The following is a 57,671-nucleotide window of genomic DNA, read 5'->3' as shown; positions in this document are numbered from 1 at the left end:
GGATGATTACCCCGGGCGACATGGCGACCCGCAGGGCCCGCACCAACAGCAACCCAGGAAACACGTCAGCCCAACGAACGGCGCCGACGACGCTCGCGGTGTTCGAACGCATGGCGAAACCCATTGACGAGTGATGCAAGACGGACATGCGAACACGCCAGGCACGCGCGAGGCGGTTTGCGGTTCGTCGTCATTGTAACCTAAGTCGCCCCCCGCCGGGGACGCGGTTACTCGACCTCGTCGTCGATCCAGGGAAGTTCCGGTTTCTCGTCCGCTTCCGGATCGGGAACCACTGGCACCGTATAGCCTTCGTCGAGCCATCGCCCCAGGTCGATTGTCCGGCAACGCTCGCTGCAGAACGGCGTCGTCGCTCGGGACGCGGGGTCGAACTCGCACTCGCACACCGGGCAGCGCATCAGAACCATGGGGGGAGGAGAAGCCTGAAAATGGGAAGGGAACTCGGCTGACCGAACCGACAGGTTATTTGCCCCCCTCCTTCTTGCCCTTGCCGGGGGGCTTCTTCGGCTTCGAGTCGCCGGCGTCGGGCTTCTTGGCCTCGCCTCCCGAATCGCTTGACGATGGCTTGTCCTTCTCGGCGCTCTTCTTGTACGACTCGCTGCGATAGTCGGTCTGGTAGAAACCCGACCCCTTGAACACCACGGCGGCGCCCGTGCCGAACAAGCGGCGCAGCTTGGGCTTGGCGCACTCGGGGCACTTCCGCTTCACAGGCTCGCTGATCGACTGAAACAGTTCAAACGCATGGCCGCAAGCGTCGCATTCGTAGTCGTAAGTGGGCATGGAGGATGAAGGCAAGAGGTGAATGGCGATTGATAATGGGCAGCGAACCAGCCTGTGCCTCAAGACGCGCTCTTCCCCGACGACACGATCACCTGGGCGGGGCGCACCACGCGGTCGTGCAGGCGGTAGCCGCCTTGGGCCACCAGGAGCACGTGATTCGCCGGGACCTCGTCCGAGGGTTGTTGAAGGATCGCCGCGTGGAACTGCGGGTCGAACGGCTGTCCGGCGGCTTCGATCGGCTCGACCTGATACTGCGCGAGGACCGACAGCAACTGCTGCCGCACCAGTCGAAACCCGTCGAGCAGGTTGCCGGACGAGGCGTCCTTCTCCGCCGCTTCGATCGCCCGCTCCATGTTGTCGAGCACGGGGAGCAAATCCCGAGCGAACGGCAGCGCCGCATAGCGAGTCGTGTCGGCCAACTCGCGTGCCGTCCGCGTGCGCAAGTTTTCCATCTCGGCCTGCAGTCGCAGCGCCCGATCCCGAGCCGCCGACAGTTCCTCGCGAAGCGTCGCCGACTCGTCGGCCGGCTGATCGCCCGCGGCTGACTCGGGTTCGCCGGGCTCGACCGCCGCCGCGTACTCTTCGGCCATCTGCGCCGCGTCATCGGCCGTCGTCTCGTCAGCAGTTGATTCGCCGTGCTTGTTCATCGTCTTACCCCGTTCTCTTCGCTCTGGCGGGCGTCGGCGCCCGCGTAGTGACTTGGCCCGCTCCAACGCCGTAGCGGGGGGTCGAAACGGCGGCTGGGACCGTCCGTCGCTTGGCAGGAGGGTCTCACTCTTCCTCGCTCGCCAAGAAGTACTCTTTGAGTTTCTCCATAAACGACTTGCGGTGCGGGGCGACGTGCGTCTGCTCCAACTCGGCCAATTGCCGCAGAAGCGTCTCCTCCTCGGCCGACAGTTTCTTCGGCACGTCGATCGTCACCTGAACGTGCAAGTCGCCCCGTCCCGGGCGACGGGGGTCGACCAACCCTTGCCCGCGGAGACGAAAGACCTCGCCCGACTGCGTACCGGGTTTGACCTCGATTTCGGCACGACCGCTGAGCGTCGGCACCTCGACCCGCGCCCCCAGGGCCGCCTGCGAGTAGGTGATCGGCATGCGGAAGATCAGATGCTGTCCCTCGCGCTCGAACAATTCGTGAGGCTTCACCGCGACGACGCAGTAGCAGTCGCCCGGCGGACCGCCGTTGGGGCTCGGCTCTCCCTGGCCGGCGATGCGGATTTGCATCCCGTCGTCGATCCCCGCGGGGATTTGCACCTCAGCTTGGGCCGTGTGGAGCGTGCGACCCTTTCCACGGCATGCGCGGCAAGGGCTTTTCACCGTCGAGCCCTCGCCGCGGCAAGCCGGACAGGTCGTCTGCATTCGCACGATGCCGGCCTGCTGGATCACTTGCCCGTGACCGCCGCAGTAGGAGCAGGCCTCGCGGACGCTCCCCGGCGCCGCGCCCGAGCCGTCGCACGTCGCACAGGTCTCGTGGCGCTGGAACTCGACCGTCTTGGCGACCCCCGCGGCGGCCTCTTCCAGCGTCAGGGTCGTCTCGCACCGCACGTCGCGGCCCTTGCGGACCCGGCGGCTGCGACCCCGCCCGCCGAACAGATCGCCGAACAGATCGCCAAACGCCCCGAAGATGTCCTCGACGTCGGTGAACCCGGCCCCGCCGCCGTGGCCGTTCTGCACACCCGCGTGTCCGAACCGATCGTACCGCGAGCGTTTGTCGGAATCGTTCAGGATCTCGAACGCCTCGCTCGCCTCCTTGAACCGCGCAATCGCCTCCTCGTCCCCCGGATTCTTGTCCGGGTGATACTTCACAGCGAGCTTGCGATACGCCGAGGCGATCGTCGCCCCGTCGGCCGAGCGCTCGACGCCGAGGATTTCGTAATAGTCGCGAGTCGTGGCCACGGTCGAGGACGTCTGACGGGCGAATGGTGAAGCAGAGGATCGATACAACAGCCGGGCCACTCGCCGCGGTTGCGATCGAGTGGCCCGGCGAATTCGCGGGGCAGGCTTTCCAGCCTGCCTCTCGTCACTGTCGGCAAACACGTCAGGCTGGAAAGCCCGACCTGCGAAGACTACCGCACGCTGCCGACGACGGCCTTCTTGTCCTGGTCCTTCGAATCATAGTTCGTGACCAGGGCCTCGGTCGTCAGGATCAGCCCCGCGATGCTCGCCGCATTGGTGAGAGCCGTCTTGACCACCTTGGCCGGGTCGATGATCCCCGCCTTGTACATGTCGACGTACGCCCCGGCGTTGGCGTCGTAGCCTTGCGAACCTGACTTCTGGCTCACTTCGTCGGCGATGACGCTGCCGTCCAGACCGCAGTTGTCGGCAATCTGCTTGAGCGGGGCGGCGAGCACGTCGGCGACGATGTTGACGCCGATTTTCTCGTCCCCCTTCGCGCCGGACCGCGCGGCCTCGACCGCCTCCTTGCACCGCAACAGCGCCACGCCGCCGCCGGGGAGGATGCCTTCTTCAACGGCCGCCCGGGTCGCGTGCAGCGCGTCCTCGACGCGGGCCTTCTTCTGCTTCATGTCGGCTTCGCTCGAAGCGCCGACCGAGACGATCGCCACGCCGCCGGTGAGCTTGGCGAGCCGTTCCTGCAGCTTCTCGCGATCGTAATCGCTGGTGGTGTTCTCGATCCCCTTGCGGATTTGATCGATCCGCTTCTGGACCTCGCCCTTCTCCCCGGCGCCTTGGACGATCGTCGTGGCGTCCTTGGAAACCGACACCTTCTTGGCCTTGCCAAGGTGTTCGAGCTTGACGTTCTCGAGCTTGATCCCCAGGTCCTCGCTGATGAGTGTGCCGCCGGTCAGGGCCGCGATGTCGCCCAGCATCGCCTTGCGGCGATCGCCGAAGCCCGGCGCCTTGGCCGCCGCGACGTTCAGCACGCCCCGCAGCTTGTTGACCACCAGCGCCGCCAGGGCCTCGCCCTCGACGTCCTCGGCGATGATCATCAGCGGCTTGCCCTTCTGGCTCACCTGCTCCAACAGCGGCAACAGGTCGCGCAGGTTGCTGATCTTCTTTTCGTGGATGAGGATGTAGGCGTTCTCCAGGACCGCTTCCATCGTCGCCGATTCGTTGATGAAGTACGGCGACATGTAGCCCTTGTCGAACTGCATTCCCTCGACGAACTCGAGGGTCGTCTCGGTCGTTTTCCCTTCCTCGACGGTGATGACGCCGTCCTTGCCGACCTTCTCCATCGCGTCGGCCAGCAGGTCGCCGATGACGCGGTCGTTGTTGGCGCTGATGGAACCGACCTGGGCGATCTGCTCCTTGCTGGAAACCTTCTTCGCCATCTCGTCGAGCTTGGCCACGGCCGCCTCGACCCCCTTGCGGATGCCGCGCTGGACGGCCATGGGGTTGCTGCCCGCGACGATGTTGCGGGCGCCCTCGCGGAGAATCGCCCGGGCGAGCACCGTGGCGGTCGTCGTGCCGTCGCCGGCCAGCGACGAGGTCTTGTCGGCCACCTCGTGCACGAGCTTGGCGCCCATGTTCTCGAAGGGGTCTTCCAGTTCGACTTCCTTCGAGACCGTGACGCCGTCCTTGGTGACCGTCGGGCCGCCGAACGACTTGTTGATGATGACGTTGCGACCGGTGGGGCCCATGGTGACGGCCACCGCGTCGGCCAGCTTGTCGACGCCGCGGAGCAGCTTGGCCCGTGCGGCGTCGTCGAACATGAGTTGTTTTGCCACGACTGCGATTCCTTGTGAGTTGGTTGCGTGGTTAGGGACGAGGCGAGGAAGCGCGCCGACGAGGCAAGGCCTCGCGGCGACAGGGACGTCGATCCCTTCGCTTGCGGCTTAGCCGACGACCTTCGCCAGGATGTCGCTCTCGCGGAGGATCTTGTATTCGTCGCCGTCGACCTCGACTTCCGACCCGCCGTACTTGCCGAAGATCACCTCGTCGCCGACGGTGACCGACAGCTCGCCGCGGGCGCCGCTGTCGAGCAACTTGCCGGCGCCGACCGCCACGACCTTGCCGCGTTGCGGCTTCTCGCGGGCCGCGTCCGGAAGCACGATCCCGCCCGCGGTCACCTCCTCGGCGTCCAGGGGCTTCACGACGACGCGATCATCGAGCGGACGAAGTTTGATTTTGGCCATGACTTGATATTCCTGCTGTCAGAGTGCTTGGTTCAACCGCGATCGCCGCGACCTGTGTCGGCGACGACCCGCAGGTCATTGGAAAGTTAACTTTGGCAACCCCAGGCAACCGGGGCTCGAACGTTGGTTCCGGCTTATTGAACCGGCAATGAGGAGCTCGCTTACATCATTCCCGGCATGCCTCCCATGCCTCCCATGCCTCCCATCCCGCCCATGCCGTGGTCATGGTGATGGCCGCCGGCGGCGGGCTCCTCGTCCTTGGGGATCTCGGTCACGAGCGAGTCGGTCGTCAGCAGCAACGCCGCGACGCTCGCAGCGTTCTGCAGCGCGGTCCGCACCACCTTCGCGGGGTCGATGATCCCCGCGGCGAGCATGTCGCCGTACTCGTCCTTGTCGGCGTTGTAGCCGTCGTTCTTCCCCTTGAGCTGCCGGACGCGGTTGACGACCACCGCCCCGTCGACCCCCGCGTTCTCGGCGATGTACCGCAGCGGGTAATCGAGCACCTTCTTGATGATCTCGGCGCCATGGGCTTCGTCCCCTGCGAGGCCAAGCTTGGCCAGGGCCTTCTCGGCCCGCAACAGCGCGACGCCGCCGCCGGGGACGATCCCCTCGTCGAGCGCCGCCTTGGTCGCGGCCCGGGCGTCGTCGAGCAGCGCCTTGCGCTCCTTCATCTCGGTCTCGGTCGCGGCGCCGCACTTGATCTCGGCCACGCCGCCGGCGAGTTTGGCGAGTCGTTCTTGCAGCTTCTCGCGATCGTAGTCGCTGTCGGTGGTTTCAATTTCGCGACGGATCTGCTCGGCCCGGCCGTCGATCGCATCCTTCTTGCCGCCGCCGCCGATCATCGTCGTGTTGTCGCTGCTGATCGACACCTTGCGGCACTTGCCGAGGTCGGAAAGCTGGACGCCGTCGAGCTTGATCCCCAGGTCCTTGAAGATCGCCGTGCCGCCGGTCAGCGTGGCGATGTCGCCGAGCATCGCCTTGCGGCGATCGCCGTAGCCGGGGGCCTTCACCGCGCACACGTTGACGATGCCGCGCAGCTTGTTGACGACCAGGGTGGCGAGCGCCTCGCCCTCGACGTCCTCGGCGATAATCAGCAGCGGTCGGCCCGCCTTGGACACGGCCTCGAGAATCGGCACCAGGCTTTTGGCGTTGGAGATCTTCTCCTCATAGACCAACACGAGGCAGTTCTCGAGCTCGGCCGACAGGTCGTCTTCGTTGGTCACGAAATGGGGAGAGAGATAGCCGCGATCGAACTGCATCCCTTCGACGACCTCGACCGTCGTTTCGTTCGAGCGGCCTTCCTCGACGGTGATCACGCCGTCCTTGCCGACCTTGCCGAACGCGTCGGCCAGCACGCTGCCGATCGACGGGTCATTGTTCCCCGCAATGGAGGCGATTTGCTGGAGGCTCTTCTTGTCCTTCACGTCGATCGGCTCGGCCATCTTCTGGATGGCGTCGGTCACCGCGACGACGGCCTTGTGCAACCCGCGACTGAGGGCCATGGCGTCGCACCCGGCGGCGAGCATCTTCAACCCTTCGCGGAAGATCCCTTCGGCCAGCACGGTGGCGGTCGTCGTGCCGTCGCCGGCGACGTCGTTGGTCTTGCTGGCGGCTTCCTTGACCAACTGGGCGCCAAGGTTCTCAAACGGGTCGTCCAGCTCGATATCTTCCGCAACCGTGACGCCGTCTTTGGTCACCTTGGGCGAGCCCCACCCCTTGTCGAGCACCGCGTTGCGGCCGCGGGGGCCCAGCGTGCTGCGGACGGCGCGGGCCAGCTTTTCGACGCCGGCCGCGAGCGGCTTGCGGGCGTCGTCCTCGAATACGATTTGCTTGGGCACGAACGGATCCTCCTGTGAGACGGAACTGCGTGAAGCGTGTGCGAGACGGCGAACGATCGCCGAGACGTGCGTGTTCATCGAGCCCCCGGCCGCTGGCCGGGGGTGATCCGGGCGTCGACCGCGCCAAAACGGCAGGCGCACCCAGGTGTCCCGCGGGAGAGTGCAAGCGACGTGCCGGAAGAAAATCAAGCGTCGAATCATGACGCAAGACGTTATGAGCATGCATGTTACGAAGACAGCAGCTTCGCATCGCCGGACGCACGGCGGAGCGATCCCCCTGCCAAAATGGCGGAGCATCGGAAGCTCGTCGGCTGGAGCCGCCTGAACATGGGGCCCCGGTTTGAACGGCACGAGCATTCCCTTGCGTGCAATCGCAGCACAGTCCTTCGCCCAAACCTCCGCATCAGGCGACACTCGTTACGGCCGTGCCACGATTCCCGACTTGCGCGCCAGGCAGACGGTCCCTCCTGCTGCGAGCAGCCCTAAGACAATCGACGAGGGCTCCGGGATCCGAGAAACACGGCTTCCGCCGCTATACAAAGTTTTGCCAGGAGCGACGAAGCTGTTGAAATCGTTCGCTTGCCCAACGACAAACTCGGGATTGATCTCGTAATACCCATCCGGCGCCGAAAAATAAGGAATCACGACAAGTTGACCGCGAAAGTTGCCCGCCAACAGCGACGTGAAATCAATGACCGCGGTGGGCCCCAATCCCCACGGGCTCGACGGAGTGACGAACGCGGACGTCAATCCACCGTATTCTGGTGCGTACAATGACGCCACGAGCGTCGGGCCCTCGTACAGTTGCAGCGTAACGCCGCTCAATCGAAAGTAGCCGGCAGTGCCGCCCAGGCGGAGCGTATTCGATCCGGGAGGAGCGGTGTAGTAGTCGGGAAAGCCGGGAAGTTGAAGCTGCTCAACCCCGATATGAAGCTTTTGCCCTGGTCTCACGCGGGGGGACCACGCACCCTGCGTCACTTGGGGAGCGCCAAGAATAGCAATCGCGAGCACCGGAAGGACGCGCCGCCGCATCGCCTCGTTCATGAGAACCGCCTCCGTCAAAGTTGAGCGGGTTAGTTCGGCCAGTTCTCATAGCATACCCGACCTGCCGTCGGCGGTCACTCCTCGCCAGCTCCTCTGGCGACTCCGCAGTTGCGCCAACGACGCCCCGCGGCCAAGGCCAGTCCGAGCAGTGCGACAACCGCGCCGGCCGGTTCAGGAACTGCCGTCAAGGCCTCGACTGCGTCGGGGCCCGTCCCGAACTGAGTCTGGAAAATCGCCAGATCGTCGCCGTCGACAAAGCCGCTGCCGTCGGCGTCGCCGGCCGCCAGCCCCCCTGCGGCCCCGGCTCCCCGCTGCCAGATGAGGAAGTCGGACCCGTCGACAGTTCCGTCATTGTTGAAGTCGGCGTTCTCCAGCCCCCCGTCCGCAACCGACAACTCGCCGGTCGTGAACAACGAATTGGGATTCCACGTCAACCCGCCGCCGAGCGTCGGCAGATCGAGGAAGAATTCGCCGAGGGCCGAGCTGAAATCAAGGAGGTCGAACGAGTCGCCTGCTTGGGGCACGTACCCGTCCAGCTCAACCCGCAGCGTTCCTTGGACGATCAACTCGCCGCCGACCACGAGCCGGTCGTACGAACTCGCCGAGGCGATGCTCATCGACAGCGTTCCCAGGGCGTCCTGGAGATAGTCGCCGGTCACCTGGATCGTGCCGGACGAGTTGCCAGGGGAAACGAGGCCCGAGTTGGCAAGCGTCCCCTCGATCAATCCGCTGCCGGTGACGACCCCTTCGGCTTCGACCATCACCAGCGGAGCGATCAGCTTGCCGGCCGAATGAAGCACGAGCGTCCCGGCGCCCGTGGGCGATCCGATGACGGCCTCCTCGGCCACGCGGAGCCAGCCGTTGGTGATGCTCAGCGTCGCCGACTGGCCGACCTGCCCGCCGACGAGCAACATGCCGGCGTGCTGGCCGACCGCGTCGACCACGACGCTCGTATCCTGGATGACGGCCAAATCGAACCGCGACGGCTGCCACATCGAGCCGGCGGTGACGCCGCCGTCGTCGGTGCGCCAGTTTTCGATGCGGGCGTAACGGTTGCTGAGCCCGCCGGTAAAGACGATCGGCGCCGGAGCGGGAAACGCCCCCAGATCGTTGATGAACTCGATGAGGTTGATGTAGCCGTCGTTGTCGAAGTCTTCATTCCAGACGAGATTGCCGCCGTGCATCGCCTCCCAGGCGTCGGCCATGCCGTCGAGATCGACGTCGTAATCGGCCGGGTGGGTCAGCGTCGGAGCATTGAGAAGCCCGTTGAGTTCGCCGGCGAGGGGCGCCGCCGCAGCCAGCGGCACGCCCGTGAAATTCGTCACGTTGCCAATCACGCGCGTGTCGATCGCGTCGCGGTCCCACCACCAGTTTCCGACGTGATTGACGACCTGCTGGTACGCGTCGGGCGCCGTCTGCGTCGTGACGGGCGGGGTGTTGAAGGGGGTCGCCTGCTGGATCAGCACCCCGTTGCCGGAGGGGTTCACTTGGAACATTCCCCAACCGGTGTTCGTCCCGTCCAGCACGCCGTCGGCCGGCGGACCGCCGGGGGCGTCGTCGGGATCGATGTAATTGCCCGATTGATAAACGCGTGCATCGATGTTCTTGTCGACCGTGAAGGCGATCGTCGAGTTGCTCAGGGTTCCCGGGCCGGAGACGATGTAATTGCCCACGTAGTTGATGTCGGCCTTCTCGCGGTCCGACTCGCTGCTGCCGCCAGCGTAACTGGCGCGGTCGCGATAATTGTAGACGACGTTGTTGCGGAAATCGGCGGTCAGCGTTTCGCCGTTGTAGGTGCCGAACCGGGCCTGCCGGCTGGCGTTGTTCACGTACAGGTTGTGGTGAAACGTCACTTGCGAGCTGATCCGCGGCCGAATGAGCGAGCCGTAGGCGTGGTTGTTGACCAGTGCGTCGTGAATCAGCGAGTACTGCACCGTGACGTTCGTATTGTTGTTGGCGACCGACAGGATCTCGTCCTCCGACCACGAGGCCGAGACGTGATCGAGAATCATGTGCGTTCCCAACCCGCTGCCGGCGAAAGTGATCGAGTCGCTGTTGTCGCCGGTCCCTTTGCGAAACGACATATAGCGGACGACGATGTTGCGGTTTTCCTTGCCGGAGCTGTGCGTCAATTGAACCATGTCGCCGTACACCGTCACCGGCCCGGGCGCCGTTTGGCCGGCTAAGTAGTAGTTCGACACATTCTTGATGTCGAGATTGTCGGAGGTCAAATTGATCGTTCCGGCGACGTCGAAAATGATGATCTTGTTCGAGCTGTTTTCGACGAACGCCCCGCGCAGCGATCCGGCGCCGCTGTCGTTCAGATTCGTCACGCGGTAAACGGTCGCGTTCGAAAACCACCCTGCCGCGGGAGCGGTCCCGGAAAAGGACCCGCCGTATCCTTCGGCTCCTGGGAAGAAGGGAAGTTGAGCGCGGACGGACCCCGCAAGTGCGGCGCCGATCGCAACGGCGACCAACGCCCGGCAGCAGTACGCCCGAGCGGTTACGGCAAGAATACGTTCAGTCATCTCGAAGTGCCTCAAATCTCGGTTCACATCGTTCACGAATGGGAGCAGGCATCGCTTGCCCCCGCGTCGGTCGCGCAAGTCACTCCCAGGCGGGACCGGGAAAGCAGAGTCGCGCACGCCACGATTCCGGCGAGCAAGAGCGTGTTCGACGGCGACTCGGGGACCATCGCCAAGGCGGGGGACGTCCCGACGAACTCCCGCTGCCAAGCAAGAAAGTCGCCGCCGTCGACGACGCCGTCGTCATTTGCATCGCCGTCAGTTCGTCCCGCGCCCGGCCCCTGGCCGTAGTTGCCTGACCATATCGCCAAGTCGGCGCCGTCGACGGCGCCGCTCTGGTTGAAATCAGCGGGCGAGTAGGCAGGCCCCCCCGTCTCGAAGGCCCCCAAATCGGGCGCCGCTCCGTAGAACGTCAGCCCGACGTCGATCCCGGCGTCGATCAGACCGCTGGTCGGGGCGAGTCGCAAGAAATCGAGCACCGGCAAACTGCCGTCCGCCTGCCGAGGCCCCGTGGCGCCTGAGTCGTCGAGCGACAAGAAATCGGCGGCAGTCGCGGGGATGCTGTTCCAGGTGTTGAACGAGTCCTCGACCGGCCCGAACATCGTCACGCTGCCCGACAACGACACGTTGTTCCGCACGAGGTGGGGATAGTTCTCGTCGAAGCGAAAGTTCCGGCTGCCGTTGGCGAACGCGGTGTTGTTGTCGACGACCACCCCGTGCGGGACATGGGGCGGGCTGATCGACGAGTTAGGGGTCGCGTTGCCGTTGACGTCGATCCCGTTGGCCGGATTGCCCCAGACGAGACTGTTGGTCACGACGTGCGTGCCGCTGTCCTGGCCGAGCTTGATGCCGTTGCCGTCGCCTTGAAACGACGTATCGCCCCAGATGTTGAAGCCGTTCTTGAACGCCCAACAGTTGTCGACGACGATCCCGTGCGCCGCGGCCCAAAAGTCCCAGCCGTCGTCCGAATTGCCCCATGCCCGATTGCCGCGAAAGACGTTTCCCGGCCCCAGTTCGCGAAACTTGGCCGCGAATCCGTCGGCGTTCTCGCCGTGGTTCAGCGGGTCGTAGTTCTCGTAGGAATCGCAGTTGAGGATGAGATTGTTCGTCGGCTGGCGACTTGAATCGCCCGAGAGTTGAAACCCGGAGTCCTTGTTCCACCGAAACACGAGCTGCTCGAACACGTTGTTCGAGCCTGAAACCCACATGCCGTTGTCGGGGGCGTTCTGGACGGTCAGCCCCTTGAAATGCCACCAGTCCCGCTCGAGTTGAATCCCCCGGTCGGTCGTCGAAGGGTTTGCCGCGAAGTCAAGCACCGGAGATTCGCCGGGATAGGCCTGCATCGTGATCGGCGCCCCGGCCGTTCCCCCCTTTTGAATCCGGATTCGCGACGACAAGTTGTACGTGCCGCCGCGCACCAGCAGCGTATCGCCGGCGTTGATTTGGCTGATCGCGTACTGAAACGTCCCCCACGGACTCCCCAGCGAGCCGGCGTTGGCGTCGCTCCCGGCGGGCGAGATGTAGAACTCGGCGCAGTGCGTCCCCGCGGGCGCCGCCGCACACAGCGTCAACACCGCTCCCCACGCGCGCATTCTGGCCGCAAGTCGTACCATGCGTCGATCGCCTCGGTTGTTCCGCAAATCTCTGTTCCGCAAAAAAGTCTCGCTCAGTCGCTGTGCCGCACCGACAATTTCGCCTCTCCCGTCGAGCGGTCGACCAGTTCGTGGAGGTAAACCTCCAGGTTCGTATACCCCTCGGAGTTGAGGGTTCGCTTGGCGCCGTCGGCCGGGTCGCGAAGGTCGAGACCGTAGCGGCGTTCAAATTCGTCCGGCATGCCGTCTCCGTCCGTGTCGAAGCCGGCCGGTCGGCGCGCCGGCTCGACATCGTCGATCCCCGCCAGCAGGCCGTCGGCCCCGCGCAGTTCTTCTTGCGAGTCGAGCAGGGTCCCTTGCCGACGCCTGAGTTCGGCAATCAGGCGCCGATCGACCGCGTCTCGGTTCAGCGAGCAGCCGGCGCCGACGACGACTCCGCGATACGCGGCGGGGGCGGCGACGGCTGATTTCGCCAGATCGCCGTAAAACCCGAACGGACTGCCGCCCTCGCCATCGACCAACCGATCCTTGTCCTCCAGCCGATCGAACGACCGCACCGCCCCGGCCCCGGCGAGCAAGCTGCCGTCGTGTTTCGCGTTTTGATCGTCGTCCAAGTAGTTGCCCGAGTGAAACAGTTGCGTCGGCGCCTTCGGATCGCCGCGGAAGACGGTTCGCGATCCCTTGGCCGGCCCGCAGACGTAGTAGTTGCCGACGAGGTTGATCCGCACCTGCCCCAGTTCGCTGCGGTGGGTCGCTCCGTCCCCCCAGTCGAACACGACGTTGTTCACCAAGTTGACGTCGCACCGCCGCCGCTCGTCTTCGCTCTTGCCCGGTGCCAGATGCTGCTCGCCCCCGACCGACGGATTGCGGGCCCGATGGTGGGCCCACAGATTGCCGACGAACGAGTATCCTCCCGCGTTTTGCTGTTGATCCTCCGGCGTCAACACGCCGCGAATCAGCGTGCCGAAGCCGTGCGGCCCTTTCGGATGAAACGAATCGTTCAGGCTGGCGGCGATGATGCAGTGCTGCACGGTCACGTCGCGGCTGCGCGTCACCGACAGCGTTTCGTCCATGCCCCAACTGGTCGACACATGGTCGACGATCACCCGGCGACTCTGGCCAATATCGAGGGCGTTGGCGCTCCCCGCGTCGAGATCCTTGTTGCCGGGGAACGTTTGTCGCTTGCTGCCTGGATACTCGCGCGCATGGAAATCGCCCAGTCGAATCCGCAGATACCGAACGACCACGTCAGCCGCGTCGTCGATCTCGACCGGATAGCCCCACAGCGTGACCCCCGGCCCCGGGGCGGTTTGCCCGGCGATGGTCAGCCTGTCGCGTTCAATCGGCAGCGGGGCCTTCAGTGCGATCGTCCCGCCGACGTCGAACACGATCGTCCGCGGCCCGTCGGCCGAGCGGATCGCATCCCGCAGGCTGCCGGGAATCTTCTCGTCCCGGCGGGGATGGTAATCGTCCAATGTCGTGACGTGGTAGACGTCTCCCCCCCGCCCGCCGACCGCGGCGGCGCCCTGTCCCACGGCGCCAGGAAACGCGGCAAGCTCCGCACCCCCCGCGCCGGCGGGCGCCATGACGATCGCACTGGCGACGACAGCGCTCCGCCAACTCCGTCCGGGCCGGAGCCGCAACCGCTGCGTCAGATTGATCGACCGGCCGATCATGCCGCTGCTTCTCTTCGCCGGGTTCGCAATGTGTCGAAAAAAGCGGCGCCCTGCCCCCAGGACGCCGCTCGTGGAGAACGAAGAAAATCGTTCGCCGCCGTTACTTACGCCGCCGCGCGACGAAACCAATCGCCGCGAGCGACGCGAGGACGATCGTGCTCGGCTCGGGGATCTTCGCGCCGGCTTCGATGCGGAAATTCCGGAACTCCAAGACGTCGGCGGTGCCGCTCGCCGAGGAGAAGCGGAAGGCGAGCATGTCGAAGTTGCTGTAGATCGCCGCGGCGCCGAACGTCGTGCCGTCGTCGCTCACGGTTTGCGTCGACAAGACGCCGCCGGCCGAATCCAACACCGAAGCGGTGATGTCCATCTGAGTGTCGGAGATCTTGCAAAGCTCCAGGATCAACGTGTACTGGTTGTCCGCGACCCATGCGATCGGCGTGCCGCCGGCAGTGGCCGCCGTGTAAGCTGCGCCAGAGCCCAGGAGACTCGTGTTGGTCAGATTGGTGCGCTTGTGAATCTGGGTAGGAGCCGTGCTCACGGTGGCGCCGTTCTGAATCGGCATGAAGACGGCGTACCCTTCGGCGTTGGTCCAGGGGCTGCCTGAACCGCCGCTGTCATTGAGTCCGTCGTTGGGCAGTTGCCCGTCAGGATCGTAGAACAATCCGAATCGGAAATTCCGGTTGCTTACGTCAGTGATCGTGCCCTTGGGGACGAAGTCGATCTTCGCGGTCAACATATCGCCCACGGCGAGCGAGACGGGACTTCCCACAGGCGCAAAATACGTGTGAAGCCGTTGGCTGCTGGCGCTTTGGGCGTAGGACAACGAACCGGTCGCCATCGTCACCGACCCGGCGGCCGACGCATAGACGGGAGACTCAGTCGGAAGATTGCTCTCGGTGCGCGACCCGTCGGCCCAGGTGTCGTTGAGCAAGATCGCGCCGAAACTCGGCGACGCGACGACCGCGCACAACGCCCCGGCCGCCAGGCCAGAGACGAGTCTGCGCGTCCATGGACGCACTCGAGACGGCAGCAGCGCCGTTCTCAGAATAGATTGCTTCATGAGACGATTCCTCCAGGACAAAAGGTGCACTCACGGAAGGTGCAAAGGTGACAAGCGATTCGCACAGTCTGTCGCCGCCGACCCACTGTGCGAATCGAACGTAAACTCAACGCAGCCGACGCCGCAGCGTCGGGACCGCCAGCACGGCCAACAAACCCAACGCAACCGAAGCCGGCTCAGGAACGGCGGCGACGTTCGCCGGGGCCGGTTGCGTGCTATGGCCGATCAGCACAACGTCGGTCCCGCTGCCCGAACCGAGAATCTGATCGACGACGCTGTTGTCGGCGTCGGTCCACGAGATGTCGCCTGTGTAGCTGATCGTCCAGTTGTACTGGGTGCCGCCGAACACGGCCGAAACGAGGTCGCCTTCCTGATAGTGGACCGTTCCTGCGAGGTCGGAGAAGATGCGGTTGTTGGTATGCACCAGCGGATCGTTGTCGAGCCCCAGATCGCCGGTCCCGGTGATGATCCCGCTAAAAATCCCCCCGAAGTTGACGTCGAACAGCCCCAAGTTCTGCGGAACTCCGGCGTTCAACGTCGGCGCTGCGTTCAACACGAGATTCAGTCGCGACGACCGCGTTGCGGTGGTGATCGTGGCGTCGACGCCGTTGTTGATCGACAGATTGCGCTGGACCTGGATCGGGCGGGTCCCGCCGTTCTCGAAATGGAATTCGACGATCCCCACGCCGCGGGTCACGCCGTCGGCGTCGTTCGCGATCGAGGCCGAGGTGAAATCGAACGTCCGCACGTAACCGCCGCTAGCGGGATTGTGCATGATGAACGTGCCGACGCCCCCGGCGCCGGTGCTCGCGCTGCCGGCCGACAAGCGGATTCCTTGAGTCCCGCCCACCTGCTGCACTTCCAGAATGCCGCCGCGATAATCGTACGTGCCGTTCCCCCAGCCCGAGGCCTCGGCTTGCCCGAGGTCGAGGGTGGTTGCCGGCAGACGAAAGATCCCGCCGGTTTGGACGATCCGACCAAGATTCTGATTGCCGATCGAACTGCCCGAGCGGCCGATGATGGTCGTGCTGCCGATCGAGAGATCGCCGCTCTTGATCGTGATCGTGTTCGAATTCGTCGTATTTCGAGACACGTAGAGACGATACAACGTCTGCGCGCCGTAGTTGCGCGTCTCGCTGCCGATGTTCACGGTGCCGGCCGGATAGGCCATATCCTCCGCGCCGTACCCGGTCCCGCCGTACTGCCGCTGCCAGTTGGCAGGCGATTTGCCTTGCCGCTGCAGCGCGAGAAAATCGGCGCCGTCGACGAGATTGTCGTCCACGACGTCGGGATTGGAATAAAAGGGATCGTTGTCTGGATCGAAGACGACCCCTTCGCCGGTGACGTCCCAGGCGCCCGTGCCGACGTTGATCTGGGTGTCGTTGAATTCAAGCGTCGCGAACGCGTTGTTCGGCGGGAGCAACCCGTTGACCAGCGGGTCAACCGCCGTGTCGGGGCCCGCTAAGCTCCAGTTGACGTAGTCGAACCACCAATTGCTGTTCCCTTGGCCGTCCCAAGAGTTCGCCCCGAAGGCCGTCGAACTCGCCAGGGCGATGAGCGCCGAGGCTGAAAAGAAAGCATGCCGTAGACGCGACATCGTTGCCGTCTCCTGCGATGAGTAATCGAGTTCCGGAAAATATCGATCGAGGAACCGCCTCCTCGACGCGACGATGAGCTCAGACCAGAGAAGAACGCGCCGGATCAATCGCGCAGGGCGGGAAACGCCCCTCTAAACCGATCCTAATTCCCTCGTGGTTCTCGCCAAACAATTCGCAACAGTTTGCAAGGAATCGCCGCATTCACCGCGATTCCAGCGTAATTTCAAGGGTTTTTGATTCGCCCGCGGCCACTTCGAAACCGATGCCCGACATGGCGGGGTTGCCGTACCGGCGCGGAATCGTCGGCTGCTTATGCAGTTCAGGGTCGCCGAGATCCTCCACCACTCCTACGCGGTATTCGCCGGCCGGCACCCCTTCGTCCGGGTTGCCCGTCGACAGCGAATATCGCCCCTCGGCGTCCGTCGTTCCGTAAACCGTTTTGCCTTCTCCGACGGGCGCCGCCGTGACGCGAGCCCGAACAAGCGGGGCTCCGTCGGGACCGATCACCCGACCAGTCACCTTACCCGTGTTTCTTCCTCCGCAACCCGCGGCCACCAAGACAATTGCCACGCAGCAGCGAAGCAGCGAAGCAGACCTGCCAGCTTGGAAGTACATAGTCCGCTTGGCTCCCGCACTCAGCTATTCCCGATACGTCGCGACTCCATCAGCCGTCCGCCGGCAATCACGGATTGTTCCTAGTCGGGCAGATGGGGCCGCCGCCAATCATTTCACCGCCGGCCCGCGTACACATCTGATCGAGAACGTACAGTTCCGTGTCGCGGGAAACCGGTTTGACGCTGCCGTCGACCATCACGAAATTCACGACCCCCGGGTGGTTGCCGCCAAAGCCCGCGTCGCCCCCCTCGGTGTCATTCTTGTCACAACGTTGACAGAACGGCTGCTCGCGCCCTGCAGCGCCGAACGTCGGGTAGTGATCGCCGTTGAAGGCATGTCCCCGCTCCGACCAAGCCTTCCCAACCTCGCCGGCCAGAAACGTATTGCTGGTCCCGTCGGTCACGTCTTTGATCCCAATTTCTTCGGTCCAGCCGATCACCCGCTTCGTCGAGCCTTCGTAGCGAAGATTCGTTTCGCGATTAACCTGCACCGCCGCGCCATCCGACAGATGCGAGTTTGACCAGTCGAAGCTGTTGTACAGCAGGATCGCCGCCGAACCGTTGGCGGCGCTGTAAGGGATGTTGCAGGTCGAACTTCCGACCGGTCGGTAATCGGACAACGAACCGTAATAGCCGACGGGAGTGCCGGGCACCTCCGGATCGCTCCGTCCGTGAGTCGACCCGTCGCCAGGGACGATCGCGATCAATATGCTCGTCGATTCATGCTGCTGGGACGGGCAGAAGAAGGCGTCGACGACGGCCTGCCTCGTCGTCAGCGCTTGATCGTAGAAACAACCGTGATTTCCCCGCTTAAGATCCCATAGCCCGCGGACTTGCGACTGCTCCATGTAGTCGAGCAGTAACGACAAATAGGTGAGGTGCCCGTCGGCGACTCTCGATGGCGGCAACTTCTTTCGAGCACTTTCGTAATTCAGCGTCGCCAGTCCAAGTTGCTTCAAATTGTTCGTGCATTGCATCCGTCGCGCCGCCTCTCGCGCCGCCTGGATCGCCGGCAGAAGCAGCGCCACGAGCACCCCGATGATGGCGATCACCACCAAGAGTTCCACCAAGGTAAAACCGTGTCGGGGCCGACGGGGACGATTGAGGTTGGCCATGATTCCGTTTGACTCCAAGAGGATCGTCTCCAAGTGCGACGGATCGCCGCGGTCGCCGGCCCTGACGGGCAAGACGGTCCTCGTGCTGACTCGCCCCGGTCGCAGGGAGGCGAAACACAACCGAACCAATCTCGATTCGTCGCGGAGGTGATGGGTTGGGTCGCCTGACGCGGCGAAGCGGATAAGCAAACAAGTCCCGGACAAGCGGTTCCCTCCGGGGATCCACGCCTAGCAGCCGCGGCCCCCGAGGCTCAGCCCCGAGGTTTGGCGACGCCAGGAGACAGCCCGCCTGCCGTCGTGCGTTAATTCATCATAACAAGAGACAACATCCACTATTTTGCATTCCGGCATTGAAAAGTCGCAACTTCTGGGAGATCTGCGAAAAACCTGTCGCCAGCCGTCAGCCCGCCGGGCCCTCGTTCCCATTTTGCAGGCATAATCCCGCGGAAAATGCCTGAAAACACAGTCTCGCTCGCCCCTTTTTGCTGCGTGAAAACAGTCTCAAAGGCCCGTGCAAAACTCGCCCCGGACATAGGAGGCGAGTCGCTGGGGGCCAGCGGCATCGGCCGCCGACTGGACAATAGGCGCCCGTGCGCGAGCTGTCGGGCGACCGACGCATCAGCCGCCTACGGCCCGCTACAGAATCGCCAGCGGGTTGCGGGGCGTCTCCAGCGTGCCCCGGGTGACGCCGACGCGGCTGTCGGCCCGCAAGGTCTGCCAGACCTGGGCCCCCGCGATCTCGCCGGCGAGCAATTGGCGGTACAGCTCCGTGATCCGCCGCGTCTCGCGCGCCGGGGCGTCGGCCAGCAGCTCGACGCGAAAGTGCCGCACGCCCCCCGCCACCAGCGGCGCCACCGCCTCGGCTCCGCTTTGCGCCGAGGCGTTGTACAGCGTATTGCGACATGCGATGTCGGCCTGCAGCACGTGCTCGGCCCCGACCCGATCGCGGAGCTTCACCTCGTGCCGATCGCACGGCCGGCCGCAATCGGTTTTGTTCCGCCCGGGAGAGAGCACGGCGCAAAACACGCAGTGCTCCATGTGGAACATCGGCATGTGTTGGTGGACGACCACTTCGAGCGGCGCCGTCGGAACGGCAGCGACCAGATCGAGCAACTGGTCGCGATTGAGATCGTAGGAAACGGTCGCCCGCGCGGCGCCCTGCGCCAGGAGCCACTCGACGGAAAGCGGGTTGGCCGCGTTGAGCGAGAAGTCGGCGACGCAGGGAACCCCCAGCCGTCGCGCCTCGGCGAGCGCGGCGAGATTTCGCACCAACCAACCGTCGGCGCCCGCCTTGTCCAGCGCGCGAAACAGGCCGTCTTCGCCCGGCTTATGGATCCGCAGCGACGCCAGCCACAGCGACGCCCCTGCGGAGTGCGCGTCGCGAACCGCCGGGGCGTAGTCGCGCGGGTCGTGCAGATCGGCGTAGAGCGACGTCACCCCGGCGTCGAGCGCGTCATGCACCTGCCGCAGCGAGCGACACAAGACGAGCAGTTGCGGCGAGCTTCGGGCCGCGGGTCCTGCAGTACGGCCGTCCGCGGCAAATGTCGTCGACGCGGACGCCAGCATCCGAGCCGCGACCCCGGGCTCCTCGATCCGCCGCTGCGGGGGGGAGACGCGAGCCGCGTCGAGCGCCGCCACAAGGTCCTTGCGCAACCGCCCCAGCACGCTTAGCGGGATCATCGGCTCGCCCGCAAGTTCGGCCGTCAGCTCGCCCAGTACATAGTGCGTTCCTCCCAGCCGCGAAAACTGCTCGCGGAGCAGTCCGACGTCGGCGGCATGGCGGCGCGCGACTTCGGGGCGATGGTCGCCGTCGAACGCGACGACGACGCCGTCCTCAGACTTCGCCCGCAGCCGAATCGGCTGGCCGACCACGGCCCGCACGTGCAAGTCGATCGCCGCGCGGCGGTGCGGGTCGGCGCTCGCAAAGGTCGCCCGCAGCCGCTTCGACAGCCGCGGATCGTCGGTCTGCCAAATCGCCGTCCCCGGCGCGGGCGAGCCCCCCTCCAGCGTCCCCGGGGCCAGCAGCAATTCGACCCGACCGGTCGCGGGCTCGTCCTGCGGCTCGCCGTTGCGAAACACCTGATAGACCCGGCTCCCGATCTCAGCCCCCGCGGCGCGATCGCCGGCCAGGACGATGCCGTCCCCTTTGACGAGCGGCTCGACGAGGTCCGCGACAAGCCGATCCCCGCGCCGCCCGCGGAGCGTGCCGACGCGCAGCCCCCGTTTCGCGCTGGAGAGCCCCGGGACAAGCCGCTTGTGGTCGTTCCCCGCGAGCCACCCCGGCGACAACCCGCGCGAGAAGGTCAGCTCCATGTCGCGTCGGGCCGCGGCCGACAGCCGCACCGCCTCGCCCGCCAGCGCCGCGTCAATCGCCTGCCGATACTGGGCCGTGATCGCCGCGACGTACTCGGGCGCCTTGAGTCGCCCCTCGATCTTCAGCGATGCGATCCCCGCGGCGACCAGCTCGGGCACAAGTTCGATCGCCGCCAGATCCTGCGGGCTGAGCAGGTATTTCACGTCCCCCAGATCGACGTCGGCGCCGTCGCAGATCAATTGGTAATCGAGCCGGCACGCCTGGGCGCACTGCCCCCGATTCGCACTGCGACCGCCCAGCGATTCGCTTGTGAGACACTGCCCGCTGTACGCCACGCACAGGGCGCCGTGGACGAACGCTTCGAGCGGCATTGGCGTCGCCGCGGCGATCTTGCGGATCTCGGCCAACGACAACTCCCGAGCCAACACGACGCGGCTGATCCCCAGCGACTCGATCTGGGCGATCGTCGCCGCCGAGGTCATCGTCATCTGTGTGCTGGCGTGCAGCGGCAATTCGGGGCAGATCTCTCGCACCAGCCGAGCGACCCCCAGGTCCTGCACCAGCAGCGCATCGATCCCGGCCGCCGCGACCCGCCGCACATGCTCCTCAAGCCGCGGCAGTTCGTCGGTGAACGCCAGCGTGTTGAGCGTGAGATAGCCCTTCACGCCGCTGAGCCGCAACTCGGCCAGCAACTCGGGAAGCGTCTCCAGCGAGAAATTCGTCGCCCGATGCCGGGCGTTGAACCCCGCGTCGAGCCCGAAGTAGATCGCGTCGGCCCCGTTGGCGACGGCGGCCCGGGCGCAGTCCCAATCCCCCGCCGGGGCGAGCAGTTCGGGGGCGAGCGGCCGGGAGTTGGTTCGCACTGAGCCGCTCATCGCCGTCTCGCCAAACGCGCCCCGCACGAGCATCCGCCCCGGGACTTGGCCGCCGACTAACAAAAAGTGAGACCGCCGGGACTCGAACCCGGGACCTACGGATTAAAAGTCCGTTGCTCTACCGACTGAGCTACGGTCTCGATTGCCAAGGACGAAGGGGGAAGACGGAGGGCGGAAAGGGCGTGGTCGGCGACCGCCCCCTTTCGACCGTCCGCCTTCCCCCGTTGCGTCCTGGTCTTCGTGTGGGGATGACAGGAATCGAACCTGCACGGGTTACCCCACTGGAACCTAAATCCAGCGCGTCTGCCAATTCCGCCACATCCCCGCGAGCGCCCGGCTCCCAGGCGGTCGTTGGGCAAGTATAGCCGCCTGCGGTCCTACCGACTAGGAGCCGACAGGCGAGCGCGAGGTTCGGCGCAGCCTTGTTTTCACGGACACTCAGGAGAATTCACGCCCCGGGGCGGGTTGCCAACTCACGCCCGCCGCGAGATGCTGCGGGAACCGCAATGCCGGTGAGCTTGTCACCGCGGCTTCCCGTCGGCGCGACTCGAACCTTCGCTATGACTTCGCCCGTTCTCGTTCCGATCGACCTCCAGGCCCGTCGCGATCAGGGCGTGCTGCGCGTCGCGTGGGCCGACCGCACGCACGAGTTCCCGCTACGCGAGCTCCGCGGCCAATGCGAGTGCGCCCAGTGCGTCAACGAATGGACGGGCGAGCGGATCCTCGACCCCGCGACGATCCCCGCCGACATCGCGATCAAAGCGATGGAACTGGTCGGCAACTACGCCCTACGGGTTCGCTGGTCCGACGGCCACGACAGCGGACTGTTCACGTGGGAGCGACTGCGGGCGTTGTTGCCGGCGGGCGATTAGTCCGCACGCATTCGAATGCCGCAACGGCCAAGTGCGGGCTGCCCGGGGCGGCATCTCCGCTTGTCCGGGGCGCGGCGCGAACGGAATCACACATCAGGGGCAGCTTGCGGAGGACGCCGTTGCAGGAGTCGCTCGCCCAACTTGGTCCGAGACGATTCGCCCTGCGCCGTCAAATATTCGCAGCCAACACGCTGACGTCGACCTCGAAGTACTCCGCGAACTTGCGAATCATCGCTTTGCTGAAATCCTTCTTGCCTGAAAGCACTTCCGAGATTGCGGACTTGTGGACGCCGGTTTCGCGGCTCAGGAGGGCCGCCGTGACGTCCTTGGCCTCCAGCAAATGCCGGAGCATCTCCGCGTCCGAGGCGGGCGGAATTTGGTGGTGCTCGTCTTCGTAACGGGCTGCCAGTTCGACCAACGCATCCAGGTACGCGCTCTCCCCGTCGTTGAGACGCTCCTTGTCAAGCAACCGATCGATCACCTCATGCGCCGCTGCGAGGTGCTCGTCGGAAGAGATCGTGCGGAGCGGAAAGCTCTTCACGCACTCCAAGTAAGCGTCGCCGGTCGGCCCCTTGAAGCGAAACGAAGCGGCTGCGGCCATGTCAGTTTCCTCTCGTGGGGCGATTGCGTTTTCCTGCAAGCCGCTTCGGCGTCGCTGCCCGAACAGCTCGGTCCCCTGCCCCAGTCGGCGGGGGAAAGCAGGAACAGTCGGACTTCCAGCGTCCCAAGTCGTACTCCTCGTGCGTCATCACTTTCTTGACGAACACAAAGCGTTTCTTGTACTCGATCTTCACGACGAGTCGGTACTTGTTGCCGGCGATATTGAAGACGACGCACTTTCCCACCAAGTCGGCCGAGCCGTACGCCTTCTTGACGTCGGCGAAGCAGGTCCAATCGGTCTTCTTGTTGCTCACATGACTGTACCAAGCCTGCAATGGACCTTCCGAGTCGCCCCGCTCAGGCGATTCCCAGAAGTTCCGCAACATCGGCTTGGCTAGCACGCGCACCCATACTGCTCCGGCGCCGATTCCAGGGATTTCATCGCCATTTAAGAGAATGATAGTTCACAATAAGCGAACTATCAAGGAAAGTCGTTCACACAAAGCGAACTGGCCCGACGCTTCGCCCAGCCCGACACGTCACCGCCCGTTTACGGCGGCCGATTTCTCTGAAACCGGCGAGCGATTTTCGGAGAACGTCGCCCACGGAGAGCTCTACAGCGTCGCGTCGCGCGATGGCTCGGTGGGCGAGGTCAGATCGACCGCCAGCGTGCGAACGCGGCCTTGGCGTTCGACGCGGAGGGCGAGCTCGCGGGCCCCGGAGTCGAGCGACTCCTGCAATCGGGCCAGCAGTTCGGCCGCGTCGGCGAACGGGGCGCCGTCGACGGCGTCGATCCGGTCGCCGACGGCCAAGCCCGCGCGGGCTGCGGCCGAGTACGGGACGACTCGCGTCAAGAAGACCGTGCCCGGTTCCGACTCGTCGGCGCGCCAGGAAGCGCCGAAGCGGAGCGGCTTGCCGGCGAGCGGCAGCAGGACCTCGCGCGGCTGGTCGGCCTCGCGGCCGACGACTTGCAGCAGCACCGCTTTGGCGGCGACCAGCAGGTGCGACTCGAGCTCGCCGAGCGCAGCGATCGGCCGGCCGTCGCAACCGATCACGCGGTCGCCGGGTCGGAGGTCGAGCGGTTCGGCCCCGGCGGTCGTTCGCACGGCGACGACCAGCACCCCCGCGGGGTCGCCGGCGGCGCGAGCGGCCCACTCGACGGGCGCCCGCGCGGGGAACGGCGGCAACGGCGCCTCGCGCACGACGGCCAGCGACGGGGTCTCGCCGCGGCCCGCCGCTCGGTATTTGGGGAGCTCGTCGGCGTCGGCCAGGCGCATGACGACTTCGACCAGATACTGCGACACCAGCCGCATTCCGGCGACGTTCAGCTTCTCGACGTCGTCGCTGGGACGATGATAATCGTCGTGCAGTCCCGTGTTGATCACCAGCGAGGGGACGCCCGCCTCGAACAACGGCCAATGGTCGCTGTTTTCTTTGAACTCCCACGAGTAGTCGAGTCGCATCCCCGCGGGAAGTCGCTCGCTGCTCGTCAGGCGGCGACTGCCGTACCCGGTTCGCGTGCCGCCGACGGTCAGCACGCCGTCCCGCAGGCGGCCGACCATGTCGACGTTGACCGCCGTCTTCACGCTTTTCAGCGGCAACGTCGGTCGGCGGACCCAGTGCCGCGACCCGAGCAGATTCTTTTCCTCGCCGTCCCAGAATGCGAACAGGATCGTCCGCCGGGGGCGATAGTCGATCGTGACCAGGGCGTCGACAATCTCGAGCACCGCCGCCACGCCGCTGGCGTTGTCGTCGGCGCCGTTGTGGATGTAACCGATCGGGCCGTTGCTGTTGGCCCGCGAGCCGTAGCCGACGTGATCGTAGTGGGCGCCGACGAGGACGACCTCGTCGGCCAACTGCGGGTCGCTGCCGGGCAAGACGGCCAGCAGGTTCTGCATATTGCCGTTGAACCGCTGGGCGAAGGCGCCCGCCTCGCCGGCCGGACGGAGCCGAGCTGCGGAGAGGCGGCCCTCGATGTAGCGCGCCGCCGCCAGCCCGCCGCGGCTTCCGGCCTCGCGTCCTTCGAGCGCGTCGTCGGCCAGCGTGCCGGCGTGGCCAAGCAGTTCGCCGTCGGTAACAGTCGCCACCGCCGCGGAAAGGGCCGCCTCGCGCGCATCGGCGGCGCGGACGCAGGACGCCGACCACGTCGCCAACCAGTTCGTCGCCGCCAGCGCGACAATCACGAACCGCGCCCCGCGACCTCTCCACTTGCCGAACCAAGCTATCCGCATACAGGCATGCCAACGGGGACTTGTGACGCGGGAGCAAGCGCCGGCGAAACGCCGGGCATCGTCAAAGTCGGCAAACCCGCCGTACGGTCGTGAGCCGGATCATGCGAGAACTCGAACCGCACGTGCTAGCACCCCAGACGGGCTACTTGCCGATGCAGAACCGGCTGAAGATGCGGTCGAGCACGTCGTCGACGTAAACGGCGCCGACGACTTCTCCCAGTGCGGACAATGCGGCGCGAAGTTCCGCAGCGACCAGCTCCTCGGCCCCCGCGGCGCGAGCCCGCTCGGCGGCGGCGGTCAGGGCGTCGGCTGCGCGCCGCAGGCTGTCGGCGGTGCGAACCGCCGTCGACGCCACGGCGCCGCGGCCCGTCTCGGCGTTCGCCTCGATCGCCACGGTCGCCAGTCGGCTCGCCAATTCGCGGACGCCCGTCTCGCGGCGACTGCTGACGAGGACAGCGTCGGGAAACTCGGTCCGCAGTCGGGCTTGCTGCGATTCGGACACGAGGTCCGCCTTGGCGAGCAGGGTGATCGCCGGCGACTCGACAGACGTTGCCTCGGCCTGTGGGCGAAAGAGGCTCGTCGCCTCGACGCACTCCAAACGAATGTCCGCGGCGCGACGTTGGCCCGAGGTCGCGTCCTGAGCCGAACGATCGATCGCGTCGACCGCCGCGTCGCTTTCCCCCGCGGTGTCGACCAATTCCAAGGTCACGCCGTCGATCGACAGCCGGGCCGTGAGATAGTCGCGGGTCGTGCCGGCGACCGCGGAGACGATCGCCGGGGCCGTGTCGGCTGCGGCGCCGAAGCGGGCGACGAGCAGGTTGAACAGGCTGCTCTTGCCCGCGTTGGGAAGCCCGACAAGCACTGCCCGCGGACAGGTCGTCGACTCGCCGCGGGCCTGCAATTGTGCGCCGATCTGCTGAACTTCGGCGTTCGCCGCAGCAAGACGTCGCTGCAGCTCCTCCGCGGCGACGAACACAACGTCTTCTTCCGCAAAGTCGAGCCCCGCTTCCAACTCGGCCAGCAGGTCGAGCAAATCGCCGCGGAGCGCAGCCAGCGGTCCCGACAACCCGCCGGCGAGTTGCGCCAGGGCCGTGTGCAAATCGCCCGCGCTGCGTGCGTCGATGACCCCGAGCACCGCCTCGGCCTGGGTCAGGTCGAGCCGGCCGGCGAGAAAGGCCCGCAAGGTGAACTCCCCCGGCCGTGCGGGACGAGCCCCCGCGACGCACAGCGCGTCGACCGCCGCCTGCACCAGCGGGGGGGAACCGGGAAGGTGAAACTCGCCGACCGGTTGTCGCGTGTAGGACCGCGCGGTCGGCCACCAGTGAAGCGCAGCAGGGATCGAGGTTCCCGCCGCGCGCAAACTGCCCGCGAGCACGCAGGGCAAGCCGGACGCCGGGATCTCCCCGCCGGCGTCGGGGATGAACAGCTCAGCGCAATGTTCGCGCGCCGCAGGGCCGCTGAGGCGAACGATGCCTCGCGCCGCGCCTCCGGGAGCGCTTGCTGCCGCTACGATCGTGTCGTCAAGGTCGAGTTGCACGTCCCGCGCTCGTCGAGGGAAGTCGGCGCGACAAGCTCAGGCCCCCGATTTCGGGAGTGCGAGGCTGGACGGGTCGCGGACTTGCAGGGCTAACGCCGCTTCTTGCTCGTTTTGCCCGCGGGTCGCTTACGGTCTCGCGGCGGGGCTTCGCTCTTGGCTGGTTCGCCGGATTTGCCGGGCTCGGGTGGCGTCGACTGGCCGATCAACTTCCGCTCGGCGATCCCCCACAGGCTCGAAGCGATGAAGTACAGGCACAACCCGCTCGGGACCTTGTAGAACATGAGCCCCATGAAAACCATCATGTACTTCATCATCTTCTGCTGCAACGCGGCCTGCTCGTTGGTCGGCTCGGGCATGAACATCTTCTGCTGCAGCAGAAACAGACCCATCGTCACCAGCGGCAGCACGTTCAGGTAGGGCCCCAAGCCGATGATGAACGCCTCGCCTCGGTTGACCGCGTCGGGCATGAAGCCGGACCAGTCGAGCAGCATGTCGGGCGCCGCCAGGTTCGAGCACCACCGGGTCCAGGAACCGAACAGCGGGGCCTGCCGCAGTTCAATGTCGACCGACAGACCCTTGTACAGCCCGACGAACACCGGCAACTGAATGAGCATCGGCAAACACCCGGCCAGCGGGTTCACGCCGTGCTTGCGATACAAATCCTGCATCGCCGCGGCTTGCTTCTGCTGGTCCCCCTTGTACCGCTCCTTGATCCGATCCATCTCGGGCTTGAGGAGCTGCATGTTCGCCATGCTCTTGGCTTGGCTGCGGCTGATGGGGAACATCAACCCGCGCACCAGCACGGTGAGCATGATAATCGCCAGGCCGTAGTTGCCGACGATGCCGTAGAAGAAGTGGAGAATGCCCAACATCGCGCGGGCGATGCCGCTGTACCACCCGTAGTAGACTAGGTCTCCGAGCGAAGGGGCCTTGCCGCCGGCCGTCTTGTACTCCGTGAGGAGATCGGGGCGCTTGGGGCCGGCGAAGACTTGGTATTCGTGCGAGATCGAGTCGCCTGGGGCGACCGACTCAGCCTCGCTGAACATCCGGCACGACACGTTGGCGTACCGCGACTCGACCGATCCCTTGACCGGGCGCGGGCCCAACAGCAGCGGCTGGACCCGTTCGATCCAGATTTCGTCAGGCAACTTCTTCTGCGGGATGAGCGCCACCGAAAAGTACTGGGCGTCGACCCCCATGTAATCGATCGACCCCCCCTGGAAGTCTTGGGCCTTCCCCTCGGCGATCGTCGCCGGGGCGACCATTTGCGGGGCGAGCGGCGAACGATCGCGGTAGAACCGGCCGATCACGTCGCGCAAACCGGCGGCGTCCCAGTTGCGGCTCGTCTTGTTGGCGTACCACCACCCTTCGATCGGCAATCCGTTCGGGCCGTCGAGCGCGTAGGCGATCTTCCGCTCGGCGGGGCCGTCGTTGCGGATCGACAGTTCAAGCATCAGGTGATACGCCGGCGCGTCGAGCGACGACGATCCCGCCGGCGCCCCCTCGCCCTGTGCGGGAAGCTTCGCCAGCCGATAACGCTTCACCACCGTCAGGCCATGCTTGGGCAGACGCCGCTCGAACGTCGCGGACTCCTCGGAATGCTCGACGAGCCGCCAGTTGGCGTTCATCAAATCGACGCCGGGGAGTTCGGCGGGCAGTTCGCCGGGGGCCACGCCGCGCTGCTCGGCCTGTTTGAGAATCTGCTTGTGGAGATCCGCCAGCGTCTCGTCGCCGATCTGGGGGGTCGTCACGCGGAACGAGGGGGGCTGGGCGTAGTCCGCCGGCACGTCGTCCTTCCACAGTCGGACGTTCTCCGACTCGGGGCGCACGACCTCGAGCGGGCGCCGCACCAGCCTGACCTTGAGTTCCTGCTCGACGCCGGCGCGGTCGATTCGCAAGGTGACTTCCGCCTTGGACCGGCCGCGGGTCGCGTCGACGAATTCCTTCAGCGAGGCGACCGGCTTGACCTCCTTCGTCCCCGCCGCGACGACGAGGTCGCCCGGCAGGAGCCCCGCAGCGGCGGCCGGGGTCCCGAGGCCGACGGCGCCGACTCGCAGCCCTCCTCGCTCGGGGGCGAGCTCCAAATGGCCGAGATAGCCGATGCGCTGTTCCAGGCTGTAGAGGTCGAGATACCGGGAACTGGCCAGTTCAATTCGCCGCACCCCGGCGCCCTCGTTCGTGAGGGTGGCGAGCATGCGGTAGGGACTTTTCGGGTCGAGCGAACCCAGCGTCACGTACTGGCGGGGGTGAACGTCTTCCGGCTCCCCAGCGGCCGGGGCCTGCTCCGCCGGTTCGTCCTCAGCGCCTGCGCCCTTCTCGACCGCGGCGAGTCGCTTGTCCGCGCCTTTGGGGGCGGCGTCCGCTTGGGCGTCGACCGGCAGCTTCTCCTGGGGGGGCGGCATGTGCGAGATCGTCCACCAAGCGTTCGCTAGGAGGATGAACATCGCGACGGTCAAGAACAGAACAAAGCGACGTTCCACGCCGGCAAATCCTTCGTGTCAGGGGAAGCCCCGCGACTCGGCGAGCGGCGCCCCCTGGCGACGCTCCGACCGACCTGCGGCGCCAACCGCCGCGAAGCGCCCGGCAGAGTCGAATCGCCCCGGGCCAAGCGGGCTAGTCTACCCGGATCGGCCCCCGGCGAAGAGGCCGCAAACAGAGGAATTCGCCCGCCTATCGCCCTTCTTTGAGCCGATCGCCCAAAAAATTGTCGAGATCGGGCGTCTGGTAAATCCGCTCGGCGGTGACGTTCACGTCGTAATCGACGCGGTGGAAGGTGATCTTCGCGTCTTCCTGAATCACGTAGCAGGCCCGAGGGTCCCCGTCGCGAGGCTGGCCGACCGAGCCGACGTTCACCATGAACCGCTCGCCGCCGATCTGGAAGGCGTGGTCGCACTGATCGGGGGAGATGAACTCCAGACTTTCCAGGAACACGCCTGGGACGTGCGTGTGCCCCTGGAAGCACCCCTTGGTAATCAGTCCGAACAGTTTCTCCATCTTCTTCTGGTTGTAGATGTCCTCGGGAAACACGTACTCGTTGACCGGGTTCCGGGGCGAGCCGTGAACGTACAGCCACGGGTCGTCCCGTTGGATCCGGGGGAGCGTGCCGAGGTAATCCCAGCGGCGGTCAATCTTGTCGCGGGGTCCGCCGGAATTTTCCAACTGGTTGCGGGTCCAGAAAATGGCCCGCTCAGCCCCGCTGTTGAACCCTTCGGGGTCGAACATGGCGCCCTGGTCGTGATTGCCCAGGAGACCGACCTTGCACGACTCGATCACCAGATCAAGACACTCGCAGGGGTTGGGTCCGTAGCCGACGACGTCCCCCAAGCAGTAGATTTCGTCAACCGACTGGGGGGCGATATGCGCGAGGACCGACTTGAGGGCCTCGAGATTGCCGTGGATGTCGCTGATGATCGCGCGCTTCACCGGAATGCCAATCTCGGGCCTTTTCGGACTCGCGCTTCGTCAACTCGGGACTTGGGGATCGGCGGCGACGCAACCTCTTGCCCGACGAACGGTTGCGCCGCCATTGGTCCCAGAAACCAGAGTTGTCAAAGCACTCGGGCGAAGGGAGTGAAATCCGCCCTAAAACTTGGTAATTTCGCAGTTTAGGTGGCCCCTAGTGCGGGGTCAAGGATTCGCGCCCTCAGCCGCGCTCGACCATTGCCGGAGCTCGCGGCCGTGAAACTCCTTGCTCTCGACACCAGCGGCCGCCGGGGGAGCCTCGCCCTGGCCGAAATCGCGGCAGATGCGTGTCGGATTGTCGCCGAGGCCCGCCTCCCCGCAGTTCCTCGAGCCGCTCAATCCCTGCTGCCGACATTGCGGCAGCTCCTTGCCGAGCACGCCTGGATCCCTGACGACGTGGGAGTCGTGGCCGTCACCGCGGGGCCGGGGTCGTTCACGGGGCTCAGGCTGGGAGTGACGACCGCCAAAACCTTGGCCTTCGCCACGGGGGCCGAACTGGCGGCGGTCCCTACGCTGGCCGCTCTGGCCTGGGGGAGTCACACGGACCGCCGGCCCGTGTGGGGCGTGCTCGACGCCCAACGGGACGAGGTCTTCGCCGCCAGATTCACGAGCGATCCCGGGGGCGAGGCGCGCGACGAGTGCCAAGTCCTGCCGATCGAGGCGTGGCTGTCGCTCGTCGAGCCGGGCGAAGCGGTCGCGACCCCGGCGGCCGGCAAGCTCGCCGATCGCCTCCCCGCGGGGGTCGAGCTCGTCGCACGGGACGACGGCCCGACGCCGACGGCGGTGGCGACGCTCGGGGGCGCCTTGTGGCGTGCAGGACGCACCGTCGATCCGCTGCAGCTTGTGCCGTGGTATCATCGGCGCAGCGCGGCCGAGGAGAAAGCGCTCTGATTCGCTCGGCGCCAAGCCGCAAGCGGTTGGCGACAGCGGATGGAGTTGCCATGAGCGAGCTGCGCTACCGCACGCTGGAGCCTTAGCGCGACGCCGCCAGCGCCGCAAACGCCCCCTCCGCCGATGCGATCGTCTCCTCGACGTCCTCGTCGGTGTGCGCCGCCGAGACGAACAGCGCCTCGAACTGGCTGCACGGCATGTAGACGCCGCGGTTCATCAGTTCCCAAAAGTAGGCCGCGAACATCTTCGTATCGGCAGCGCTCGCCTCGCGCCAGCCGGCGACGGAGCCTTGGCGGAAAAACAGCGTCATCATGCTGCCGACCCGGGCGATCGTGTGGACGATTCCATGCCGCTGGGCGGCTTCGTGCAAGCCGGCCTCGAGCTTCGCCGTGATCGTCTCGAGTCGCTCGTAGGGGGGGTCGTCGCGGAGCAGGCGCAGCGTCGTCGCCCCCGCGGCGGTGGCGAGCGGATTGCCGCTGAGCGTCCCCGCTTGGAACACTTTCCCCGCGGGAAGGACGTTCTCCATGATCTCGCGTCGCCCGCCGTAGGCGCCCACGGGGAGCCCGCCGCCGACGATCTTGCCCATCGTCGTCAGGTCGGGTTCGATGCCGAACGCCTGCTGCGCCCCGCCCAACGACAACCGAAACCCAGTCATCACCTCGTCGCACACCACCAGCGCCCCATGACGCTTGGGGAGCGTGTTGAGCGCCGCGACGAACTCGGGCCGCGGAACGACGACTCCCATGTTCCCGACGACCGGCTCGAAGATGACCGCCGCAATCCGCGGGCCGTGCTCGGCGAAGACGGCTTCCAGGTTCGCCACGTCGTTGTATTCGGCGACGATCGTGTCCTGGGCCGCCCCCGGCGTCACGCCAGGCGACGTGGGAACGCCCAATGTCGCGGCTGAACTGCCAGCCGACACAAGCAGGCAGTCGACATGGCCGTGGTAATTGCCGGCGAACTTCACGACGACGTCGCGGCCGGTGAATCCCCGCGCGAGCCGGATGGCGCTCATCGTCGCCTCGGTTCCCGAGTTCACCAGCCGCACCATCTCGACGGACGGCACGGCCTCGATGATCAACTCGGCGAGTTCGCTCTCGGCCTCCGTCGGGGCGCCGTAGCTGGTCCCCCTGTGGATCGCCTCTTCGAGCGCCGCGACGACCGCCGGGTGCCGATGGCCCAGGATCATCGGCCCCCACGACCCGATGTAATCGACGTAGCGGTTGCCGTCGACGTCCCACAGATAGGCCCCTGCGGCGCGGTCGATGAACACCGGGGTCCCGCCGACGGCGCCGAAGGCCCGCGCCGGGCTGTTCACGCCCCCTGGCATCAGTCGGCGAGCACGCTGGAACGCGGCCACGCTGCGATTGCGATCCATCCCATTACTCCTTGGTGCGGGACCTGGGTGTGCGAGGCAAAGCGCCGGAAGCGCCGAGCGACTCTAACGCCTGCGTCGCCTCGCGAACAGCCTCCTCGGCCCACTCGTGCGCGGCGTACAGGCCGACGATCCCCTGGTAGATGCGTTGCGCCTCCTCGGGATGCGTCGCGGCGAGTTTCCGCGCGGCGGACAATCGTTCGGCAACGAGCGGGCGTTGCAACTCGACCGTCTCGTCGAGCGATTCTCTCAGACGGCGAAGTTCAAGGTCGATCACCCGCAGCCATTTGCGCTCCGCGGGGTCGAGAGACAACTCCGGATCGTCGAACCGGGCGTTGTCGTCGTCGCGGGGGTCGACGCCGTACAGCCGCAGGGCGTTCTCCAGCGTCGCCGCGGCGCCGGCGGGGTCGGTCGAGGCGGCGGCCATCGCCGCGGCGAACCAGCGGCTCGCCGGCAGGTCGTCCCCTCCCCCCAGCCGGGCCCCGACCCGCAGCCGCGACGCTTCGCGCCGCACGTCGATTTCTTCCTGCAGCTTCGCGAACTCGCCCGCGCGAGGATCGTCGGGATACCGCTTGAGGAACGCGGCGACATCGTCGCGATGGTCCCGCATTCCGGCGGCGCGGTCTTCGCTGATCGCCGCGACGACCCGCCCGTACAACTCGTCGGCAGACGGGGGGCGCGTAATCCGCCACCCGACGTAGCCGATCGCCGCCAACGCCGCGACCAATCCGGCGAGCGACGCCCAGTGCATCCACGAGGCCTCCTCGGGAACGCGGGCCGCACGGCGGGCTTCCTCGTCAACGGTGGTAAACCGGCTCGGCCGCGGCGTCGTCGGCGCGGACGTGGTCGGCGGCGGCGCGAGGGACTTGTCGTCCTCGGCGAGCGTCGGGGCGTCGTACAACCCTTCGGCGCCGGTGTCGACGGTGATCAGCGAGATCGCCTCGCCGGCCAGCGTCGCGTCCTGGCCCCCCGCTGAGGTCGCGTCGCGGGGCGCCCCAGCCGCAGGTTGTTCGGAAGTCGCCGGAACGGAGTCGGCCTTGGAACGCGACAAGGCAAAAACCATCGCCTCCATGTGCCGCCCCAAAACGCGTACGTTGGGGAACCGGTCCTCGGGCTCTTTGCTCAACAGTTGCAGGATGAGGTCGTTGAGCTGCTGCGGCGTTTCGGGGGCGTAGCGACGAACCGGCTCGGGATCGGCGTAGCGCTGCAACTGCAGCATTTCGGGCATCGTCTTCGCTCGGAACGGCGGACGCCCCGCCAACAGCGCGTACATGACGCAACCCAGGCTGTACTGATCGCACTTGTCGGTCACTGGCCGGCCGTCGGCCTGCTCGGGCGACATGTAGTCGGCGGTCCCGAGGACGCCGCCGGCGGTCGTCAGCTGCGAGGCCCCGAACAGCCGCGCAATCCCGAAGTCGGCCAGCTTCACGCGCCCGTCGCCGCAAACCAGGATGTTGGCCGGCTTAATATCGCGATGCACGACGCCGTGATCGTGCGCGTGCTTGAGCGCTCGGCACAGTTGCACGGCGATCGACAGCGTCTCGCGCCAGTCGAACCGCCGCCCGTCGCGGAGCTCGTCCTCGAGACTCGGGCCGTCGACCCGTTCCATCGAGTAGAAGAGGACCCCCGCGTCCTCGCCGTAGCCGTACATCCGCACAATCGAATCATGTTGCAGCTTCTTGAGCGATTCGATCTCGGCCTCGAACCGTTCGCGGAACCCTTCGGCAAGGGCCAGATGAGGGCTCAGAGCCTTCACGGCCACGGCTTGGCCGGTTGTTTCGTCAACTCCGGCGTAAACCGCTCCCATCCCCCCTTTGCCGATGCGGGCGCCGATGCGGTACGGGCCAAGTTGCTGCGGCTGCATGGGAGCGGGGGTCGGTTGAGGATGACTGCCAGCGGACGGGGCAGGGACGATTCTCGCAGCGCCGCCCATCCCTTCAATCGTATCAGCCCGCCGGGGCCCCAGCTAGCAACGCCAGCGACCTTGAGCGGCTGGCGCGGATGTCCTATAAGCCTCCGTCCGAGTCCCGAGTCTTCGTGTGCCCGAAGCGAATGCGCCGCCCCGCGGGGCGCGATCAGCGGCTCCATCGCGCCGCGCTTCGGGCGCCCCCTGCGATTGAGGTGAACGGTCGTGAAACACTTAGCCTCGCTTTCCAAGCTGCCGATGTCGGTCGCATTCGTGCCGGGCTTTGTCGTTGCGCTGGCGGCGACGAAGCTCTTCGCCGGACAACCGCCGCAGTTTCCCTATGTGGCGTACGTCGTCGAGTCGACCGCCTTGGTCCGCAGCGGGCCGGCCGAACGGTACTACGCAACGAGCGAACTGCCGCGCGGCGCCGCGATCGAGGTCTACCGCCACGACGGCGACGGCTGGTGCGCCGTGCGCCCCCCCGAAGGGAGCGTCAGCCTTGTGCCGGCCGAGGCGCTTCGGCTGCTCGACCCGCGCGTCGCCGAGGCGGTCGTCGATGGCGCCCCGGTGCGCGTCGCCAGCGCCCTCGGCGACAATCGCAGCGCGGTGCAGGTGCAACTGCAACACGGCGAGCGCGTGGAAGTGCTCGCCCCCGCAACGCCGGGTTCGCCGTGGGTGAAGATCGCCCCGCCGGCGGGAGAGTTTCGGTGGATCGCGGCGCGGAGTTTGTCACGGCAGCCGCCGACCGAAAGCACGCCGCTGCCGCTTCCTGCGGCCTCGCAATGGCGGGCCTACGGGGCCCGACGCGGGTTGAACAGCGAAGCGGGTACGGCATCCCTCGCCGCTGCCGGCGGCTCCGCGGAGCATCGCTCGGACTTCAGTCACCTGCAACCGCCGACTGCCGCGACGGCGATTTACGACGAACCGCTGGAATACGTCCCGGGATCGCCGGCCGCGGTGCAGGCGACGCGGTACGAAGCGGAGGAAGCGGGGCGCGAGGCGGCGCCGGCGCAACCGATTCCTGGCACGACCGCCGCGGCGCCTCCGCTGGTCGAAGAATCGACCGCAGCCGGGGCGAGCGGACCGGGAATCGCGGCTAGCGGTACTCCGCGAGTTCGATTTCCGAGGCGCGGCGGAGAGGCCGGGCCTTCGACGCCGCCGGCCACGACGCGGATCGCCGAGCTGCAACTGGAACTCTCGCGAGCCGTCGTCGTCAGCCCCGACCAATGGCGCCTCGGCGGGCTCCGCGAAGAAACCGCGACCCTGCTGGCGAGCGCCGCGTCCCCCGTCGAACGCGAGCAACTCCGCACGCTGCTGGAACGGATCGTGCTGTTCGAGGAACTCGCTGCGGGACGAGCGCGGCTGGCGGCCGCGAACCTCGCTCCGCGGCCGGCTCAAGCCCCGGCGAGCGGGACCGTCGGTTCCGCTTCGACGCCGACCGACGCCAAGCTCGACGTATTCGACGCTGCGGAGCAAGCCGCGACCGACGCCCGGCAAGGGATTACGGGCCAAACCGAAACGATCCGCGAGCTGGTCCGACGCGATCTGGGGCTCGCCGGCGAAGGCGCTGCATCGACCGGCGCCGAACAGCCGCCCGCACAGTTCACGGGAACCGAAGCCCGGTACGACGCGGTGGGGACGCTCAAGCCGGTCGTCTCGCGCCGCGGCGGCGCTCCGCAGTATGCGCTGATCGACGACGACGGCGACGTCGTCACGCTGCTGACCCCCGGGCCGCACGTCAATCTACAGGGACTCGTCGGGCAGCGGATCGGCGTGGCCGGCTCGCGGGGCTTCATGCCCGAATACCGCCGCCCCCACGTCACTGCCGAGCGGATCACGCCGCTTTCGGAGGGCGGGACGACGCTGCGTTAGAGTGCAGGCGTCTGACGTTCGCTCGCTCTCTAGCGGCGCAGTTGGTCGAGGATCGCCGCGGCCCGGTCGGCGACGCGGGGATCTTCATCGGCGGCGACGCGGCGACGGGCGATGTCGCCGAGTTGCACGTCGCGCATCGTCGCCAGCAGCGTGAGGGCCTCGAGGCGCTGCTCGGGGGCGCCTCGCTCGGCCAACTCGCGAAGCAGCGATCTCGCCTCGGAGGTCGGCAGCGTGCTGAGGCGATCGGCCAGGCTCGACGCGGGCGAATTGTCGTCGAGCACCGCGTCGGCTGCAGCGGCATCGACGCCCCGGGCGGCCAATTCGCGGCGAATCGCCGCCGATTCGTACGAATCCGCCTGCGGCAGACGGGCGATAAGCGTCGAGGTCGCAGTCGTCGGCAACGTGCGGAGCAACTGCCGCATGTCCGTCGGCGAGGGGACCGGCGTCAATCGGGAGGACGACGCGGTGGCTTGGGGCCCTGACGCCGCTGTCGGAGTTCGGGGAACCGGCCGTGCAGCGGGGTCAAGGTCGCTTGCGGAACGAGGTTCCCGGTCCGGACGTGACGGAGTCGGCGCGGTCGTGATTCGAGACGCCCACCCGTCGGCCGCCGTCGTTGCCTCGGGAACGTCGTTCAATCCCCGCGGAGCGCGCTCAAGGGTCGTCACAGGGGAGAGACCAGGGGGCGACGTTCGAGAGCGAGCGCGTAAATCACTGCCGCTCTCCACGGCGCTGGGATCGACCGCCGGGGCCGCAAACTGGTTTGACGCTCCGACGTTGGCCGGGTCGGCCGAGCGAGGGCGCGCCGAGCGTCGTGGCAGCGCTGTCAGCACTGCGTCGCACTTGCCGATCAGCCCTGCCGCGTCGCGGGGGGGCATCGCGGCGGTCGCCTCGAGCGCGATCAGGATGAATGATTCGCACCATCGGCAATCCTCGGCCGGCAGGGCGTTGGCCCGGCTCCGCAGCACTTCGACCGCGGGCGCCAGTTGTTCGACGAGCGGCTCGGCGTTGCCCGAGTCGCGCCACTCGGCCAGCCATGTCGCTAGCCGATCGTTCAGCGCGTTCCGTGCCGCCTGGGCCAGATCGTGCCTCGGTTCGGTCGCGAGCCAGGCGAGCCGCTGAACGCCGCTCGCTCCCAAATCGGCCAGGGCGTCGACGGGCGGGCGGGCGGCGCCGGGCGGCGAGCGGTAGGCCTGCTGAGCGAACCGATGGGCCTGGGCCTCTCGGAACCAGTCGTTCTGAAGCCGGTACCCCCCCCACCCCACAATGGTCGCCGCCCCGGCCACGGCGAGGACGCGCGACCCGAGGGCCCACGGCCACCGCGCGGGATTCTCGGAACTCGGCACGGTCATGGGATCGCATTCCGGGGAGTTCGGGGAAAAAGGCCGCGGATTGTCGCGAAAATCGCCCCTCCGAGACAAGGTCAATGCCCGGCCTTCGCTCCCCGACGAGCGCCCCCTGGAGATCCCCATTCCCCATTTCCGCCCGCTGCGATCATACTGGCAGTTCGTCCCCCGGCCGCGAGCCGGCCGTGGGGAGGGCCCCAGTCGTCCTGCCAGCGGGTTGCTTCGCCGCGACCCCGAATTCAACACGCTGACGAAACCCCTGGCCATGAGCCGCAAGCCGGACGAGACCACGCCCCCGCGGAACCCCTCTCGGGCCCAGCTTCGCAAGCTGGATCGCGAGATCGCCGAGCTGTTGACGCGCCGAGCCGAGCTGACCCTTGCCCGGGGCGCCAGCGACGCCGGCGCCGACTGCGACGACGTTGCGTCGTTGTCCGCGGCGATCGACGAGTCGATTGCCGCGGCGGCAAAGTCTCCGTCGGGGCCGCTCCCCGAGACGGCGGTCCGGGCGATCTTCCGCGAGTTGCACGGCGGGATCTCCGCCGCGGCCCACGCCACCCGCGTCGCCTACCTGGGTCCCGAATTCACCTACAGCCACCTCGCGGCGATCGAGCACTTCGGCCAGAGCTGCGAACTGGCCCCGGTGGCGACGATCGCGGCGGTGTTCGACGAAGTCCGCCAGGGAAACTCCGACTACGGCGTCGTGCCGATCGAGAACTCGACCGACGGCCGGGTCGCCGACGCGCTACATTGCCTTGCGGAAGCGTCGCATGGCGAGCACGCAGTGCAGATCAGCGCGGAGCTGCCGCTGCGGATTCGCCATTGTCTGCTGGGGCGCGGGCCGCGCTCCGCGGTGCGGCGGGTGTGCAGCAAACCGCAGGCGATTTCGCAGTGTCGCAACTGGCTGGCGGCTCACCTGCCCCAGGCCGAGTTGATCCCCACTGGCAGCACGACCGAAGCGGCGCGGCTCGCCCTGGCCGAGCATGACACGGCGGCGATCGCCAGCGAACAAGCCGGGGTTCATCACGGTCTGCCGATCCTCGCCAAGCACATCGAAGACAACGTCGAGAACGTGACTCGCTTCGCGGTGATCGGCCGGCACAGCGCCGCGAAGACGGGCCGCGACAAAACGGCGATCGTGTTCGAGGCGCCCCACCAACCGGGGGCGCTGGCCGACGCGATGGCGATCTTCAAACGGCAGAAGCTCAATCTGACCTGGATCGAATCGTTCCCCGTGCCGGGAGCTCGGGGGCGGTACTCGTTCTTCGTCGAGTTCCAGGGTCACGCCAGCGAGCTTCACCCGCGCCGGGCACTGGCAGCGCTGGGGAAGAAGGCCCTCCGGCTCACGGTGTTGGGGTCGTATCCCGAAGGAGTCGTCGTCGGCTGACAACCTGAGGAACAAGGTCGCCGGCTCCCGAGGCGTGCCGGCGACAGCATTTCCGATCGCGCGCGACCCAATCCTCTCGTTCCGCAAGGTACCTACGGCTCAGCCCCCCGTCGCGCCCTCTTCCTCCCACTCGACGACCACCAGCGACACGCCCTGTCGCGGCAAATCGAAACGCAGCACGGCCCCGTCGCCTTGCGGTTCGAGCGCGCCGCCATCGGCGACCTCGGCCAGATCCGCAGCCTGCCGCAACTCGGCCAATTGCGCCTCGGTCGGCTCGGCCGGCGAGCCCATCGCCTGCCACGCGGCATAGGCGTTGCTGTGGCGACGGTCGATGCGATAGTGCCGCATGCGCGAGCGCCGCACGGCGTCGGCCGACAATTTCTCCAACGTCAACATCACGGCTGCGTCGTCTCCAGGCAGGTCGTCGTCGTGGTAATGCCAGACCATGACGCAAAGCTTGCCCGCGTCGCGCGTCGCCAGGGCTCCCACGTCGGCGCCGCGGCGGACGCCGTGGGCGACGATCTCGCCCAGCGGCACGGCATGGTCGCTCGTCGCAGCGACGCGCTCGCCGCTCATGCGGCTGAACATGCGAAACACCCCCAACACCGGCTTGTCGATCCCGCCGGTCGCCAGCGAGCGGAATCCCGCGAACAGCGGATGCCCTTCGAACTCAAAGGCCCAGGTGAGGGCGCCCTCGAGGTTCACCTCGTATTTACGCGCCAAGTCCCACTTGCGGGCGAAGCTGGCCGCGGTGTAGCTCGAGTACATCGTCCCGTTGCGGTAGCCGAATTGCGGCCCCTGGCAGGCGGCGCACCCCTCGGGATCCGACTCGCCGATCACGATCGGCAGCGACCGGACAGCAGGGTGCGAGGCGACGATGCGAAACCCCCGCTCGATTTCCTGCAAGTGGGCGGCGATCCCCATTTGGACCCGTCCCTCGACGAACCGCGGCGATCCCTTGGCGTGGAACGAGACGAAATCGAGCGGCGTGCCAACCTCGCCGGTCGCGTAGTTGGTTCCCGAGACGCAGTGGTCGAGGAAGCGATACGTGAAATCGCCCCCCGGCCCAGCCGTGTCGGGCCCGCCGACGCGCGCCCGCGGGATCGCCCGCCGCACGCCGTCGACGGCGTAATCGTGCAGTTTGCAGAACTCTTCGGGAGTCCCCTGCCAGTAGCCGGCGTTCGCTTCGTTCCAGGTTTGCCAGTACCAGGACTCGACCTCCTCCAGACCGTAGCGCTCGCGGCAATGCTTGGCCCACTGGTAGGCCAGTTCTCCCCACTTGGCGTAGTCCTTGGGCGGATAGGCCCAGCCGGTGAAGATCTCCTCGTACCGCAACCCCGGATGCCATTGGTGCTGATACGGGTCGGGCTTCGTCGAGAGATCGCGCGGCATGAAGCCGATCTGCACATACGGCCGCACCCCCGCGGCAAGGTAGGCGTCGAAGATCTCGTCGAGAATGGTCCAGTCGTACCGGGGGTTGCCGGACGCATCCTCGGAATAGACCCCGGTCGAGCCCCATTTGAGCGCCGGCGTGCCGTCGCCGCTGGTCAGCAGGTTGTGGGCGCGGAAATACACGTGCTGCGGAGCCAGCTCTCCCAACTCGCCCAGGAGCTTGCGCCCGTGCGGCATCGTCGCGTAGTTCGGCTCGTCGGCCCCGAAGAACCGCCACATCGGCGGCAACGGACCGAGCGACTCGTCGGCGTCGACGCGAATCGCTACGGGAAACGCTTCGCCCGCGGCTGGTGCAACGCTCCCCGCCAGCGTCGCGGCGAGAAGAGTCGGGGCAAGGAGGCGAGCAAGGAGCGAACCACGGCGGCAAGACATGGTGAGATTCCTGGAGACGAGAATGCGGGCACGAGTCGACCAGCTTAACGCGACCGGCGACGATCGGGCAACCGTCGCGGCGAGCCGGTCGTGGCAATGCCTCGCCGCTGAGGGCTTGGCTGGAGGCTCGCTATGCTCGCCCCCAGTCACTCGCCACCGTTTCGCGCGGTTCGTGCAAACGCCGTCGTGTCACCTGGGACGGCGGTAGCGCAGCAGGAAACCGGCCGCCGGGTAGCCGAGCGTGAGAAACAACAGCGCCTTGATCAACGCCGGGCGATCGTCCGGCTTGCCGAACGCCAAGGCGATGCCCGTGAGCGCCATCAGCGCCGCCGAGACGGTAACCAACGTCCAGCCGCAGCCGCGGGCGAGCTTTTCGCTCGTCGCCAGCGGCGGGATCGATCCGTCAGGCAGCGGCGCCGGCGGTGCGTCGAGATTCTCCTCGCCGACCGCGGCCCCGGTCCGCGCAACGAACTCCGCCAGCAGATCGTCGAACCGGGGGAACCAGATCGAGTTGAAGTAGCGATCCCCCTGCTCGAGCCGCACGAAGACGAGCCGCTCGAGCCCCTGCGGCGCATAGGGGTTGGCCCGCGACTTGACGTCAATCGCGCGGACCGCCCCGTACGGAACGACTGTCCGCATAACCTGCCACGGGAAAAGCGGCGTTCTTCCGGCCCGCGGCAACGTCAGCGCAACCGCGTCGTCGTTCAGTTCGACGCGCAGCTTGAGATAGGCAAACCCCATGCACGCAAACAGCGCCCCGGGCGTTCCGAGCACCACCAGCAGAATGATCGCGGCGCCAAGTTCCTTGCTCGCCAGCAACCCGGCGAACAACAAGGCCAACCCCGCCAGCAGCAGCCCCAGCAGCAGCAGCGTTGCGAATCGACCTCGGCTCGATCGATGAACGTGGTCGGGGTGATTGCGACTCATCCAGGCGCCTGCCTTGTTTTCCGGCACAGACTGATCCGACCAACTGCAGGAGAGAGATTTATCATAATTGCGCTCACGCCCGAGCGCAAAGCGAATCGCGGACAGGCCCCCGGTCGCCAGCGCCCGGCCGATTCCAGGTCCCGATTGACAGCCACGGCCCAGTTCCTGACGATAGAAGACGTTCTTGCACCGCTGAGGTCGCCGCCCATCCATCCGGCGACGCGGGGGACCCGCCCTCTTCGTCCGAAGCGAAGACGGGGCGCAGGCCGACGGGCGACCGCCGGCCGGGCCACTTCCAAGGCCTAGCCCGACAGCTAACCCCGTAAGCAGTTGGAAGGGAGTCGTCGCGCCGTGCAACTTGCACGGCTCCCTCTCCCGCGATTTGGGAGCCCCGTCCCTGCGACCTGCGTCGCGGACCGGGGCGAGCATGCCGGGAGTCTGCCATGAGCCTCTTTTCGTTCGGGACGCACTTGCGACATCCCGTCCGTCATCGCCCCGCCCTCGACCCGCTGCGAACGATCGTCAAGGGGTACGCCTTGTACATCCTTGTGGGTTGGCTGCTGTTGTGCCTGCCCGTATGTCGCGAGAGCTCCGATGGATCGATCCTCGACCACCTCTTCACCGCCGCTTCGGCCGTGTCGACGACCGGGCTGGCGACCGTCGGCACCGCCGACACGTACAGCGGGCTTGGCGAGGCGGTCATACTGTTGCTGATTCAATTCGGCGGGCTTGGATATTTGACGATCACTTCGTTCATCATGTTGTCGGCCACCGGCGACTTGTCGCACGCGCGAAAGAAGGTCTCCGAATCGGCTCTCGGCCCTCCCCAACCGTACATTCTTCGCCGGTATCTCAAGATGATCGTCGTGTTCACGGCGGTCATCGAGCTGGTCGGCGCCGCGGCCTTGTATCCCGTGTTCGCCTTGGCCGAATCGCCGCGGCCATTCTGGCAAGCCGTGTTTCACAGCATCAGCGCTTTCTGCACGGCCGGATTCTCGCTGTTCAACAACAGCTTCGAGGATCTTCGCGGGAACATGTGGCTCAATTTCGTCGTCGCGGTGCTGAGCTATCTTGGCGCCATTGGGTTTATCGTGCTGCACGATTTCTACCACGCGGCGACGAACCGCGCGCGCCGGATCACCCTGACTAGCAAGATCATCCTGTGGAGTACGCTGTGGATCGGCGTGGCGGGGTCGATCCTGTTTTTCTTCGACGAACCGTCGATCCGCGAGTTGCCGCTCGGCGAGCGCTGGCTGACGGCCTGCTTTCAGGTTATGACCGCGAGCACGACGGTCGGTTTCAATACTCTGCCGATCGGAAGCATAGGAGCCAGTTCGCTGGTGTTGCTGACGGTGATCATGATCATCGGAGCGTCCCCCTCCGGCACGGGGGGCGGATTGAAAACGACCACGATTAGCATCCTGTGGGCCCAAATGGCGAGCGTCGCCCGGCGACGCGAGAGCACCACGTTCGCCCGGCGGGCCATCCCTGAATCACGGTTACGCGCCGCGACCGCCAGCGCCACATTCTATCTGTTCGTCCTCGCCACGGGGATCTACCTCCTGTCGCTTTTCGATTCCTCCTCTTGGCCCGACCAAATGTTCGAGTGCGCCTCGGCGCTCGGCACGGTCGGCCTCAGTCGCGGCATCACCGGCGACTTGACCGCGCCGGGCAAGGGGGTGATCATCGCGCTGATGTTCCTGGGGCGCGTCGGACCGGTGGTGATGGGGATGTCGCTGTTCAAACCGCAGCAAATCACGTGGAGCTATCCTGACGAAGACGTCGTCGTGGGGTAAATCTCCCACCGCCGTGAACCCACATTTCCCTTATGTTGAACATGGGGACAGGCAGGCTCTCGGAAGCTATTTCTTGGGCGTTCTTGGTTTTGATCCGCGAGCCAGTTCCTTCTTCAACTGGCTTCTGGAGACAGGTTCTCGTTTTCCCGACCTGTCGCTCGCGTCGTTCGTCCCCGTAGGTCACAATGAATCGGCAGGGCGAGGCCGCTTCGTCCTGCTTTTTGCTCACTCGGACTTCCCTGCCGACCCGCACCGCTTGCAGGCTCGCCCGTCCCATGTCTTGCCGCATCCGCTCCCTCGCCCGACTACTCCTGCTCGCGGCCGGTCCCCTCGCCGCGATCGCTGCCTACGGACCGTCGCGGGCGGCCGCTCAGCCGTTCGTCCAGGGGGTCGACGTCTCGCTGTTCCAGGACACGGTCGATTGGCCGACGGTGCTGGCCAATGGAGTGGAGTTCGCCTTCGTCCGCGCCACTCGCGGCGAGGCCTACGTCGATCCGCTGTTCCTGGCCAATATGCGCCAGGCGACCGCCGCGGGGGTGCTCGTCGGGCCTTACCACTTCTGCCGGCTCGAGACCGACACGGGCAATCCGCTTGACCCGGTCAACGAGGCGAACCACTTTCTGAGCGTCATCAAGCCGTACTACGACGCCGGCATGCTGCTGCCGCCGGTCGCCGACGTCGAGGGCTTCCCCACGTTCGGTTCGACCGCCGAGGCTCGCGCGTTCACCTCGAACTGGGTGCAGATCTTCTCTGACACGATCCACGCTTCGCTCGGCGTGCGACCGCTGATTTACAACAGCCTCTGGGTCTCGAACAACTACTACACCCCCGCCGTCGCCAGCCAGCACGACTTGTGGCTCGCATGGTGGAAGGCCAGCGGCACGGCCAATCCGCCGGTCCCCGCCGATCTGAACGTATGGGACGACTGGACGTTTTGGCAGTGGACCGACGACTGGTCCGTGCCGGGGATCGTCGGCGCCGTGGACGGCGACCTGTTCAACGGCACGAGAGCACAGCTTGAGCAACTGTTGCACGGCAACGGGCCGCTGGGAGGCTTGCCGACGGGTCGGCTGATGCTGTCCGACTTCAACAGCACCGAGGGGTATCTGGGGTTCGCGCCGACCTACTCGGGCTCGAACGTGAACATCCTCCCCGCGACCACCGTCGAGTTGACATCGAGCGAAGCGTACGAGGGGACCGGCTCGCAGCAGTACTCGATCAAGACCGGCGGCGGCTCATGGGCGTTGCGGATGGTGTCGGGGATCGGCGCGCCGCCGTTCATCCCCGCCAACCCGGCGACGAACCTGCCGCTGGAGGCGACCGGATCCGTGGGGTTCTGGCTCAAGACGACCGATCCCGGCGTCTCGGTGCAAATCCTGATCGACGATCCCACGCCGGCGACTCCCTCGGCGATCGAGGGGGGCGTGCTCCGCCCGGTGATCGCCGACGGCGAGTGGCGCCTGTACGAGTGGGCGTTTCAAGACGCCGCCCAGTGGAACAACTACGCCGGCGGCGGCAACGGGGCGATCACCGGCAGCGCCGTGACGATCGACTCGATCCGCTTTACCGGCTCCGGCGACGTGACGCTGTTTCTCGACGCGCTCAGTTACAATCCCGACGGCAGCCTCCTCCCCCCGCCCGGCGACTTCAACGGCGACCTGCGCGTCGACGGGGGCGACTTGGCCGTCTGGCAAGCGAACTTCGGCACAAGCGGCGCGGCAGGAGGCGACTTTCTGCTGTGGCAACGCAACCACTCCGGTCTGGCGGCCTCGGCGGCGGCGACCGCCGTCCCCGAACCGGCGACGCTCGCGCTGTTGGCGGCGGGATTCGCAGGCGGCGTTCGTCGCCGATGGTCGTAACGAACCTCGCTGTTCGACTCGCTCAGGCCCGCCGCCACAGCGAGAACTGCCCCGCGGCCATCCATGCCAACAGCAGCGTCGCGGCAACCGCCGCGGCCGTCAGCCGCCGATTGACCTGCCCGCTCAAGCCGGCGACGGCTTCACGGCAGCGGTCGAGCCGCTCGCTGAACGCGGCCAATCCCTCGTCGACCGCCCCGCTGGTCGCCAGCAACTTCGCGGCGATCGTGCCGGCTTGCCGCAGTCGATCTTCGTCGAGCACGTCGGGTCCCTCGTCGCCGAATCGCGCCCCCAGCGACGTCGCAGACGCGACCGCGTCCTCTAGGCGCTCATCCAGTTTCGCCAGCCGGTCGAGCAGTTCGTCGACCACGTCGGCGTCGACCGCCAGACCGAATCGGGCGCCCAGTTCCAACGACTGGTGTACCAACAACAGCGCGTCGCGACACCCGGCCAGGAGCGACTGTTGCTGCCGCGCGCCGTCGGCAAGTCGCGCGCTTCGCTCGGCCAAGTCGAGCCGCTCCGCGACCCGGTCGCCGGCTTCTCGCCGCGACCAGTCGGCGAGTCGCTGTTCAAGGTCCTGCAGGTCGAGCTTCGCCTCGTCCGCCAACTTCCGAATCCGCTCGACCCGGCCCTCGACCCGACCCAGCGACTCGTCGACGCGCGCCCCCATGCCATCGACGGCCCGCTGCAATTGCGCCTTGCCGAACCACGCGCCGCCGGCCCCGACCAAACAAGCAATCATCCCCGCCAACCCCAACAGCGACAGGGCGAGCCGACCGGGCGAGCGCGATGGTTCGTCGTGAGTCATACTACATGCATGCCGGCAGGACGGATCCCAGGTCCGCCGGGAACCCGCCTCTCGCCGCGCTCGATTGCTCCGACTGGCGGAGCGCCGCTGCGTCGGCGACGCAGCCTAAGCCTGCCCGCCGACGCGGCAATGCTCCAGCATCTCCTCTGGGGAGCAAACGTAACTCGTGAGAAACGGACCGAACTGGGCGTATTTCGCGCTCGCTTCGTCGAACCGCATCTGGTAAACGATCTCTTTGAGATATTGCGGGTTGGCGGCCCATAGCGTGACTCCCCATTCCCAGTCGTCCAGGCCGACCCCCACCGTGATCAGTTGCGACACCTTGCCGGCGAACGCGATGCCGCTGCGGGCATGTTCGCTCATCATCCGCATCCGCTCGGCCTTGGGGAGCGTGAACCAGTTCGCATGCGGGTCGCGAATTTTGTTCATGGGGTAGAAGCACGTGTTCGTGTACGCGGGAAAGTCGGGGGTGAGCCGCTGGCGATTCATGCCGACCAACCGATCGGCGTACGCCTGGACCTTCATCGCGTAGGTTTCGCCGGCCGGGTCCTCCCCCTCGGCGACGAGCCGCTCGCCGAACTGCTCGGGGGTCATGACGTACTCGCTGATCTCCGTGATCGAGACGAACGAGTAGCCGGGCACGAGCGCCGGCCCCAGGGGGCCCGCCATCAGCCGCTGGTGAACGCGGTCGACGACGAGCGGGTCGGGATCCATCAGCATCAGGCCGAAGTCGGCCTTGTGCCCGCTGACGATCGAGGTCTGCAGCCGCAGGGGCTGTCCCTCAGCACTGGGATCGAGTGCAGCGATGACCGCGGCTCGGCCCGAGGCGATCTCGCTGGGGGAGAGCGTCGCAAGCCGGGCACGGTTCCAACTGTAGTACAGGTGCGAACAATGCCAGGCCCCGTCGGCGGGGATGCGGGTGATCGGGACGGCCGGGCCGGCGGTAGGACGATTCATGGCGAGCGAGATGCTGGAAGAACAGGCGGAGCAGCAAGAACTCAGTTCGCATGGTATCAGAATCGTCCTTTCAGGGTCAGGGGCGCGGGGCCGGCCGGAGGGACGCGCCCGCAAAGAGAAAACGCCGCAGATGCGGCACGAGAGAACGTCCGTCGATCAAGTCCCAACGTCCAGGACGTGCAAGCGGTACGTCGCCTGCCTTGAGCTGGGGCGTCAGGTCGATGGACAAGGGAAGTCGCGTCAAATCGATTCCACTGTAGCGACGAAGTCGGCGACCAGCCGGCAGACGACCTCGTGAGTGAGCACCGCGGGGACGCGGGTGCGGGGTTGACCGGGTTGTTTTTCGTAGCGGCAGAGCTCGATCGCCCCTCCCCGGCGGAGGAGCAGTTCGTAGTATCGCCGGCCGTTGTCGTCGCGCTGCGGCGGGTTCGAGCGCATCTGGACGTGGCACCCCTGCGCGTCGGTTTCGATCGGGGCGATCGGTTCGAGCAGGTAATTGACCCGTTGGGCCAGCGCCGCACTGGCGGCCTGCAACTGGAACAGCGACGCCGAGGCGAGTTCGGGAGTCTCCAGCAGAAGTTCGACCGCGGTCACAGCCAGCGGATCGCAGCGTTCGACCTCGCACCGGAGCGTCCGCCGGCCATCGACGAGGCGAACCGTGCGGCCGGTCTGACCGACCGTTGCGGAGAGTTCCGAGCGGAGTCGAGCGGAAAGGGTCATGTGCGGTCCTCGTCGTCGTCATCGCCGACGTCGTAGTCCCCTTGCGTTTCCAGGGCGTGGTCGCAGCCGTCGTAGGAGAGAACCGTGACGCGCCCCTCTACTATTGTTTCCAGGTGGACGGGGCGTTTCCACAATTTTTGCAGACTTTCCAGGGTGTCGGCCGCCTCGTCGAGCTTGACCTCGACCCCGGAGTACTGGTGCTTGAGATACATCTCGCCGCGGTTCTTGTGGTTGCCGTCGACGACCTCGATGATCGGCCGGCCGCGGTTGGTCAGCATCTCCAAGAGCTGCCGCTTGACCTTGGGGAACTCGCGGCTTTCGATTTCGTAGCTCTCGGCGTCGGCGTTGTAGCCAAACTGGAACAGCCGCTGCTCGCGGACGAAATCGAGCGTGAGAAACTCGTCGATGAACGTCAGATCATTGTGAATCCGGCGAACTTCGAAGATCTTGTCGCGGCCCAGCCCGGCTTGACGGTCCCAGCGACGGCGCAATTCGTGGTCGTCGCACTCGTCGTACTCGCGGCCGAAAGCGCCCCGGTTCCAGCGATCCTCGATGTCGCGAAACAGCTCGATCCCCAGCTTGTACGGATTGAGCTGCGTCGGGCTGCTGGCCAGCGTGCCGCTGTGGTGGTCGCAGTAGTGGACGACTTCGGAGGGATCGAGGCCCTGGCGGAGCATGATCGTCGAGTGCCAGTAGCTGGCCCAACCCTCGTTCATGATCTTGGTTTGAGCCTGGGGTGCAAAGTAATACGCCTCGTCGCGAATGATCGACAACACGTCGGCCTGCCAAGCCGAGAGCGGAGCATGCTCCAGCAGGAACAACAGCACGTCGCGCTCGGGCTGTTTAGGAAACTGCGGCGGCTCGTCGGAGGACTCCTGCAGGCGATCGTCGATCCCCCCGACGACGGAGCGCGGGTTGATGAACGAGTCCATGTAGTCCTTGGACCGGAACCGCGGAGCGCCGGTTCGCTCGTCTTCGCGGCGGTCCTCCTGAAAGTTGTATCGGTCCTGCCGCTCGCGCCGCTGAATAAAGGGGGAGTGAATATCGATCAAATCCTCAAGACTTAAGCAAGCGTCGATGAACTGCTCGACCGGCTCCACGCCGATTTCGTCCACATACCGGCTGACCCGCGTGCCGTGGTTCGCCATCGTGTCCATCATCTTGCGATCGGTGGGGGCGAAGCAGGCGTTGTTCTTGAAAAAGTCGCAATGCCCGTAGACGTGAGCCATCACCAGCTTCTGGTCGATCAGGTCGTTCGACCGCATCAGATAGGCGTAGCACGGGTTGTTGTTGATGACCATCTCGTAGATTTTCGAGAGACCGTAGCTGTAGCTCTTTTGGAGCTGCTCGTACTCCATGCCGAACCGCCAGTGGGGATACCGCGTGGGGAACCCCCCCCGGGCCGCGATGGAGTTCAACTCGTCGGCGTCGATCAGCTCGAAGATCGTCGGGAAGAAATCCAGCCCGTGCGAGCGCGCATACTCCTCGATCTCCACCTGCAACGCGGCGAGTTCGGGCGTCAGATTGCCGAGGGAGGCAGGCATGGCGGCTGGATCGAGAAGTTACTTCACCCCGGAGGACAGAGAGACACGGAGGGATTGACCAAGCGTCAATGACCAAGCGTCAATGACCAAGCGTCAATGACCAAGCGTCAATGACCAAGCGATGCAGAAAGCAGTTCTCTCCATTGGTCATTGGAATTTGTTCATTGATCATTTGCATTGCACTGTGTCCCCTGTGACCTCTGCGGCGAAAGAGGTAAGCCGATAATCTATTTGCCTTTGCCGAGAAACGTCCGAATCGACTCGTAGATCGCGTCGCGATCGGCGATTTCCGAGGTGATGATCTTCTCGTGGTCGCCAAACTCCTTCGTCAGGGCGTCGATGAAGTCGCCGCTGCCGTAAGGGCTCTCGACTTGGCCGTAGCAGAACATATTGACCGCCGGCAGGATCCGCTCGCGCAAGAGCTCGAACGCTCGGCGGTTGTCGTCCCCCCAGTTGTCGCCGTCCGAAAACTGGAAGCAGTAAATGTTCCACTGATCGACGGGGAAAGCCCGGTCGATCAACTCGGCCGCCTCTTTGTACGCGCTGGAAATCCGCGTGCCTCCGCTCTCGCGAGTGTGGTAGAAGGTGTGCTCGTCGACCTCCTTGGCCACCGCGTCGTGGATGACGTACCGCCGCTCGACTCCCTGATACTGCTTGGCGAGCCAAGCGTCGATCCAGAACGCCTCGGTGCGGACAATCTGTTTCTGCTCGTCGGTCATCGACCCCGAGACGTCCATCAGGTAGATCGCCGCGGCGTTCACTTGCGGCGCGGGAACGTCGTTCCACGAGCGATACTGGTGGTCGGCCCGAATCGGCACGACCCGGGGATCGTCAATCTCGTACGACCCGGTGCTGATCTGCCTCCGCAGGGCCCGCAAGTAGGTCCGGCGACGATGGCGGAGCGACTCGGGCCCCGTCTGGCGGATGCTGTTGTACTTCGACTTCTCGGCTTCGATGTTCGCGGCGCCCTTGGGCTGAATGCGGGGAAGTTCCAATTCATCGCCCAGCATTTCGGCCAACTCGTCGAGCGAAACGTCGACTTCCAACAGGTGGCCCGACCCCGGCTCGCTGCCGGCGCCTCCTTGTCCGCCGTCGCCGTCGCCCGGTTGTCCGATCGGATCGCCGACTTTGCCGTCCCCCTGCCCCACCCCGCCGGAGCCGTTCTTGCCGAACCGAAACTTCGGCACGTCAAGCTGCGGCACCGGGATGCTCACCAAGTCGCGCCCCTTCCGGCCGATCATCTCGCCGTGGGTGATGTACTTGCGCAGATTCTCCCGAATCCGTCCCCGGACGATTTGCTTAAACCGGCGGTTGTCGCGGTTGATTTCCATGCTCAATCGTAAGTTGACAACATTCAGCCCCGGGCTCTGCCCGGGGGGTCTACTTTCAGGGACCGCTTCTAACCCCCGGGCAGAGCCCGGGGCTGAAGTCTACTTCTCCTTGGCATCGCCTCGGGCGAAGATGCTCGCCACGTAGTTCAAAACGTCGGTCGCGCTCTCTTCGTCGTAGCCGTAGTCGCGGATGAGGCGGCCTTTCACCACGTCGATCTTCTGCTGCGTCTCGGCGTCGACGACGTTCGAGACGAGGCTCGTGAGCTTGATTGAGTCCTTCTGGTCTTCGAACAGCTTCAACTCCAGCGCCTTGTGCAAGCGTTCGTTGGTCTTGTAATCGAACCGCTTGCCGTCGATCGCCAGGGCGCCGATGTAATTCATAATTTCCCGGCGGAAATCGTCCTTGCGGCTCTCGGGGATGTCGATTTTTTCTTCGACCGAGCGCATGAGCCGCTCGTCCGGCTCGTCGTACTGGCCGGTGTAGGGGTTCTTGACCTTCTCGCGCTGCGTATAGGCCTTGATATTGTCGATGTAATTGCCGCACAGCCGGGCGAGGGCGGCCTCGTCGGCGGCGATTGCGCGTTGCACCTCGTTCTTCACGATGTTGGCGTACTCCTCCTTCACCACCGAAAGCAGTTCGCGGTACTCGCCCTTGGTCTCCTCGCTGTTGATGAGACTGTGATGCTTGAGGCCCGTTTCGAGTTCGTTAAGGACCATGAAGGGGTTGATCGACGAGCTCTCGGGATGGTTCACGAGCGCGTTAGAGATCTTGTCCTGCACGTACCGCGGCGAGATGCCGATGAGTCCTTCGTTGTGCGCTTCGTCGCGGAGTTCGTTGATGTTGTCCCGAGTGAACCCGGGCAAGGTCTTGCCGTTGTAGAGCTTCAGCTTCTGCAGCCGCGACAGTCCGGCGTGCTTCGGCTCCTCTAGCCGCGTGAGAACCGCCCACATCGCGGCCATTTCGATCGTGTGCGGGGCGATGTGCTTCGGCACCGTGCGCGGGTTGTAGTCCTTCTCGTAGATCTGGATTTCGTCCGCCAGCGTCGTCACGTACGGGATGTCGATCTTCACCGTCCGATCGCGCAGGGCCTCCATGAACTCGTTGTTCTGCAGCCGTTTGTATTCCGGCTCGTTCGTGTGGCCTAGGATCACCTCGTCGATGTCGGTCTGGGCGAACTTCTTCGGCTTGATGCGATGCTCCTGGCTCGCCCCCAAGAGGTCGTACAAGAACGCCACGTCGAGTTTGAGCACCTCGACGAACTCGATAATGCCCCGGTTGGCGATGTTGAACTCGCCGTCGAAGTTGAACGCCCGAGGGTCGCTCTCGCTGCCGTAAACCGCGATCTTGCGGTAGTTGATGTCGCCGGTCAGCTCGGTCGCATCCTGGTTCTTCTCGTCCTTGGGCTGGAACGTGCCGATCCCCACGCGGTCCTGCTCGCTGAGGATGACGCGCTTGATTCGCACGTCCTGGACCACCCGAGTCCAGTCGCCGTCGTACTTTTTGAGCCGGTTCTGGTACATGAACCGGCAGAACGGATCGAGATCGCCGCGGATGCGAACCTTGACGTCGTCCTCGCCGCGGCCCGCGTTGAGCTGGGCCTCGACGTCGGGGCGGAACCGCGCGGGGATGAGGTGCAGCGGCTCCTCGTTCATCGGGCACCAGTGGACCTCCTCGGGGTCCTGCTCGTCGACCCAGCCGAGGGTGTACAGGGCGCCCTCGTCGGTGGCGCTGTACCGCTGCAGCCCCTGCTTCAGGAGCCGCACGATCGTGCTCTTGCTGCTCCCCACGGGGCCGTGCAAGAGCAGCACCCGCTTTTCAATCCCGTACTCGTGAGCGGCGCTCTTCAGCGCGTTGACCAAGTTGTGCAGCGGCCCGCGCAGCCCGAACACTGCGTCGCGCCCCTCGTTGTCGGGATCCTCGAAGAACCTGTAACGGTAGCGCTTCTCGCGTCCCTTCTCCTCGACCTCGACTCCGTACGACAAGATCATGTCGTACAGCCGTTGGTACGCGGTGCGCGTCACCTGCGGGTTGCCGGCGACGATGTCGAGGTATTGCTCGAACGTGCCGACCCAGTTCTTGCGACGAAACTGGTCGCGGTCCTGGCGATCGGAAACGAGGCTGACGATATCAATTCCGCGGGCCATGTCCTTTGTTCCTCACGGCGGGGACCTCGCGCAAGCGAGGGGGTTGCTCTCTGACTCGAACGGCGGGATTCAGGCGGGACGGTTCGCGCCGCGTTCCACGCCGCCGGACTTCATCGCGTTCGCAGCAGTTCGACGACAATCGACCGTGCTCCGTTGCCATGATCGGGCAAGGAAACTTGGCTAAGCGAGACCGCCGCACAGAGGCGGTCGCGGGAGAGACGCGGGAACCGATTCTGTTCCCAGCGAAAGAGTCGCCGACAAAGTCCGAGCCGGGGATGGCACGAACCGCTGCGAAGTTGGCAAAGAGCGGGGGCGTCGCTCGGGCGCGGGACGGGGGGCGAACGAGTTCGCCCGTGACGCCGCAGCAACTCGCCCCCGTGGCCCGCTCGCCAAGGAACCGACCGCGGCCGGAGAGTCGCCTGCATCGCGTACATTTCAAGTATCAGCACAACTTTCGGACGAGGCAACATCGACTTTGCCCGAAGGGACGCTTTGCGCCGGCCCGGTCGGCGCGAGAGTCGTTGCGCGTTTCGCCGCGATCGGCCAGGATTTTGGGAATTCGCGGGCCGAGGCGACCGGCGTTTCCCTGGAATTCGCAGTGCGCGGGCTGATGGCGCAAAAGTTGCTAGACAGTCCGCCCCGTTGAATTTGCAGCGTGGCGCGACGGGCGCCTCCGCAGGAAAAATGCGGAAACCGGAACTCGGACAAGGCAATCCACAGGCGGGCCGACGTCCTCCTTGCGCCCGCTCCCGCGTGGGAACAGGAAACGCGGTTGCAGTCGCATCAACGCGCGTTGAGCCACGACGATACGACGAGCGCAACGGGATTTCGAAGCAACGGCATCATTCCGACCCGCGATCATGATCCGGCCCAAGCCGGCACTGCTGGCGCCGTCGTTAAAATTTGCCGGTTGCGCGGATTTTTCCGCAAGTGCGGCCCTGGGGGGCTCCGATACCACCACTAACGTGTTGGTTCCCGGGGGGGCTACCAGACGCAGCGAGCATTCGCGACGCAGCCGCAGGCCGTAGAAAAGCCGGGCCAAATCGCGAAGATCGCCAGCGTCGAGCACCAAGGCGGCGGTCGAGCCTCGACGGCTCTCCCCCGTGGGACAAACTATGCGACGCATCCGTGTCGAACTCGCGCGATTCGGCCTCGTGACCGCGGCGGCTCTCGCCCTGACGCTTGGCGTCGGGTCGTCGACGCCGGCCCATGAGACGGGCGCCCAGCACGTCCACTTCCAGAAACCGCAACGCACGGCGACCGCCTCGACTGCGGGCGTGCAGTTCCGCAGCGTCTCGGCCGCCGAGACCGAGCAGGCCGAGCCCGTCGAACCGACGAAGCCTGCGGCCAAGGCCTCGACGACGGCGTCATCCCAGCGCCCGTCGACGACGCAGCGTCCAGCCGCGGGGGTCAACCCGCTGCGGACCGCCAAGGCCCCCGCCCCGGCTAAGACCGCCGCGAACGACGCCGTCGTCCGGGCTGCATTCAATGACGCGCCTCAGCAACAGACCGCCCCAGCCGTGCGGACGGCCGTGAACATCGAACCGGTCGCGGATCGCTCCGCCGTTCGGCAGGCCCCGCGCCCCTCGTATGTCAGCGATCCGGCGCCGACTCAGCGGGTCGCCATGCATCGCGATCTGCAGGCGATCGGCACGAACCAAGGCCGATTCGCCGCCAGCGCTCCGCAGTCCAGCCAAGTGCAGCAGGCGACCTTCCTCCGTCGTCGCAGCATGCTCGACCCTGGGTGCGCGTTCGCCGAACCCGGGTGCGGCGTCATGGAGCCGACCTGCGGCTGCGGCGAACCTAGCTGCGGGATCATGGAACCCGGTTGCGGCATCGTCGAGCCCGGTTGCGGCATCATGGAGCCGGCCTGCGGCTGCACCGAGCCGAGTTGCGGGATCATGGAACCCGGCTGCGGCATCGTGGAACCGGGGTGCGGAATTTACGAACCCGGTTGCGGCATCGCCGAACCCGACTGCGGCTGCGACGTCGGGTGCGGCAGTTGCGTCGAGGGGCCCGATTACTGGTGCTTCCCGGTCTGCCTGCCGCGGCTCAAGGAGCTGCGAGTCTGGGGCGGCGTGCACGGCTTCAAGGGTCCCCGCGACGCTCCCGCCTTCGGCGGCGCCGGCGACGGCAACTTCGGCTTCCAGCAAGGGATCAACATCGCCGGCAAGGCGCCGATCATCCACCACCTCTTCCCGGGGATCAGCTACCAGTTGGGCTACCAGGGCGTGCAGAGCCAACTCTCCGGAAGCTCCAGCGGCAGCACGTCCGATCGCTCGCAACAGTTCGTCACCGCCGGTTTGTTCCGTCGCGTTCACAGCGGCCTGCAGTTCGGCGCCGTGTGGGACTACATGAACGACGATTTCATCGCCGACGCCAGCTTGCAGCAGGTCCGCTACGAGATCAGCCTGAAGAGCCCCCGCGGCCGAGAGATCGGCTTCATGGGCGCCACGCACCTCGACACGGCCACGGTCGGCGCCATCACTTACCAGACCGTCGACCAGTACGTCGGGTTCCTCCGCTGGACCTACAACCACGGCGGCAACTTCCGCATCTGGGGCGGCGGCACCAACGACAGCGAAGGGATCTTCGGGGCCGAGTTCTGGTACCCTTGCTCCGGACGTTGGAGCGTCCAGTCGGGGTTCAATTACCTCATCACCGACAAGAACGCCGGCGTGAACGGCTCGCGGGAAGAATCGTGGAACATCGGCATCAACGTCTTCTGGCACTGGGGCGCCCGAGCCAAGGCCAACTGCGGCAGCCCCTACCAACCGCTGTTCAGCGTAGCTGACAACGGCTGGATGTTCGTCGACCAAGTGCCGTAGGCCGCTGCAAACCGTCGCGAAAACTTGAATGAGCGAACAGGGGGCGAAAGCCCCCTGTTCTTGCTTGACGACCCGCGAGCCTCGCACTCCCGGGGGCTTCAGCTCCCGCGGTAAGTCGAATACCCGAACGGCGACAACAAGAGCGGCACGTGGTAATGCTGATCGTCGGCGGCGGGGTGGAAATCGATCGTCACCGCCGGGAAGAACGCCTCGCGGCCAGTCGCGATGAAATAGTCGCCCGTCGCGAAGACAAGCCGCAACGAGCCCGGAGCGACGCCGTCGTCCAGCCCGGGCCACAGCTTCACGCGACCATCGGCGTCGGTCGTCGCGGCCGACAGCGTGCGGACGCCGGTCGGCTCGACCGCCTGCAGTGCCACGAGCACCCCGGCGGCAGGCTTTCCCAAGGACGTATCGAGAACGTGCGTCGTGATCGTGATCATGGCTGAGGGAGAGGCGGGGGCAGAGGCAGAGGTCACAGGCTACGTAGGCCGAGGCGATGCGGCTCATCTGGGGCTGGAGCCAAGTTTATCCAATCGCAGGTGCGTAATCTTCCGTTGTTCGGCCGCGGCGATCGGGAGTTCGTCGTTCGGGTCGTTCTGGAGTCGCCCCTCGAGGATCGCGAGCATCTCGGCGGCGTTCTTCCCCGTGGCGCAGACGATGAATATATAGCCGAACCGCGCCAAGTACGCCTCGTTCCCCGCGGCCAGGGCTTGGATCACATCCTCGCTCGCCGCGTCGACGCCGGCTTGTTCGCCTCGGCTCCAGCGGTCGTTGCCGGCGAACTTCATCCGCAGCGAGCTCATGTCGCCGATCTTGGGGTGGCACGCGAACGCTTCCAACCAATCGGCGTCGGCCAACTGGTCGAAACACTCGTCCGCGGCGGCGTGGATTGTCGCCGCACCGGCAAACGGGCGGCGAGCAGTCATCGCGCGGATCCACGCCTCGGCGCCGCAGCACTTGCGAAACTCCTCGGCGACCGCGGCGGGGTCGGCGGCGTTGAGAGCGGCGACGGACTCGGGACTCATACGCAGCGTCCTCGGGGAATGCCGGTCAGCGTGCCGCGGAGGAACGTGTTCTGCACAACCCCGTGGAGTCGCCGGCCGTGGTAGGGAGTGAGCGGATGACGGTGTTCGAGCGCGGCCCCGTCGACGTCCCACTGCCGATCCGCGGCGAAGACGACGATGTTGGCGGGGGCGCCGACGCGGAGCCCCGTCGCGACGCCGGCCAATCGCCCTGGCGCCTCGCTCATCCAGCGAACGACGTCGCCCAGCGCGAACCCGCGGCGTGTCGCTTCGGTCGCCATAATCGGCAACCCCAGTTGCAACGAGCTGATCCCTCCCCACGCCTCGTCGAACCGCCCCGAGTCGCGCGCCTTCATCGTCGGCGGACAGGGAGAGTGATCGCTCGCCACGAGATCGATCACGCCGTCGCGCAGGCCCTGCCACAGCCGCTCGCGATTGTCGGCAGAGCGAATCGGAGGGGCACACTTGAACTCCGTCGCCCCGTCGGCAATCTCCTCTGCCGCGAAGCAGAGATAATGCGGACTCGTCTCGACGGTCAGCGGCAGCCCTTCGCGCTTCGCGTCGGCCAACAACGGCAGGCAGTCGGCGTCGGCAAGATGCACGACGTGCGTCCGGCAGCCCGTCTTGCGGCACAGGTCGACCAACAGCTCGATCGCCCTGCGTTCGAACTCCGGCGGCCGGGAGGCGAGGTAGTCCGCATAGCGTCGCGGATCGGCGAGCGGCGGCTGCGGCGTCGCGATCTCGGCATGGGCGAGCAGCGGCACGCCGCGCTCGGCGAGCAGCGGCATCGCGGCCTCAAGTTCAGCGCGCGTCGCCGCGGGGAACTCGTCGATCCCGCTGTGGCACAAGAACGCCTTCACGCCGCGGACTCCCGCGTCGAGGAGCGGAAGGATCTCGCCGATGTTGCCGGGGACGAGCCCCGCGTGGAACGCCACGTCGACGAACAACTGCCCCGCGGACGCAGACCGTTTGACCGCCAGAGCCGCGACGGTCGTCGTCACGGGCGAGGAATTCAGCGGCATGTCGACGACCGTGGTCACCCCCCCGGCGGCGGCCGCGGCCGTGCCGGAGGCGAATCCTTCCCACTCGGTCCGCCCCGGTTCGTTGAGATGGACGTGAGGATCGACAAGCCCCGGCAGCAGCGCGCGACTGCCGAAGTCGATCCCCCGCTTGGGGCCGTACGGCTCGATCGCCGCGATGACGCCGTCGCGGACGACGATCGTCGCGGGGCGTTCGCCGTCGGGCAAGACGACGCGCGAACTGCTCAGAACCAACTCGTCCTCTTCGCCTGCTGCGA

44 protein-coding genes and 2 tRNA genes (2 of these 46 only partly in view) are annotated in these 57,671 nt (G+C 66.2%); 7 read left to right on the top strand and 39 right to left on the bottom strand.

The window, feature by feature from the left end; all coding sequences use genetic code 11:
- From KF688_06605 to KF688_06515, 19 genes are all read right to left on the bottom strand, one after another.
- Positions 1-112: the start of a hypothetical protein gene (locus KF688_06605; GenBank protein MBX3425332.1), read on the bottom strand. The gene continues 1,121 nt to the left of window position 1, outside the view; only the first 112 of its 1,233 coding nucleotides appear in the window; it begins with the start codon at positions 110-112; its stop codon lies beyond the left edge, outside the window.
- A gap of 115 nt (positions 113-227) precedes the next feature.
- Entirely contained in the window at positions 228-425 is a 198-nt protein-coding gene (gene yacG / locus KF688_06600; protein MBX3425331.1) for a DNA gyrase inhibitor YacG, read from the bottom strand.
- A 55-nt stretch (positions 426-480) separates the two neighbouring features.
- On the bottom strand, positions 481-798 hold the full coding sequence (locus KF688_06595) for a zinc ribbon domain-containing protein (protein MBX3425330.1): 318 nt from the start codon (positions 796-798) through the stop codon (positions 481-483).
- A 59-nt stretch (positions 799-857) separates the two neighbouring features.
- On the bottom strand, positions 858-1,445 hold the full coding sequence (gene grpE / locus KF688_06590; GenBank protein MBX3425329.1) for a nucleotide exchange factor GrpE: 588 nt from the start codon (positions 1,443-1,445) through the stop codon (positions 858-860).
- Positions 1,446-1,569: 124 nt separating this feature from the next.
- Complete coding sequence (dnaJ, locus tag KF688_06585) at positions 1,570-2,694, bottom strand: molecular chaperone DnaJ (GenBank protein ID MBX3425328.1); 1,125 nt, start codon at positions 2,692-2,694, stop codon at positions 1,570-1,572.
- Positions 2,695-2,864: 170 nt separating this feature from the next.
- Positions 2,865-4,484, bottom strand: coding sequence for a chaperonin GroEL (gene groL / locus KF688_06580; protein ID MBX3425327.1), 1,620 nt, complete (start codon positions 4,482-4,484; stop codon positions 2,865-2,867).
- Positions 4,485-4,592: 108 nt separating this feature from the next.
- A complete protein-coding gene (groES, locus tag KF688_06575; GenBank protein ID MBX3425326.1) occupies positions 4,593-4,892 on the bottom strand; it encodes a co-chaperone GroES in 300 nt (99 codons plus the stop codon).
- Positions 4,893-5,053: 161 nt separating this feature from the next.
- On the bottom strand, positions 5,054-6,808 hold the full coding sequence (gene groL / locus KF688_06570) for a chaperonin GroEL (protein MBX3425325.1): 1,755 nt from the start codon (positions 6,806-6,808) through the stop codon (positions 5,054-5,056).
- A 339-nt stretch (positions 6,809-7,147) separates the two neighbouring features.
- Positions 7,148-7,774, bottom strand: a complete 627-nt coding sequence (locus KF688_06565) for a hypothetical protein (protein ID MBX3425324.1) — start codon at positions 7,772-7,774, stop codon at positions 7,148-7,150.
- 74 nt (positions 7,775-7,848) lie between these two features.
- The gene (locus KF688_06560; GenBank protein MBX3425323.1) at positions 7,849-10,302 is read right to left on the bottom strand and encodes a hypothetical protein; all 2,454 of its coding nucleotides are present in this window, start codon (positions 10,300-10,302) and stop codon (positions 7,849-7,851) included.
- 32 nt (positions 10,303-10,334) lie between these two features.
- Positions 10,335-11,912, bottom strand: coding sequence for a right-handed parallel beta-helix repeat-containing protein (locus tag KF688_06555; GenBank protein ID MBX3425322.1), 1,578 nt, complete (start codon positions 11,910-11,912; stop codon positions 10,335-10,337).
- Positions 11,913-11,965: 53 nt separating this feature from the next.
- On the bottom strand, positions 11,966-13,567 hold the full coding sequence (locus KF688_06550) for a hypothetical protein (protein ID MBX3425321.1): 1,602 nt from the start codon (positions 13,565-13,567) through the stop codon (positions 11,966-11,968).
- A gap of 100 nt (positions 13,568-13,667) precedes the next feature.
- Entirely contained in the window at positions 13,668-14,627 is a 960-nt protein-coding gene (locus KF688_06545; GenBank protein MBX3425320.1) for a PEP-CTERM sorting domain-containing protein, read from the bottom strand.
- 106 nt (positions 14,628-14,733) lie between these two features.
- Positions 14,734-16,224 (bottom strand): hypothetical protein, encoded by a 1,491-nt coding sequence (locus KF688_06540; protein MBX3425319.1) that lies wholly within the window; start codon positions 16,222-16,224, stop codon positions 14,734-14,736.
- A 202-nt stretch (positions 16,225-16,426) separates the two neighbouring features.
- The gene (locus KF688_06535; GenBank protein ID MBX3425318.1) at positions 16,427-16,732 is read right to left on the bottom strand and encodes a carboxypeptidase regulatory-like domain-containing protein; all 306 of its coding nucleotides are present in this window, start codon (positions 16,730-16,732) and stop codon (positions 16,427-16,429) included.
- A gap of 175 nt (positions 16,733-16,907) precedes the next feature.
- Positions 16,908-18,026 (bottom strand): DUF1559 domain-containing protein, encoded by a 1,119-nt coding sequence (locus KF688_06530; GenBank protein ID MBX3425317.1) that lies wholly within the window; start codon positions 18,024-18,026, stop codon positions 16,908-16,910.
- Positions 18,027-18,590: 564 nt separating this feature from the next.
- Positions 18,591-21,143 (bottom strand): U32 family peptidase, encoded by a 2,553-nt coding sequence (locus tag KF688_06525; GenBank protein MBX3425316.1) that lies wholly within the window; start codon positions 21,141-21,143, stop codon positions 18,591-18,593.
- A gap of 67 nt (positions 21,144-21,210) precedes the next feature.
- Positions 21,211-21,283: transfer RNA gene (locus tag KF688_06520), tRNA-Lys, on the bottom strand.
- Between the two features lie 103 nt (positions 21,284-21,386).
- Positions 21,387-21,468 (bottom strand) — tRNA-Leu (locus KF688_06515).
- Between the two features lie 235 nt (positions 21,469-21,703).
- Between KF688_06515 and KF688_06510 the strand changes: the two genes are divergently transcribed.
- Positions 21,704-22,015 carry a DUF971 domain-containing protein gene (locus KF688_06510; GenBank protein ID MBX3425315.1) on the top strand — a complete coding sequence of 104 codons (312 nt, stop codon included), beginning with the start codon at positions 21,704-21,706 and terminating at the stop codon, positions 22,013-22,015.
- 169 nt (positions 22,016-22,184) lie between these two features.
- On the opposite strand, the gene KF688_06505 is transcribed toward KF688_06510, so the two are convergent.
- The 6 genes from KF688_06505 to KF688_06480 form a co-directional block, all read right to left on the bottom strand.
- Positions 22,185-22,616, bottom strand: a complete 432-nt coding sequence (locus KF688_06505; protein ID MBX3425314.1) for a helix-turn-helix domain-containing protein — start codon at positions 22,614-22,616, stop codon at positions 22,185-22,187.
- A 1-nt stretch (position 22,617) separates the two neighbouring features.
- Positions 22,618-23,001: a type II toxin-antitoxin system HigB family toxin gene (locus tag KF688_06500; protein ID MBX3425313.1), complete on the bottom strand. Its 384-nt coding sequence runs from the start codon at positions 22,999-23,001 to the stop codon at positions 22,618-22,620.
- A 228-nt stretch (positions 23,002-23,229) separates the two neighbouring features.
- On the bottom strand, positions 23,230-24,846 hold the full coding sequence (locus KF688_06495; protein ID MBX3425312.1) for a M20/M25/M40 family metallo-hydrolase: 1,617 nt from the start codon (positions 24,844-24,846) through the stop codon (positions 23,230-23,232).
- Positions 24,847-24,988: 142 nt separating this feature from the next.
- Complete coding sequence (locus KF688_06490; GenBank protein MBX3425311.1) at positions 24,989-26,383, bottom strand: 50S ribosome-binding GTPase; 1,395 nt, start codon at positions 26,381-26,383, stop codon at positions 24,989-24,991.
- Positions 26,384-26,472: 89 nt separating this feature from the next.
- Positions 26,473-28,863: a YidC/Oxa1 family insertase periplasmic-domain containing protein gene (locus KF688_06485; GenBank protein ID MBX3425310.1), complete on the bottom strand. Its 2,391-nt coding sequence runs from the start codon at positions 28,861-28,863 to the stop codon at positions 26,473-26,475.
- Between the two features lie 190 nt (positions 28,864-29,053).
- Positions 29,054-29,806 (bottom strand): metallophosphoesterase family protein, encoded by a 753-nt coding sequence (locus KF688_06480; protein ID MBX3425309.1) that lies wholly within the window; start codon positions 29,804-29,806, stop codon positions 29,054-29,056.
- 255 nt (positions 29,807-30,061) lie between these two features.
- Between KF688_06480 and tsaB the strand changes: the two genes are divergently transcribed.
- Entirely contained in the window at positions 30,062-30,736 is a 675-nt protein-coding gene (gene tsaB / locus KF688_06475) for a tRNA (adenosine(37)-N6)-threonylcarbamoyltransferase complex dimerization subunit type 1 TsaB (GenBank protein MBX3425308.1), read from the top strand.
- 82 nt (positions 30,737-30,818) lie between these two features.
- Here the strand turns inward: tsaB and hemL are convergent, their stop codons facing one another.
- On the bottom strand, positions 30,819-32,114 hold the full coding sequence (hemL, locus tag KF688_06470) for a glutamate-1-semialdehyde 2,1-aminomutase (GenBank protein ID MBX3425307.1): 1,296 nt from the start codon (positions 32,112-32,114) through the stop codon (positions 30,819-30,821).
- Positions 32,115-32,118: 4 nt separating this feature from the next.
- The gene (locus tag KF688_06465; protein MBX3425306.1) at positions 32,119-33,975 is read right to left on the bottom strand and encodes a serine/threonine protein kinase; all 1,857 of its coding nucleotides are present in this window, start codon (positions 33,973-33,975) and stop codon (positions 32,119-32,121) included.
- A gap of 267 nt (positions 33,976-34,242) precedes the next feature.
- Between KF688_06465 and KF688_06460 the strand changes: the two genes are divergently transcribed.
- Positions 34,243-35,889 (top strand): hypothetical protein, encoded by a 1,647-nt coding sequence (locus KF688_06460; protein ID MBX3425305.1) that lies wholly within the window; start codon positions 34,243-34,245, stop codon positions 35,887-35,889.
- Positions 35,890-35,918: 29 nt separating this feature from the next.
- Here the strand turns inward: KF688_06460 and KF688_06455 are convergent, their stop codons facing one another.
- A complete protein-coding gene (locus KF688_06455; GenBank protein ID MBX3425304.1) occupies positions 35,919-37,238 on the bottom strand; it encodes a hypothetical protein in 1,320 nt (439 codons plus the stop codon).
- Between the two features lie 259 nt (positions 37,239-37,497).
- On the opposite strand from KF688_06455, the gene pheA reads away from it, so the two are divergent.
- Positions 37,498-38,616 (top strand): prephenate dehydratase, encoded by a 1,119-nt coding sequence (gene pheA, locus KF688_06450; protein MBX3425303.1) that lies wholly within the window; start codon positions 37,498-37,500, stop codon positions 38,614-38,616.
- A gap of 99 nt (positions 38,617-38,715) precedes the next feature.
- Here the strand turns inward: pheA and KF688_06445 are convergent, their stop codons facing one another.
- Both KF688_06445 and KF688_06440 read right to left on the bottom strand, forming a co-directional pair.
- The gene (locus KF688_06445) at positions 38,716-40,440 is read right to left on the bottom strand and encodes a hypothetical protein (protein ID MBX3425302.1); all 1,725 of its coding nucleotides are present in this window, start codon (positions 40,438-40,440) and stop codon (positions 38,716-38,718) included.
- A gap of 189 nt (positions 40,441-40,629) precedes the next feature.
- Complete coding sequence (locus tag KF688_06440) at positions 40,630-41,367, bottom strand: hypothetical protein (protein ID MBX3425301.1); 738 nt, start codon at positions 41,365-41,367, stop codon at positions 40,630-40,632.
- Between the two features lie 443 nt (positions 41,368-41,810).
- On the opposite strand from KF688_06440, the gene KF688_06435 reads away from it, so the two are divergent.
- Positions 41,811-43,163, top strand: coding sequence for a hypothetical protein (locus KF688_06435; protein MBX3425300.1), 1,353 nt, complete (start codon positions 41,811-41,813; stop codon positions 43,161-43,163).
- Between the two features lie 275 nt (positions 43,164-43,438).
- Positions 43,439-45,022 carry a PEP-CTERM sorting domain-containing protein gene (locus KF688_06430; GenBank protein ID MBX3425299.1) on the top strand — a complete coding sequence of 528 codons (1,584 nt, stop codon included), beginning with the start codon at positions 43,439-43,441 and terminating at the stop codon, positions 45,020-45,022.
- A 22-nt stretch (positions 45,023-45,044) separates the two neighbouring features.
- Here the strand turns inward: KF688_06430 and KF688_06425 are convergent, their stop codons facing one another.
- From KF688_06425 to KF688_06400, 6 genes are all read right to left on the bottom strand, one after another.
- Complete coding sequence (locus KF688_06425) at positions 45,045-45,827, bottom strand: hypothetical protein (protein ID MBX3425298.1); 783 nt, start codon at positions 45,825-45,827, stop codon at positions 45,045-45,047.
- A gap of 105 nt (positions 45,828-45,932) precedes the next feature.
- The gene (locus KF688_06420) at positions 45,933-46,784 is read right to left on the bottom strand and encodes a heme-dependent peroxidase (protein ID MBX3425297.1); all 852 of its coding nucleotides are present in this window, start codon (positions 46,782-46,784) and stop codon (positions 45,933-45,935) included.
- A gap of 240 nt (positions 46,785-47,024) precedes the next feature.
- The gene (locus KF688_06415; GenBank protein ID MBX3425296.1) at positions 47,025-47,504 is read right to left on the bottom strand and encodes a hypothetical protein; all 480 of its coding nucleotides are present in this window, start codon (positions 47,502-47,504) and stop codon (positions 47,025-47,027) included.
- Positions 47,501-49,048 (bottom strand): SpoVR family protein, encoded by a 1,548-nt coding sequence (locus KF688_06410; protein MBX3425295.1) that lies wholly within the window; start codon positions 49,046-49,048, stop codon positions 47,501-47,503. The genes KF688_06415 and KF688_06410 overlap by 4 nt, the downstream gene beginning before the upstream one ends.
- A gap of 227 nt (positions 49,049-49,275) precedes the next feature.
- On the bottom strand, positions 49,276-50,379 hold the full coding sequence (locus KF688_06405; protein MBX3425294.1) for a DUF444 family protein: 1,104 nt from the start codon (positions 50,377-50,379) through the stop codon (positions 49,276-49,278).
- Positions 50,380-50,478: 99 nt separating this feature from the next.
- Positions 50,479-52,524 carry a serine protein kinase gene (locus KF688_06400; protein MBX3425293.1) on the bottom strand — a complete coding sequence of 682 codons (2,046 nt, stop codon included), beginning with the start codon at positions 52,522-52,524 and terminating at the stop codon, positions 50,479-50,481.
- Between the two features lie 1,115 nt (positions 52,525-53,639).
- On the opposite strand from KF688_06400, the gene KF688_06395 reads away from it, so the two are divergent.
- Complete coding sequence (locus KF688_06395) at positions 53,640-55,352, top strand: hypothetical protein (protein ID MBX3425292.1); 1,713 nt, start codon at positions 53,640-53,642, stop codon at positions 55,350-55,352.
- 98 nt (positions 55,353-55,450) lie between these two features.
- Here KF688_06395 and uraH read toward each other — a convergent pair whose 3' ends face one another.
- The 3 genes from uraH to allB all read right to left on the bottom strand — a co-directional run.
- Positions 55,451-55,792, bottom strand: a complete 342-nt coding sequence (gene uraH / locus KF688_06390) for a hydroxyisourate hydrolase (protein MBX3425291.1) — start codon at positions 55,790-55,792, stop codon at positions 55,451-55,453.
- Positions 55,793-55,855: 63 nt separating this feature from the next.
- Positions 55,856-56,377, bottom strand: a complete 522-nt coding sequence (uraD, locus tag KF688_06385) for a 2-oxo-4-hydroxy-4-carboxy-5-ureidoimidazoline decarboxylase (protein MBX3425290.1) — start codon at positions 56,375-56,377, stop codon at positions 55,856-55,858.
- Positions 56,374-57,671: the 3' portion of an allantoinase AllB gene (gene allB, locus KF688_06380; GenBank protein ID MBX3425289.1), read on the bottom strand. 79 nt of this gene lie beyond the right edge of the window; the window shows 1,298 of its 1,377 coding nt (coding positions 80-1,377); its start codon lies beyond the right edge, outside the window; it ends in the stop codon at positions 56,374-56,376. The genes uraD and allB overlap by 4 nt, the downstream gene beginning before the upstream one ends.

This window comes from Pirellulales bacterium (genome assembly GCA_019636345.1).
GTDB lineage: Bacteria > Planctomycetota > Planctomycetia > Pirellulales > Lacipirellulaceae.
The sequence above is the reverse complement of the archived record's forward strand: the minus strand, read 5'-3'. Positions and strand labels throughout refer to the sequence as shown.

Excerpts from the sequence above, each read along its gene's own strand:
- yacG (MBX3425331.1), bottom strand. The coding sequence starts at position 425 with ATGGTTCTGATGCGCTGCCCGGTGTGCGAGTGCGAGTTCGACCCCGCG.
- KF688_06595 (MBX3425330.1), bottom strand. The coding sequence starts at position 798 with ATGCCCACTTACGACTACGAATGCGACGCTTGCGGCCATGCGTTTGAA.
- grpE (MBX3425329.1), bottom strand. The coding sequence starts at position 1,445 with ATGAACAAGCACGGCGAATCAACTGCTGACGAGACGACGGCCGATGAC.
- groES (MBX3425326.1), bottom strand. The coding sequence starts at position 4,892 with ATGGCCAAAATCAAACTTCGTCCGCTCGATGATCGCGTCGTCGTGAAG.
- groL (MBX3425325.1), bottom strand. The coding sequence starts at position 6,808 with ATGAACACGCACGTCTCGGCGATCGTTCGCCGTCTCGCACACGCTTCA.
- KF688_06565 (MBX3425324.1), bottom strand. The coding sequence starts at position 7,774 with ATGAACGAGGCGATGCGGCGGCGCGTCCTTCCGGTGCTCGCGATTGCT.
- KF688_06560 (MBX3425323.1), bottom strand. The coding sequence starts at position 10,302 with ATGACTGAACGTATTCTTGCCGTAACCGCTCGGGCGTACTGCTGCCGG.
- KF688_06555 (MBX3425322.1), bottom strand. The coding sequence starts at position 11,912 with ATGGTACGACTTGCGGCCAGAATGCGCGCGTGGGGAGCGGTGTTGACG.
- KF688_06550 (MBX3425321.1), bottom strand. The coding sequence starts at position 13,567 with ATGATCGGCCGGTCGATCAATCTGACGCAGCGGTTGCGGCTCCGGCCC.
- KF688_06545 (MBX3425320.1), bottom strand. The coding sequence starts at position 14,627 with ATGAAGCAATCTATTCTGAGAACGGCGCTGCTGCCGTCTCGAGTGCGT.
- KF688_06540 (MBX3425319.1), bottom strand. The coding sequence starts at position 16,224 with ATGTCGCGTCTACGGCATGCTTTCTTTTCAGCCTCGGCGCTCATCGCC.
- KF688_06525 (MBX3425316.1), bottom strand. The coding sequence starts at position 21,143 with ATGAGCGGCTCAGTGCGAACCAACTCCCGGCCGCTCGCCCCCGAACTG.
- KF688_06510 (MBX3425315.1), top strand. The coding sequence starts at position 21,704 with ATGACTTCGCCCGTTCTCGTTCCGATCGACCTCCAGGCCCGTCGCGAT.
- KF688_06505 (MBX3425314.1), bottom strand. The coding sequence starts at position 22,616 with ATGGCCGCAGCCGCTTCGTTTCGCTTCAAGGGGCCGACCGGCGACGCT.
- KF688_06500 (MBX3425313.1), bottom strand. The coding sequence starts at position 23,001 with ATGTTGCGGAACTTCTGGGAATCGCCTGAGCGGGGCGACTCGGAAGGT.
- KF688_06495 (MBX3425312.1), bottom strand. The coding sequence starts at position 24,846 with ATGCGGATAGCTTGGTTCGGCAAGTGGAGAGGTCGCGGGGCGCGGTTC.
- hemL (MBX3425307.1), bottom strand. The coding sequence starts at position 32,114 with ATGGATCGCAATCGCAGCGTGGCCGCGTTCCAGCGTGCTCGCCGACTG.
- KF688_06465 (MBX3425306.1), bottom strand. The coding sequence starts at position 33,975 with ATGCAGCCGCAGCAACTTGGCCCGTACCGCATCGGCGCCCGCATCGGC.
- KF688_06455 (MBX3425304.1), bottom strand. The coding sequence starts at position 37,238 with ATGACCGTGCCGAGTTCCGAGAATCCCGCGCGGTGGCCGTGGGCCCTC.
- pheA (MBX3425303.1), top strand. The coding sequence starts at position 37,498 with ATGAGCCGCAAGCCGGACGAGACCACGCCCCCGCGGAACCCCTCTCGG.
- KF688_06445 (MBX3425302.1), bottom strand. The coding sequence starts at position 40,440 with ATGTCTTGCCGCCGTGGTTCGCTCCTTGCTCGCCTCCTTGCCCCGACT.
- KF688_06440 (MBX3425301.1), bottom strand. The coding sequence starts at position 41,367 with ATGAGTCGCAATCACCCCGACCACGTTCATCGATCGAGCCGAGGTCGA.
- KF688_06435 (MBX3425300.1), top strand. The coding sequence starts at position 41,811 with ATGAGCCTCTTTTCGTTCGGGACGCACTTGCGACATCCCGTCCGTCAT.
- KF688_06430 (MBX3425299.1), top strand. The coding sequence starts at position 43,439 with ATGTCTTGCCGCATCCGCTCCCTCGCCCGACTACTCCTGCTCGCGGCC.
- KF688_06425 (MBX3425298.1), bottom strand. The coding sequence starts at position 45,827 with ATGACTCACGACGAACCATCGCGCTCGCCCGGTCGGCTCGCCCTGTCG.
- KF688_06420 (MBX3425297.1), bottom strand. The coding sequence starts at position 46,784 with ATGAATCGTCCTACCGCCGGCCCGGCCGTCCCGATCACCCGCATCCCC.
- KF688_06415 (MBX3425296.1), bottom strand. The coding sequence starts at position 47,504 with ATGACCCTTTCCGCTCGACTCCGCTCGGAACTCTCCGCAACGGTCGGT.
- KF688_06410 (MBX3425295.1), bottom strand. The coding sequence starts at position 49,048 with ATGCCTGCCTCCCTCGGCAATCTGACGCCCGAACTCGCCGCGTTGCAG.
- KF688_06405 (MBX3425294.1), bottom strand. The coding sequence starts at position 50,379 with ATGGAAATCAACCGCGACAACCGCCGGTTTAAGCAAATCGTCCGGGGA.
- KF688_06400 (MBX3425293.1), bottom strand. The coding sequence starts at position 52,524 with ATGGCCCGCGGAATTGATATCGTCAGCCTCGTTTCCGATCGCCAGGAC.
- KF688_06395 (MBX3425292.1), top strand. The coding sequence starts at position 53,640 with ATGCGACGCATCCGTGTCGAACTCGCGCGATTCGGCCTCGTGACCGCG.
- uraH (MBX3425291.1), bottom strand. The coding sequence starts at position 55,792 with ATGATCACGATCACGACGCACGTTCTCGATACGTCCTTGGGAAAGCCT.
- uraD (MBX3425290.1), bottom strand. The coding sequence starts at position 56,377 with ATGAGTCCCGAGTCCGTCGCCGCTCTCAACGCCGCCGACCCCGCCGCG.